The 55,685-nt window shown below is 71.1% G+C and carries 52 protein-coding genes (1 of these 52 only partly in view); 41 read left to right on the top strand and 11 right to left on the bottom strand.

The features are described from left to right. Positions 1 to 146: 146 nt before the first annotated feature. From rimP to ACQPZX_RS42455, 8 genes are all read left to right on the top strand, one after another. The gene (gene rimP, locus ACQPZX_RS42490) at positions 147 to 740 is read left to right on the top strand and encodes a ribosome maturation factor RimP (RefSeq protein ID WP_433368919.1); all 594 of its coding nucleotides are present in this window, start codon (positions 147 to 149) and stop codon (positions 738 to 740) included. After that, complete coding sequence (gene nusA / locus ACQPZX_RS42485; RefSeq protein ID WP_433368915.1) at positions 737 to 1,771, top strand: transcription termination factor NusA; 1,035 nt, start codon at positions 737 to 739, stop codon at positions 1,769 to 1,771. The genes rimP and nusA overlap by 4 nt, the downstream gene beginning before the upstream one ends. Continuing rightward, positions 1,749 to 2,108: a YlxR family protein gene (locus ACQPZX_RS42480; RefSeq protein WP_433385785.1), complete on the top strand. Its 360-nt coding sequence runs from the start codon at positions 1,749 to 1,751 to the stop codon at positions 2,106 to 2,108. Before nusA ends, ACQPZX_RS42480 begins: the two co-directional genes overlap by 23 nt. A gap of 133 nt (positions 2,109 to 2,241) precedes the next feature. Then, entirely contained in the window at positions 2,242 to 5,322 is a 3,081-nt protein-coding gene (gene infB / locus ACQPZX_RS42475) for a translation initiation factor IF-2 (RefSeq protein WP_433368913.1), read from the top strand. Between the two features lie 64 nt (positions 5,323 to 5,386). Next, positions 5,387 to 6,409 carry a TRM11 family SAM-dependent methyltransferase gene (locus ACQPZX_RS42470; protein WP_433368910.1) on the top strand — a complete coding sequence of 341 codons (1,023 nt, stop codon included), beginning with the start codon at positions 5,387 to 5,389 and terminating at the stop codon, positions 6,407 to 6,409. A gap of 33 nt (positions 6,410 to 6,442) precedes the next feature. Continuing rightward, positions 6,443 to 6,736, top strand: coding sequence for a DUF503 domain-containing protein (locus tag ACQPZX_RS42465; RefSeq protein WP_433368907.1), 294 nt, complete (start codon positions 6,443 to 6,445; stop codon positions 6,734 to 6,736). A gap of 78 nt (positions 6,737 to 6,814) precedes the next feature. After that, positions 6,815 to 7,288 carry a 30S ribosome-binding factor RbfA gene (gene rbfA, locus ACQPZX_RS42460; RefSeq protein ID WP_433368904.1) on the top strand — a complete coding sequence of 158 codons (474 nt, stop codon included), beginning with the start codon at positions 6,815 to 6,817 and terminating at the stop codon, positions 7,286 to 7,288. Further along, a complete protein-coding gene (locus ACQPZX_RS42455) occupies positions 7,285 to 8,319 on the top strand; it encodes a DHH family phosphoesterase (RefSeq protein ID WP_433368901.1) in 1,035 nt (344 codons plus the stop codon). The genes rbfA and ACQPZX_RS42455 overlap by 4 nt, the downstream gene beginning before the upstream one ends. A 95-nt stretch (positions 8,320 to 8,414) precedes the next feature. On the opposite strand, the gene ACQPZX_RS42450 is transcribed toward ACQPZX_RS42455, so the two are convergent. Then, the gene (locus ACQPZX_RS42450; RefSeq protein ID WP_433368898.1) at positions 8,415 to 9,692 is read right to left on the bottom strand and encodes an alpha-amylase family glycosyl hydrolase; all 1,278 of its coding nucleotides are present in this window, start codon (positions 9,690 to 9,692) and stop codon (positions 8,415 to 8,417) included. Between the two features lie 476 nt (positions 9,693 to 10,168). On the opposite strand from ACQPZX_RS42450, the gene ACQPZX_RS42445 reads away from it, so the two are divergent. Together ACQPZX_RS42445 and truB are read left to right on the top strand one after the other, a co-directional pair. Next, positions 10,169 to 11,626 (top strand): MATE family efflux transporter, encoded by a 1,458-nt coding sequence (locus tag ACQPZX_RS42445; protein WP_433368895.1) that lies wholly within the window; start codon positions 10,169 to 10,171, stop codon positions 11,624 to 11,626. Between the two features lie 129 nt (positions 11,627 to 11,755). Further along, positions 11,756 to 12,733, top strand: a complete 978-nt coding sequence (gene truB, locus ACQPZX_RS42440) for a tRNA pseudouridine(55) synthase TruB (RefSeq protein ID WP_433385782.1) — start codon at positions 11,756 to 11,758, stop codon at positions 12,731 to 12,733. Positions 12,734 to 13,049: 316 nt separating this feature from the next. Here the strand turns inward: truB and ACQPZX_RS42435 are convergent, their stop codons facing one another. Together ACQPZX_RS42435 and ACQPZX_RS42430 are read right to left on the bottom strand one after the other, a co-directional pair. Beyond that, positions 13,050 to 13,430 (bottom strand): response regulator, encoded by a 381-nt coding sequence (locus tag ACQPZX_RS42435; protein WP_433368892.1) that lies wholly within the window; start codon positions 13,428 to 13,430, stop codon positions 13,050 to 13,052. Positions 13,431 to 13,441: 11 nt separating this feature from the next. Further along, positions 13,442 to 15,331: a sensor histidine kinase gene (locus ACQPZX_RS42430; protein ID WP_433368889.1), complete on the bottom strand. Its 1,890-nt coding sequence runs from the start codon at positions 15,329 to 15,331 to the stop codon at positions 13,442 to 13,444. Positions 15,332 to 15,427: 96 nt separating this feature from the next. Between ACQPZX_RS42430 and ACQPZX_RS42425 the strand changes: the two genes are divergently transcribed. From ACQPZX_RS42425 to dapB, 6 genes are all read left to right on the top strand, one after another. After that, entirely contained in the window at positions 15,428 to 16,360 is a 933-nt protein-coding gene (locus ACQPZX_RS42425) for a bifunctional riboflavin kinase/FAD synthetase (protein ID WP_433368886.1), read from the top strand. Between the two features lie 130 nt (positions 16,361 to 16,490). Beyond that, a complete protein-coding gene (gene rpsO / locus ACQPZX_RS42420; protein WP_026206975.1) occupies positions 16,491 to 16,760 on the top strand; it encodes a 30S ribosomal protein S15 in 270 nt (89 codons plus the stop codon). Positions 16,761 to 16,964: 204 nt separating this feature from the next. After that, positions 16,965 to 19,316 carry a polyribonucleotide nucleotidyltransferase gene (locus ACQPZX_RS42415; RefSeq protein ID WP_433368884.1) on the top strand — a complete coding sequence of 784 codons (2,352 nt, stop codon included), beginning with the start codon at positions 16,965 to 16,967 and terminating at the stop codon, positions 19,314 to 19,316. Between the two features lie 6 nt (positions 19,317 to 19,322). Next, positions 19,323 to 20,648: a M16 family metallopeptidase gene (locus tag ACQPZX_RS42410; protein ID WP_433368881.1), complete on the top strand. Its 1,326-nt coding sequence runs from the start codon at positions 19,323 to 19,325 to the stop codon at positions 20,646 to 20,648. 96 nt (positions 20,649 to 20,744) lie between these two features. Continuing rightward, entirely contained in the window at positions 20,745 to 21,629 is an 885-nt protein-coding gene (locus tag ACQPZX_RS42405) for a phosphatase PAP2 family protein (protein ID WP_433385779.1), read from the top strand. Positions 21,630 to 21,678: 49 nt separating this feature from the next. Then, a complete protein-coding gene (dapB, locus tag ACQPZX_RS42400) occupies positions 21,679 to 22,383 on the top strand; it encodes a 4-hydroxy-tetrahydrodipicolinate reductase (protein WP_433385776.1) in 705 nt (234 codons plus the stop codon). Positions 22,384 to 22,452: 69 nt separating this feature from the next. Here dapB and ACQPZX_RS42395 read toward each other — a convergent pair whose 3' ends face one another. Then, on the bottom strand, positions 22,453 to 24,369 hold the full coding sequence (locus tag ACQPZX_RS42395; RefSeq protein WP_433368879.1) for a glycogen debranching N-terminal domain-containing protein: 1,917 nt from the start codon (positions 24,367 to 24,369) through the stop codon (positions 22,453 to 22,455). Between the two features lie 121 nt (positions 24,370 to 24,490). Here ACQPZX_RS42395 and ACQPZX_RS42390 point away from each other — a divergent pair, with 121 nt between their 5' ends. Genes ACQPZX_RS42390 through ACQPZX_RS42365 form a run of 6 tightly spaced genes read left to right on the top strand, consistent with a single transcriptional unit; the run spans position 24,491 to position 29,876 of the window. Continuing rightward, positions 24,491 to 25,450: a LacI family DNA-binding transcriptional regulator gene (locus ACQPZX_RS42390; RefSeq protein WP_433368876.1), complete on the top strand. Its 960-nt coding sequence runs from the start codon at positions 24,491 to 24,493 to the stop codon at positions 25,448 to 25,450. A 19-nt stretch (positions 25,451 to 25,469) separates the two neighbouring features. Further along, positions 25,470 to 26,693: a sugar ABC transporter substrate-binding protein gene (locus ACQPZX_RS42385; protein ID WP_433368873.1), complete on the top strand. Its 1,224-nt coding sequence runs from the start codon at positions 25,470 to 25,472 to the stop codon at positions 26,691 to 26,693. Further along, positions 26,690 to 27,706: a carbohydrate ABC transporter permease gene (locus ACQPZX_RS42380; protein WP_433368871.1), complete on the top strand. Its 1,017-nt coding sequence runs from the start codon at positions 26,690 to 26,692 to the stop codon at positions 27,704 to 27,706. The genes ACQPZX_RS42385 and ACQPZX_RS42380 overlap by 4 nt, the downstream gene beginning before the upstream one ends. Then, positions 27,703 to 28,533, top strand: a complete 831-nt coding sequence (locus ACQPZX_RS42375; protein WP_433368868.1) for a carbohydrate ABC transporter permease — start codon at positions 27,703 to 27,705, stop codon at positions 28,531 to 28,533. The genes ACQPZX_RS42380 and ACQPZX_RS42375 overlap by 4 nt, the downstream gene beginning before the upstream one ends. A gap of 24 nt (positions 28,534 to 28,557) precedes the next feature. Continuing rightward, positions 28,558 to 28,995 (top strand): hypothetical protein, encoded by a 438-nt coding sequence (locus tag ACQPZX_RS42370; protein ID WP_433368865.1) that lies wholly within the window; start codon positions 28,558 to 28,560, stop codon positions 28,993 to 28,995. Next, positions 28,992 to 29,876, top strand: a complete 885-nt coding sequence (locus ACQPZX_RS42365) for an MFS transporter permease (protein ID WP_433368862.1) — start codon at positions 28,992 to 28,994, stop codon at positions 29,874 to 29,876. The genes ACQPZX_RS42370 and ACQPZX_RS42365 overlap by 4 nt, the downstream gene beginning before the upstream one ends. Positions 29,877 to 29,896: 20 nt before the next feature. On the opposite strand, the gene ACQPZX_RS42360 is transcribed toward ACQPZX_RS42365, so the two are convergent. The 3 genes from ACQPZX_RS42360 to ACQPZX_RS42350 are packed head-to-tail and all read right to left on the bottom strand — an operon-like array spanning position 29,897 to position 31,371. After that, the gene (locus tag ACQPZX_RS42360) at positions 29,897 to 30,301 is read right to left on the bottom strand and encodes a thiol-disulfide oxidoreductase DCC family protein (protein ID WP_433385773.1); all 405 of its coding nucleotides are present in this window, start codon (positions 30,299 to 30,301) and stop codon (positions 29,897 to 29,899) included. Further along, positions 30,289 to 30,861 carry an N-acetyltransferase family protein gene (locus ACQPZX_RS42355; protein ID WP_433368860.1) on the bottom strand — a complete coding sequence of 191 codons (573 nt, stop codon included), beginning with the start codon at positions 30,859 to 30,861 and terminating at the stop codon, positions 30,289 to 30,291. Before ACQPZX_RS42355 ends, ACQPZX_RS42360 begins: the two co-directional genes overlap by 13 nt. A gap of 9 nt (positions 30,862 to 30,870) precedes the next feature. After that, complete coding sequence (locus ACQPZX_RS42350) at positions 30,871 to 31,371, bottom strand: N-acetyltransferase family protein (protein WP_433368857.1); 501 nt, start codon at positions 31,369 to 31,371, stop codon at positions 30,871 to 30,873. A 40-nt stretch (positions 31,372 to 31,411) separates the two neighbouring features. On the opposite strand from ACQPZX_RS42350, the gene ACQPZX_RS42345 reads away from it, so the two are divergent. The 6 genes from ACQPZX_RS42345 to ACQPZX_RS42320 all read left to right on the top strand — a co-directional run bounded on the left by ACQPZX_RS42345 (position 31,412) and on the right by ACQPZX_RS42320 (position 37,855). Next, entirely contained in the window at positions 31,412 to 32,635 is a 1,224-nt protein-coding gene (locus tag ACQPZX_RS42345) for a winged helix-turn-helix domain-containing protein (protein ID WP_433368854.1), read from the top strand. Then, positions 32,632 to 33,147, top strand: a complete 516-nt coding sequence (locus tag ACQPZX_RS42340; RefSeq protein ID WP_433368851.1) for a DUF2752 domain-containing protein — start codon at positions 32,632 to 32,634, stop codon at positions 33,145 to 33,147. Before ACQPZX_RS42345 ends, ACQPZX_RS42340 begins: the two co-directional genes overlap by 4 nt. A gap of 26 nt (positions 33,148 to 33,173) precedes the next feature. Continuing rightward, a complete protein-coding gene (gene dapA, locus ACQPZX_RS42335) occupies positions 33,174 to 34,067 on the top strand; it encodes a 4-hydroxy-tetrahydrodipicolinate synthase (RefSeq protein WP_433368848.1) in 894 nt (297 codons plus the stop codon). 17 nt (positions 34,068 to 34,084) lie between these two features. Continuing rightward, positions 34,085 to 35,773, top strand: a complete 1,689-nt coding sequence (locus ACQPZX_RS42330; RefSeq protein WP_433368845.1) for a ribonuclease J — start codon at positions 34,085 to 34,087, stop codon at positions 35,771 to 35,773. A gap of 78 nt (positions 35,774 to 35,851) precedes the next feature. Continuing rightward, entirely contained in the window at positions 35,852 to 37,381 is a 1,530-nt protein-coding gene (locus tag ACQPZX_RS42325; protein ID WP_433368842.1) for a S1 family peptidase, read from the top strand. A gap of 60 nt (positions 37,382 to 37,441) precedes the next feature. After that, on the top strand, positions 37,442 to 37,855 hold the full coding sequence (locus tag ACQPZX_RS42320) for a DUF2784 domain-containing protein (protein ID WP_433368839.1): 414 nt from the start codon (positions 37,442 to 37,444) through the stop codon (positions 37,853 to 37,855). Here ACQPZX_RS42320 and ACQPZX_RS42315 read toward each other — a convergent pair. Beyond that, positions 37,752 to 38,174: a YbjN domain-containing protein gene (locus ACQPZX_RS42315; protein ID WP_433368836.1), complete on the bottom strand. Its 423-nt coding sequence runs from the start codon at positions 38,172 to 38,174 to the stop codon at positions 37,752 to 37,754. The genes ACQPZX_RS42320 and ACQPZX_RS42315 overlap by 104 nt on opposite strands. 64 nt (positions 38,175 to 38,238) lie before the next feature. Here ACQPZX_RS42315 and ACQPZX_RS42310 point away from each other — a divergent pair, with 64 nt between their 5' ends. Then, positions 38,239 to 40,725 (top strand): DNA translocase FtsK, encoded by a 2,487-nt coding sequence (locus ACQPZX_RS42310; RefSeq protein WP_433368833.1) that lies wholly within the window; start codon positions 38,239 to 38,241, stop codon positions 40,723 to 40,725. Here ACQPZX_RS42310 and ACQPZX_RS42305 read toward each other — a convergent pair. Further along, positions 40,673 to 41,917, bottom strand: a complete 1,245-nt coding sequence (locus tag ACQPZX_RS42305) for a glycosyltransferase 87 family protein (protein WP_433368830.1) — start codon at positions 41,915 to 41,917, stop codon at positions 40,673 to 40,675. The genes ACQPZX_RS42310 and ACQPZX_RS42305 overlap by 53 nt on opposite strands. A gap of 102 nt (positions 41,918 to 42,019) precedes the next feature. Here ACQPZX_RS42305 and rimO point away from each other — a divergent pair, with 102 nt between their 5' ends. The 11 genes from rimO (at position 42,020) to ACQPZX_RS42250 (ending at position 51,534) form a co-directional block, all read left to right on the top strand. Beyond that, entirely contained in the window at positions 42,020 to 43,492 is a 1,473-nt protein-coding gene (gene rimO / locus ACQPZX_RS42300; RefSeq protein WP_433368827.1) for a 30S ribosomal protein S12 methylthiotransferase RimO, read from the top strand. Next, positions 43,489 to 44,064 carry a CDP-diacylglycerol--glycerol-3-phosphate 3-phosphatidyltransferase gene (gene pgsA / locus ACQPZX_RS42295; protein WP_433368824.1) on the top strand — a complete coding sequence of 192 codons (576 nt, stop codon included), beginning with the start codon at positions 43,489 to 43,491 and terminating at the stop codon, positions 44,062 to 44,064. Before rimO ends, pgsA begins: the two co-directional genes overlap by 4 nt. A gap of 9 nt (positions 44,065 to 44,073) precedes the next feature. After that, complete coding sequence (locus ACQPZX_RS42290; protein ID WP_433368821.1) at positions 44,074 to 44,574, top strand: CinA family protein; 501 nt, start codon at positions 44,074 to 44,076, stop codon at positions 44,572 to 44,574. Between the two features lie 157 nt (positions 44,575 to 44,731). Beyond that, a complete protein-coding gene (locus tag ACQPZX_RS42285; protein WP_433368818.1) occupies positions 44,732 to 45,133 on the top strand; it encodes a helix-turn-helix domain-containing protein in 402 nt (133 codons plus the stop codon). Positions 45,134 to 45,454: 321 nt separating this feature from the next. Further along, the gene (locus ACQPZX_RS42280) at positions 45,455 to 46,312 is read left to right on the top strand and encodes a PspA/IM30 family protein (protein ID WP_433368815.1); all 858 of its coding nucleotides are present in this window, start codon (positions 45,455 to 45,457) and stop codon (positions 46,310 to 46,312) included. A gap of 32 nt (positions 46,313 to 46,344) precedes the next feature. Then, entirely contained in the window at positions 46,345 to 47,112 is a 768-nt protein-coding gene (gene pspM, locus ACQPZX_RS42275) for a phage shock envelope stress response protein PspM (RefSeq protein ID WP_433368812.1), read from the top strand. Positions 47,113 to 47,483: 371 nt separating this feature from the next. Continuing rightward, entirely contained in the window at positions 47,484 to 48,353 is an 870-nt protein-coding gene (locus ACQPZX_RS42270) for a hypothetical protein (protein ID WP_433368809.1), read from the top strand. Then, on the top strand, positions 48,350 to 49,522 hold the full coding sequence (locus ACQPZX_RS42265) for a hypothetical protein (RefSeq protein WP_433368806.1): 1,173 nt from the start codon (positions 48,350 to 48,352) through the stop codon (positions 49,520 to 49,522). The genes ACQPZX_RS42270 and ACQPZX_RS42265 overlap by 4 nt, the downstream gene beginning before the upstream one ends. Next, positions 49,513 to 49,914, top strand: a complete 402-nt coding sequence (locus ACQPZX_RS42260) for a hypothetical protein (protein WP_433368803.1) — start codon at positions 49,513 to 49,515, stop codon at positions 49,912 to 49,914. The genes ACQPZX_RS42265 and ACQPZX_RS42260 overlap by 10 nt, the downstream gene beginning before the upstream one ends. Before the next feature lie 55 nt (positions 49,915 to 49,969). Continuing rightward, positions 49,970 to 50,479 carry a SigE family RNA polymerase sigma factor gene (locus ACQPZX_RS42255; protein WP_433368800.1) on the top strand — a complete coding sequence of 170 codons (510 nt, stop codon included), beginning with the start codon at positions 49,970 to 49,972 and terminating at the stop codon, positions 50,477 to 50,479. Further along, positions 50,476 to 51,534, top strand: coding sequence for a hypothetical protein (locus tag ACQPZX_RS42250; protein WP_433368797.1), 1,059 nt, complete (start codon positions 50,476 to 50,478; stop codon positions 51,532 to 51,534). Before ACQPZX_RS42255 ends, ACQPZX_RS42250 begins: the two co-directional genes overlap by 4 nt. On the opposite strand, the gene ACQPZX_RS42245 is transcribed toward ACQPZX_RS42250, so the two are convergent. Together ACQPZX_RS42245 and ACQPZX_RS42240 are read right to left on the bottom strand one after the other, a co-directional pair. Next, positions 51,524 to 52,321, bottom strand: coding sequence for a DNA-formamidopyrimidine glycosylase family protein (locus tag ACQPZX_RS42245; RefSeq protein ID WP_433368794.1), 798 nt, complete (start codon positions 52,319 to 52,321; stop codon positions 51,524 to 51,526). The two genes, ACQPZX_RS42250 and ACQPZX_RS42245, sit on opposite strands and share 11 nt — an antisense overlap. 7 nt (positions 52,322 to 52,328) lie before the next feature. Further along, positions 52,329 to 55,202 carry a BTAD domain-containing putative transcriptional regulator gene (locus tag ACQPZX_RS42240; protein ID WP_433368791.1) on the bottom strand — a complete coding sequence of 958 codons (2,874 nt, stop codon included), beginning with the start codon at positions 55,200 to 55,202 and terminating at the stop codon, positions 52,329 to 52,331. A 66-nt stretch (positions 55,203 to 55,268) separates the two neighbouring features. On the opposite strand from ACQPZX_RS42240, the gene ACQPZX_RS42235 reads away from it, so the two are divergent. Beyond that, on the top strand, positions 55,269 to 55,685 hold the 5' portion of the coding sequence (locus ACQPZX_RS42235; protein ID WP_433368788.1) for a hemerythrin domain-containing protein. The gene runs 243 nt beyond the window's last position; 417 of the gene's 660 nt are visible here — the first part of the coding sequence; the start codon lies at positions 55,269 to 55,271; the stop codon falls past the right edge of the window.

Genomic DNA, 55,685 nt, shown 5'->3' with positions numbered 1-55,685 from the left:
CGGCGGATGGCCGCGAATGAGTGTCGATTCGGAGCGCCGAGGGACGACCCGGGCGTCCCGCGCGTTACGCTCTGCGTCAGCCGCGGGGCATCTCGCCCGGCGGCATATAGTGCTTTCCTTTGACGCCGAGCGAAAGGTCGAGCCCGATGACGCAGCGTGGTCGCGCCGGTGCCCGGCCTGGCAACCGCCGGCCCCGCGAGGAGGGTCCTCCTCCGGCGCCGCGGATCGACCTGGCGGCCGCCCGCACCCGGGTGCGCGAGGTGATCACTCCGGTGATCGAGCAGGCCGGCTACGACCTCGAGGACGTGAACGTGTCGCGCGCCGGGCGCCGGCACGTGGTGCGGGTCCTGGTCGACACCGACGGGGGAATCAATCTGGACGACGTCGCCGTGGTCTCCCGCGAGATCTCGACGGCTCTCGACGAGGCCGAGGAGCGCGGCGGCGAGGTGCTGGCCGGGGAATACCAGCTGGAGGTCGGCTCCCCCGGGATCGACCGCCCGCTCACCCTGCCGCGGCACTGGCGGCGCAACCGGGGCCGCCTGGTCGCGGTGAACGGCCTGACCGGCCGGGTGGTCGACGTGGACGACACCTCCGTGGTGCTCGACGTCGACGGCGTGACCCGGTCGCTGGCCTTCGCCGAGCTGGGGCCCGGCAAGGTGCAGATCGAGTTCAAGCGCATGGACGAGGCCGAATTCGGCGACGAAGAAGATGACGAAGACGATGGGGAGGGCGATCAGTGAACATCGACCTCGCGGCGCTGCGCGCACTGGAGCGCGAGCGGGAGATCCCGTTCGAGACGATCCTCGCGGCCATCGAGACCGCGCTGCTGACCGCCTACCGGCACACCGAGGGCGCGCAGGGGCACGCCCGGGTGGAGATCGACCGCAAGACCGGCGTGGCGTCGGTGCTCGCCCAGGAACTGGACGCGGACGGCACGGTCGTCCGCGAGTGGGACGACACCCCGCACGACTTCGGCCGCATCGCCGCCATGACCGCCAAGCAGGTGATCCTCCAGCGTCTGCGGGAGGCCACCGACGAGCAGCACTTCGGCGAGTACGCCGGGCGTGACGGCGACCTGATCACCGGCATCGTGCAGGCCGACGCGGCACGGGCCGAGAAGGGCATCGTGACCGTCGACCTCGGCAAGATCGAGGCGGTGCTCCCGCAGTCCGAGCAGGTCCCGGGCGAGACCTACGAGCACGGCTCCCGCATCCGGGCGATCGTCGTGCACGTGGCCAAGGGCTTCCGCGGGCCGCAGGTGACCCTGTCCCGCTCGCACCCGGCCCTGGTCAAGAAGCTGTTCGCGCTCGAGGTGCCGGAGATCGCCGACGGCACCGTCGAGATCGCCGCGATCGCGCGTGAGGCAGGTCACCGCACCAAGATCGCGGTGCATTCGACCGTCGCGGGCGTGAACGCGAAGGGCGCGTGCATCGGCCCGATGGGCCAGCGGGTCCGGGCCGTGATGAGCGAGCTGCACGGGGAAAAGATCGACATCATCGACTGGTCGGAGGACCCGGCGCAGTTCGTCGGCAACGCGCTCTCGCCGGCGAAGGCCCTGCGTGTCGAGGTGGTGGACGCCGCCACCCGGACGGCCAGGGTCACCGTGCCCGACTTCCAGTTGTCGCTGGCCATCGGGCGGGAGGGGCAGAACGCCCGGCTCGCCGCGAGGCTCACCGGATGGCGTATCGACATCCGGCCGGACAACGAACCAGCCGGTGCCGCCGACCGCCAGGACCGCTCGGACCGTGATGCGGCCGAGGCGGGAAGCTGACCGGCTACGCGGCGCGCGCAGCCGAGGGGTAGACTTTTCCATGGTCGGCCCGATACGCACCTGTGTCGGTTGCCGTAAGCGTGCGCCGGCCTCCGAGTTGATCCGGTTCGTTTCGACCGGCAGTGGGGTTGATCTCCGCTTGCAGGTTGATGCGGGCCGCCGATTGCCGGGCCGGGGAGCGCATCTGCATCCCGATCCGGCCTGCTTCGCGCTGGCGGAGCGGCGTCGTGCCTTCGGGCGCGCGTTGCGATTCACCGGTGTTGCTGACACCGGTCCGCTCGCCGAGCACATCCGTACGGTCTCCATGCCGTGCGGAACGACCGATGATCCGGCGTAGGCGCCGGATCACGACCCAGCAAGGTAGGACGACCCAGATGAGCACACGATGAAGTCCCTGAAATGAACAGGCTTCTAGTGCACGAGTGAGGTCGTTGCGGGTGCGCTCGCACGACCTCGAAGTGAGGAGTGCAGTGCCAGGCAAGGCCCGCGTACACGAGCTCGCGAAGGAGCTCGGGGTCGACAGCAAGACCGTTCTCGCCAAGCTCAAGGAGATGGGCGAGTTCGTCAAATCCGCATCCAGCACGGTCGAGGCCCCGGTGGCCCGGCGGTTGCGTGGCGCCCTCGAGGCCGGTTCCGCCCCCGCGGCGGCGCCCTCCTCCGCGCCGAGCGCCCCGGCTCCCGCCGCCGCTCGTCCGGCTCCGACCAGCGCGCGGCCGCAGCCGCCGCGCCGGCCCGCCGCTCCGGCCGCGGGTGCGCCCAGCGCACCCACGTCCCCGGCGCCGTCGCCCGGCTCGTTCGCGCGTCCCAAGCCGCCCGCGCCCAGCCGTCCGGGCCCCACGCCCGGCCCGGTCGCCAAGCCGGCCAGCGCCCACGACATCGAGGTCGCGGCGGCCGAGGCACGTGCCTCGGCGCTCAAGGCCGAGCAGGAGGCCGCGGTCAAGGCCGCGCAGGCCGCCCGCACCCGCGACGCCGAGCGTCGCGCCCAGCAGCCGCCGTCCGAGGGTCGCCCGAGCGGCAGCCCGCGTCCGGGTCCCGGTGCGGTTCCGCCGCGTCCGGGCTCTCCGGCGGCCGGCGGACGCCCAACCACGCCGGGAGCCCCCGGCGGTCCCCGTCCGGGCCCGGCCGGTGGCGCTCCGCGCCCGCCGTCCCGCGGTCCCGGCAACAACCCGTTCGGCGTCTCCGGTGGCGCGGCCGCGCGGCCCACGCCCTCGGCGATGCCTCGTCCCAACCAGCCCGGCATGCCGCCGCGGCCGAGCCCGGCGTCGATGCCGCCGCGGCCCAGCCCCGCGTCCATGCCGTCGCAGCGTCCCGGCCGTCCCGGCCCGGGCGGTGGCGGTGGCGGCGCCGGTCGTCCCGGTGGCCCCGGCGGTGGCCGTGGCGGCCCCGGTGGCGGTGGCGGTGGCTTCCGTCCCGGTGGCGGCGGTGGCGGCGGTGGCGGCTTCCGTAGCGGCGGCGGTCCCGGTGGTGGCGGCGGTGGCGGTGGCTACCGTGGCGGTCCCGGTGGTGGCGGCGGTGGCGGTGGCTACCGCGGCGGTCCCGGTGGCGGCGGCGGTGGCGGCGGCCCGGTCGGCGCCGGTGCTCCGGGTCGTCCCGGTGGCGGCGGTCGTGGCCGTGGCGGCGGCGCCGCGGGCGCCTTCGGGCGTCCGGGTGGCCGGCCCACTCGTGGCCGCAAGTCGAAGAAGCAGCGGCGTCAAGAGTTCGACAACCTGTCGGCTCCGGCCATGAGCTCGGGCGCGCCCCGCGGCAACGGCCAGGAGATCAGGCTGTCGCGCGGCGCGTCGCTCTCCGACTTCGCCGAGAAGATCAACGCGAACCCCGGTTCGCTGGTCCAGGAGATGTTCAACCTGGGCGAGATGGTGACGGCGACGCAGTCCTGCAGCGACGACACGCTGCAGCTGCTCGGCGAGCACCTCGGCTTCGACGTGCAGATCGTCAGCCCCGAGGACGAGGACCGTGAGCTGCTCGCGCAGTTCAACATCGACCTCGACGCCGACGTGGACGAGGACCGGCTGGTCTCCCGTCCGCCGGTCGTGACCGTCATGGGTCACGTCGACCACGGTAAGACGAAGCTGCTCGACGCGATCCGCAAGACCAACGTGGTCGCCGGCGAGGCGGGTGGCATCACCCAGCACATCGGCGCCTACCAGGTGCATTACGACCACAACGGCCAGGAACGGGCGATCACCTTCCTGGACACCCCGGGTCACGAGGCGTTCACCGCCATGCGTGCCCGTGGCGCCCAGGTGACCGACATCGTGATCCTGGTCGTGGCCGCCGACGACGGCGTGATGCCGCAGACGGTCGAGGCGTTGAACCACGCCAAGGCCGCCGAGGTGCCGATCGTGGTCGCGGTCAACAAGGTCGACAAGCCGGACGCCAACCCGGAGAAGGTGCGCCAGCAGCTGGCCGACTACGGCCTGCTCGCCGAGGAGTACGGCGGCGAGACGATGTTCGTGAACGTGGCCGCCAAGCCCGGGATCGGCATCGACGAGCTGCTCGAGGCCGTGCTGCTGACCGCCGACGCGTCGCTGGAGCTGACCGCTCCGGTGGACGGGGCGGCCCAGGGCGCGGTTGTCGAGTCGCACCTCGACAAGGGCCGCGGTGCGGTCGCGACCGTGCTGGTGCAGAAGGGCACGCTGCGTGCCGGCGACTCGATCGTGGCGGGCGGCGCACACGGCCGCGTCCGCGCCATGCTCGACGAGAACGGCAACCAGGTGGCCGAGGCGCTGCCGGCTCGTCCGGTGCTGGTCCTCGGTCTCACCTCGGTTCCCGGCGCGGGCGACACCTTCCTCGCCGGCGAGGACGACCGCACGGTCCGGCAGATCGCCGAGCAGCGGCAGGCCCGCCGCCGTGCGGCGAGCTTCGCCAACTCGCGCACCAAGGCGACTCTCGAGACGCTCATGGAGCAGCTCAAGGAGGGCGAGAAGACCTCGCTCACCCTGGTCATCAAGGGCGACTCGTCCGGTTCGGTCGAGGCCCTCGAGGACGCGCTGTTCAAGATCGAGATTCCGGACGAGATCCAGCTCAAGGTCATCCACCGCGGCGTCGGTGCGATCACCGAGAGCGACGTGAACCTGGCCTCGGCGTCCTCGGACGCCACCGCCACGATCATCGGGTTCAACGTCCGGGCCTCGAACAAGGTCAAGGAGATGGCCGACCGGGCGAACGTGGAGATCCGCTACTACAGCGTGATCTACCAGGCCATCGAGGAGATCGAGGCCGCGCTCAAGGGTCTGCTCAAGCCGGAGTACGAGGAGGTCGAGCAGGGCACCGCGGAGATCCGCGAGGTGTTCCGGTCGTCCAAGATCGGTCTCATCGCCGGCTGTCTGGTCCGCAGCGGTCTCATCCGCCGCAACGCCAAGGCCCGCATCCTGCGGGAGGGTGTCGTGGTGGCCGAGAACGTCACGATCAGCTCGCTGCGCCGGTTCAAGGACGACGCGACCGAGGTCCGCGAGGGCTTCGAGTGTGGTCTGACCTTCACCGGGTTCGGCACGCCGCAGATCGGCGACGTGATCGAGACCTTCGAGATGCGCGAGAAGCCGCGCGCGTAGTCCGCTAGTCAGGAACGGCCCCCGGCGCTCCGGCGTCGGGGGCCGTTTTTACAGAATGGTTTCCATGCCCCGGTACGCCCTGCTTCTCGCGCCCTCCGCCAATCGCGTCTACGCCGACCAGGCCGCTCGGCTTGCCCGTGCGGAGTTGGCCGCCTTCCGATCCGCACTTTCCACCGAAATCTCGGACATCGGCGGTGCGGTGCTCGGCGGGGTCGAGTATTTGACCTTCGAGGGCTCGCTGGCTGACCGGGACATTTCGTACATTTCTAATTTGTCGGCTGCTTACGCACTCTTCTCAGTGGAAGGTGAGCTGCTGCGGCCGGTCGAGCTAACCCCGCTGGCCCGCTACGACAGTGACCTGATCACGATCCCGAAGTACGCGGGCAAGACCAACGAGCAGTTCACCAAGCTCGTCCTCAACCTCACGCTGCTCGCCTCCGCCTCGGCCGATCGGATGCTCGACGGCCACCTCACCGTGCTCGACCCGCTGTGCGGCCGCGGCACCACGCTCAACCAGGCGCTGATGTACGGCTACGACGCGGTCGGCGTGGAGATCGACGGGAAGGACGTCGAGGCGTACAAGCTGTTCCTGCAGACGTGGCTCAAGCGCAAGCGTCTCAAGCACAGCGCCGACCTCGTCCCGGTGCGCCGGCAGGGCCGCCGGGCCGCGCGGCGCCTCGAGGTGACCATGGCCGCCAGCAAGGACGACCACAAGGCCGGAGCGGTGCAGAAGGTCACCGTGCTGCAGGCCGACACCACCCAGCTCGACGGGCTGCTGCGCGGGGGCGTGGCGGACGTGCTGGTGGCCGACCTGCCGTACGGCGTGGCCCACGGCAGCTACGACGACCAGGGCGGCATCACCCGCAGCCCGCTGGACCTGCTCGAGCGGGCGGTGCCGCACTGGCTGCCGCTGGTGCGGGCGGGCGGGGCTTTCGGGCTGTCCTGGAACACCAAGGTGGCCCGGCGCGAGCTGGCCGAGGACATCCTGGTCGCCAACGGCCTCGAGCTCGTGCCGCAGGAGCCGCTCGAGCACCGGGTCGATCAGGGCATCGAGCGGGACGTCCTGGTGGCCAGGAAAGTCGGCTGATTTCTGTCGCACGTCGGCGGTACGGTGCTCGCGATGTTTACCGAAACCGCAGTGTTCGACCTGCTCCTGCCCAGCGACTCGCGGTCGCTCAAGCAGAAGCGCTCCTACGTCCGCCCGATCATCGCGATGCTTCGCAAATTCGAGGTGAGCGTCGCCGAGGTGGGCTATCACGACCTGCACGGCCGGGCCCAGATCGGCGTGGCTGTTGTCGGGCCTGACGCGGCACAGTGCCGTGCCGTGATCGACACCTGCGAAAACCAGGTGGCCGGTCGTCCCGAGATCGACCTTTTGTCCGTCAAACGGCGGGTGTACGGCGACGACGATTAGGCAACAGAGCGTGGGTACGCTTCAGCAGTTGGGCGGGAGATGTTGGACCCGCGGGATTCACAGTCGGAGGTGGGCGATATGTCGGACCCGGCCAAGACGCGTCGGCATGCGGAGCGCGTCAGGGAACTGGTGGCGTCGCTGGTGCGTGAGATCAAGGACCCCCGGCTCGGCATGGTGACGATCACGGACGCCCGGATCACCGGCGACCTGCGTGAGGCCACCGTCTACTACACGGTCCTGGGCGACCCGACCGAGCAGGCGGCCACCCAGGCCGCGCTGGAGAGCGCCAAGGGGATGCTGCGCAGCCGGGTGGGTCACGCCCTCGGCCTGCGGCACTCGCCGAGCCTCGCCTTCGTGCTCGACAACGTCCTCGACCACGCCAAGGAGATCGACGACCTCCTCGCCGAGGCGCGGTCGCGGGACGAGGAGGTCCAGCGCCTCTCCGCCGGCAAGCAGTACGCGGGCGACCCCGACCCGTACAAGAGCGAGGACGAGGACGAAGAGGGCGGCGAGGGCGCCGAGCGGGTCGGCGCGCGCGAGGACCTCGGGTGACGACTCCCTCGGGTGAGCCCGGGGGAGTGACCGACGCGGAGTGGGCCGCGGCCGTCGAGGCGGTCCGCGGGCTCACTCCGGGCCCGGAGGGCGACGAGATCCAGCTCATCTGCCACGTGAACCCCGACGGGGACGCGCTGGGCAGCATGCTCGGGTTCGCCCTCGGCCTGCGGCGGCTCGGCTTCGCGCGGTTGCGGGCGACGTTTCCGGGCGACTTCGAGGTGCCCACGCCGTACCAAAGCCTGCCCGGTCTTGATCTTCTTGTGCCGCAGAATGCGGCTTACCCCAGCCCCGACGCGGTGTTGACCTTCGACGTCGCCGCCGAGTCGCGGCTCGGCGACCTCGCGCGGCTGCTCGCGGCGCCCTGCGTGATCGCGCTCGACCACCACGCGTCGAACACCCGGTTCGGCCGCATCGATCTGGTCGACCCGCATGCGGCGGCCACTTCGGTCGTGGTCGAGGGCCTGCTCAGCCGGCTCGGCGTGCCGCTGGACGCCGAGATCGCGGAATGCCTCTACGTGGCGCTGGCGACCGACACCGGCTCGTTCAAGTTCGACATGACCACGTCGGCCGTGCACGAGCTCGCCGCGCGTCTCATCGCGACCGGCATCAGCCCCGGCGACATCTCGCGGCGGATCTTCGACACGCGGCCCTTCGGCGCGATGAAGCTGGCCGGCGAGGTTCTGGGCCGGGCCGAGCTCGACCCCACGGCCGCCGGTGGCCGCGGCATGATCTGGACCTACGCGACGCTGGACGATCTCGCCCGCTACCAGCAGCGACCCTACGTTCTGGACACGCTGATCGATCCGGTGCGCGGCGTGGCCGAGGCGGATGTGGCCGTGGTCGTCAAGCAGTCCGGCGACGGTGAGTGGGCGGTGTCGCTGCGCAGCAAGGGCGCGGTCGACGTGAGCAAGGTGGCGGTCGCCCTGGGCGGCGGCGGGCATCGGCTCGCGGCGGGCTTCACCGGGCACGGGACGCCGGGCGAGGTCATCTCATCGGTTCGCCAACTTCTCGATCAAAACCTCATCTGACGTACGTCCCTGCGGCCGGAACCCGGGTCGCCACGCGACCCGGGCGCCTGGTCACGGCCCTGCCGCGACCGCCGGGCTGACCTGCCGGGCCCGGGTCACGCCGTCGCCACGGTCCACCCGAAGGGCGCCAGCGCGACCTCGCCCGCGCTCAGGTCGGCGTTCGTGTCGCCGGCCTCGGCGTGCCAAGGCCGGGACGGAAGCTCGGCGGTGGCCGGGGTGTCGCCGAAGTTGAGCGCGACCGCCACGCCCTGACCCTCCGGACCGGTCAGCGTGTAGGAGAGGACGCCGTTGCCGAGCGAGTGGACCTCGGTGGTGGCGCGGACCAGCCACGGGTGCCGGCGGCGGATGCCGATCAGCAGCTGGTGCAGGCGCTGCGTCTCCTCGTCGCCGCCGTCGGTCCAGGCCGGGCGGATCGCGTCGTCGCCGCCCTCGCGCTCCTCCTTGACGCCGCGCCAGGCACGCTCGTCGCCGTAGTAGACCGACGGGATGCCGCCGACGGTGAACAACACGGCCAGCGCGTGCGGAAGGTGGCGCGGCTCGGTGAGTTGGCTGGCGATGCGGGTCACGTCGTGGTTGCCGACGAAGGTCTGCGGGGCGTACGTCGCCAGCAGGTCGTCGTGCCGGCCGAGGGCCCAGGCCAGCTCGTGCGGGTTCACGTCGTTGAGCGAGCTCCAGATGGCCTTCCACAGCTCGTACTGGGTGACCGAGTCGAGGCCGCCCTCGGTGACGTAGGACGTGTAGTCGCCGCGGATGACCTCGCCGGAGAACCACACGTCGGGGTGCTTGGCGCGGGCCCGGTCGGTGACCGTGCGCCAGAACGGCAGCGGCACCGCGTAGGCCGCGTCGAGCCGCCAGCCGTCGACCCCGCGGTCCAGCCAATAGTCGAGGACGCTGGTGACATAGTCGGCCACGGCCGCGTTCTCGTGGTTGAGGGCCACGAGCTGACGGTGGCCCTCGAAGATGCGGAAGTCGTCGCCCTCGCGGACGAACCAGTCGGCGTACGGCGAGCTGTCGCCCTGGCGGGCGACGTCGGCGAACTGCGGGAACGAACGGCCGACGTGGTTGAAGACGCCGTCCAGGAGCACGCGTACGCCCTTGGCGGCCGCTTGCTCGATGAGGTGGATCAGGTCGTCCTCGGTGCCGAGGCGGGGGTCTACCCGGAAGTGGTCGATCGTGTCGTAGCCGTGGGTCTCGGCGGCGAAGACGGGGCCGAGCATGAGGCCGTTGCAGCCCAGTTCCAGCACGTGGTCGAGCCGCTCCGCGAGCTCTTGGAGGCGGTGCTGCGGCTGCCCTTCCGATATTTCCGATTTTTCGGCATTTAGGTAGCCCAGCGGATAGACGTGCCACCAGATGGCGTAGTCGGACCAGCGCACTCGGGCCTCCCCTTTTCGCAGTTGATGAACCGTCCCAGGTGACTCGCGGGTAACTGTCGGGTGTCCGTCGTTTGTCTCGCAAGGTGGGAACGACGTCTCGATCCCGAGACCTGAACGATAGTTTGGTCCTTAACGGTGATTTGGTTTTGCGCGGGCCGTGACCATCGTCCGCCGCGAGACCTCGAGCCACCCGGGTTCACCTACTCGGGCCGCGTCACCTTCGCCATGCGTCCGGCGACCCCGGACCGGCCCTGTGACGCCCCGCTCGACCGATTCGTTGGGCGCGTGTCCGTTTGCCGCGCCCTCACACCGTGGAGGAACCACGATCATGGCTGCCAAGCCGAAGCCCCAGCCCACCGACGAAGCCCGCGAGCAGGCGCGCCGCGCCCTGCAGACCTCGCTGGACACCCGGCAGTAGGGCGTAAGTACTCAACTGAATTGCGATCCTTACGGCTGGGCGGGCATCATGACTACTCATGAGCCCGCCTGCCCGGCCGTCATCGGCATCATCGGCTGACTCGTCGGCCCCTTCTCCGGCCGACTCGTCGGCTGCTTCCTCGGCCGCCGATGCTGCTTCTTCAGCGGCCGCTGCGGCCACCGCCGCCGGCAGCACTGCCACCGGCGTCCAGGCGGCGCCGCCCACCGCGCGTGGGATCGTGCGGCTTGCTGTGCCGGCGCTTGTGGTGCTGGCCGCCGAGCCGCTCTACGTGCTCGTCGACACCGCCGTCGTGGGCCACCTCGGCCGGGTTCCGCTTGCTGCCGTCGCCGTCAGCGGCACCGTCATGTCGGTGGCCGCCTGGTTCGGCACGCTCATGGCTTACGGCACCACCGGCCGGGCCGCTCGCCGCTTCGGCGCCGGGGACCGTGCCGCGGCCGTGGTCGAGGGTGTGCAGACGTCTTGGCTCGCGCTTGCCGTGGGCGTACTCATGGCACTGCTCGCCCAAGCCGTCGCCGGACCACTCGCCTCGGCCCTCGCGGGTGACCCCGAGATCGCGGACGCCGCGGCCGGATGGCTGCGGATAGCGGCACTCGGCGCGCCCGGCCTGCTCCTCGCCGCCGCCGGGAACGGCTGGATGCGTGGCGTGCAGGACACTCGCCGGCCGTTGCTCTTCGTGCTCGGCGCGAATGTGCTCTCCGCGATCCTGTGCCCCGTGCTCGTCTACCTGGTGGGGTGGGGGCTGACCGGCTCGGCGGTGGCGAACGTGGTCGCGCAGAGCGTCTCGGGTGGCTGCTTCCTGGTCGCGCTGATCAGGGAGACCCGCGCGCTGCGGCCCCAGCCGCGGATCATCCTCGAACAGGTGAAGCTCGGGCGCGACCTGCTGATCCGGGGTGCCGCCTTCCAGGCGTGCTTCCTCTCCGCGACCGCGGTGGCGGCACGCTTCGGAGTCGCCGCGGTCGGTGCGCATCAGATCGCGTTGCAGCTGTGGTTCTTCAGCGCGCTCGCCCTCGACGCGGTGGCGATCGCGGCGCAGTCGCTGGTCGGCGCGGCGCTGGGCGGCGGCGACGCCCGGGCGGCCCGCGACGTGGCTCGCCGGGTGACCATCGCCGGCGGGGTGGCGGGCGTGGCGTTCGCGCTGCTCGCGGCGGCCGGGTCCGGGGTGGTGCCGGGCTGGTTCACGCCCGATCCGTCAGTGCACGAGCAGGCGGCGGTGGTGTGGCCCTGGTTCGTCGGGCTGATGCCGTTCGCGGGCGTGGTCTACGCCCTCGACGGTGTGCTGATCGGGGCCGGTGACGTGCGCTACCTGCGCAATCTGACGCTGGCCTCGGCGTTGCTGGGCTTCCTGCCGGCGGTCTGGCTGGCCTACGCCCTGGACCTCGGCCTGGGCGGCGTGTGGGCCGGGCTGGGGATGTTCATCCTGATCCGCTTCGTGACGACGGTGTGGCGCTGGCGCTCGGGCCGATGGGCGGTGCTGGGCGCGACCCGCACAGCGTGACTCTCGGGCTTGACTCTCCCCCAAGGGGAGACACCAGGCTGTGACCCATGAACACAGCGACAAACACGCGAACCCTAAGGTGGGCGGGTGAGCGCGGATGGTCTGATCGTGGTGGACAAACCAGCGGGGATGACCTCGCACGACGTGGTGGCGCGGATCCGCCGCCTGGCAAAAACGCGCCGGGTCGGCCACGGCGGCACGCTCGACCCGATGGCCACCGGCGTCCTGATCATCGGGGTGAATCGAGCGACCCGCCTGCTGACGTATGTGATTGGTTCGTCCAAGAGCTACGCGGCCACGATCCGCCTGGGCCAGTCGACGATCACCGACGACGCCGAGGGTGACGTCACGGCGGTAGCGTCCGTCGCCGGCGTCACGGAGGAGGCGATCCACGCCGGCCTGGCCGCGCAGCGTGGCGAGATCGACCAGGTGCCGAGCGCGGTGAGCGCGATCAAGGTGGACGGCAAGAGGGCCTACAAGCGCGTCCGCGAGGGCGAGGCCGTCGCCCTGCCGCCGAGGCGCGTGACCATCGCACGCTTGGACGTCCTCGACATCCGCCGCGCCGTCGCGGGTGCCGTGGACGTCGCGGGTTCCGTGGATGTCGCCGGGCCGGTGGGTGGCGCGGGAGCCGTGGATGTCGCGGGTTCCGTGGATGTCGCCGGGCCGGTGGATGTCACGGGATCCGTGGGTGTCGCGCGAGCGGTGGACGTCGTCGACGTGGACATCGAGGTGGACTGCTCGTCGGGCACCTACATCCGGGCGATCGCGCGCGATCTCGGCGCGGCGCTGGGCGTGGGCGGCCACCTGACTGTCCTGCGTCGCACCGCGGTGGGGCGCATGACCCTCGCCGAGGCCCTCACGCTCGACGAGTTGGAGGCCCGGGCGCCGGAGGTAGTCGGCTTGTCCATGGCCGACGCGGCACGACAGACGTTCCCGCAGCGCACGGCCACCCCCGACGAGGCCCGGGTGCTCAGCCACGGCGGCCCGCTCGAGCCGGTAGGCATCGCCGGCCCATACGCGGTCTTCGACCCGGCCGGCGACGTGCTGGCCATCGTCTCGGAGCGCGAGGGCCGAGCCCGGGCCGAGATCGTCCTCGCCCCGGCCTGACCCACGCCCCGGCCTGACCGACGCCCCGAGCTGCCCTGCGCTTGCGGTGCCCTGCGCTCTGGGGTGACTCGCGGTCTGGGGTGACCGCGCCGTCGCTGGGTCGCGCCGTCGCTGGGTCGCGCCCTTGCTGGGTTGCGCCCTTGCTGGGTTGCGCCCTTGCTGGGTTGCGCCCTTGCTGGGTTGCGCCCTTGCTGGGTTGCGCCCTTGCCGGGTCGCGCTCTGGCTTGCCGCGCTCCTGGGTGACCGCGCTCTGGCGTGACTTGCGTCCCTGGTGACCGCCCGCCGGCTTGGGCGCCGGGCGCATGGGCGGGGCGGGTCAGGGGGTCAGGTGGCGGGCGATTGTGGCTACCAGGTCGGCTGCGGCGTAGGGCTTGTCCAGGAAGTCGTCGCAGCCTGCTTCTATGGCGGCGGCTCTGTCCTGGGGGAGGACGCTGGCCGTTACGGCTACGACCGTTGGTTTGGGGGGATCGGCCTCGGAGAGTTCGCGGGCCAAGGTCAGGCCGTTGCCGTCGGGGAGGTTCATGTCCAGGAGGATCAGGTCTATGTGATCGGTGGCTATTTGGGATCTGGCGGCGGCCAGGCTGGTGGCGTCTACGACCCTGGCCTCGCGGACCAAGGGGTCGGTGGAGCGGGAGAGGACTGCCTTCACCAAGGTGCGGTTCAGCTCCTCGTCCTCGACCAGCAGGATCGTGCTCATCGTTACTCCGTTCAGCCGGTCGTGGGGGCGGGGTGCCTCGGACGGGTCGTGGGGTGGGGCTCGGTGGGGAGGTCGCCGTGCGGGGCCAGGGGCAGGCGGACGGTGAAGGCGCTTCCTTTCCCTAGCGCGGAGACCAGGGTGATCTCGCCGCCGTGGGCCTCCACCAGGCGTTTGGTGAGAGCTAGCCCTAGGCCGGTGCCTGCTCGCTGGCGGTCGGGGTCGCCTACCTGCTGGAACTCCTCGAAGACCCGCTCCTGGTCCTCGGCGGCTATCCCCACGCCGGTGTCGGCCACCGTCACGTACGCGTCATCGGCCTCCTGATGGGCCGCGACCGTGACGTGACCGGTGGGCTCGGTGAACTTGATGGCGTTGGAGAGGAGGTTCTCGACGATCTGGCGGAAGCGGACCCGGTCGGCCAGGGCGGTGATCGGCGGCAGGTCGGTGCGCACCTCGATCTGCTTGGTTTTGAAGAGCGGCGCCAGGCCGGTGAGCAGCTCCGTTACCGCCGTGTCGAGTCGTAGGGGAGCGGGGCGCAGCTCCAGGTGGCCGGCCTCGACCTTGGCCAGGTCGAGGATGTCGTTGATCAGGCCCAACAGGTGCCGGCCGCTGGTGTGGATGTGGTCGACCCACTCGGCGGGGACGCGGCGGCGGTCGCCCTCCGGCTCCTCCACGCGCATCAGGTCGCTGAAGCCGATGATCGCGTTGAGCGGGGTGCGCAGCTCGTGGCTCATGTTCGCCAGGAAGGCGCTCTTGGCCTGGTTGGCGCGGGTCAGGGCGTCCACCGAGGCGCTCAAGGTCTCGGCTACGGCCTGGCGCTCGGCGAGGATGCCGGCCTGCCCGCCGAGCGCGGCCAGCAGGCGCAGGTCGTCGTCGCTGAACAGGGTGCGGTGGCGGTTGAACAGCAGCACCGCGCCCTCCACGTCGGGGGGCACGGGCATGCTCAGCACGGTGACGAAATCGTCGCCCAGGTTGTCGCCGTAGTGGGCGACCAGGGCGGGAGCGCCCTCGCGCAGGCGGGACTGGCGGCCGGCGGGGATCAGCGTGGTGAGCTCCTCGGCGTCCAGCTCCGGATGGCTGGGCATGTGCGGGCCGGCGAAAGCGGTCTGTGCGAGCTGGCCGTCGGGGCGGGGCATGAAGACCGCGACGGCGTCGGCGCCGGTCTGCTCGCGCATCAGCTCGGCGTAGAGCTGCCACACCTCGGCCGACGACTCGGCGGGGGCGCGCAGCAGGCGCTCGGTGACGCTGTGGGCGGCGCTGGCCGAGAAGACCCGGCGGAGCCAGCGCGGCGGAAGGAAGGCGACCAGATATCCGAGGCCGCTGGCCAGGGCGAGCACCCGGCTGAGCGCGAGCAGGGTGGCGTGGCCGTCCCAGAGGCCGTTCAGGCCGATAAAGATGATCATTATGGCGAAGGCGAGGGTGGCCGCGGCGGCGATCATCAGGCGGGCGCGGTTCGCGCCGGCGCGGGTGCGGGCCTTGCCGTAGAGCAGGGCGGCCGGGACGGCCTCGCTGAGGCTGAAGCCGATCACGACGGCGACCAGTGCGCGGTTGTCGAGCGGGCGCGGCTCCCGGACGATCGGGACGGCCAGGGCCACGTACGCGCAAAGCACCAGCCGGTCGAGCCAGCGCGGCACGTGCCGGAGCCGGGCGGCCATCCGCAGCGTGAGATAGGGCTGGGCCAGCAGCGCGGTGGTGGAGACGAGGCTCACCCAGGTCGGCAGGTCGCCACCCAGCCGCCGGGTGATGTCGGCGCAGAAGACGACCGTGCACGGCAGGAAGACAAGCGTGACATTGCCCTGCAGGGAGTCCCGCCGGCGCAGGTAGCCGCCCAGCGCGCGGAGGAACAACACCGCGAAGGTGAACTCCGCCGCGAGGAGGACGAGAGGGCTCCACTCGATGCGCATATCGGTCTCAATCGTAGCGTTTCGGGCACGAGGTCAGCCCGAGGTCGCGAGTGCTGACCGATACGCTGTGCGCGGGAACCGAGGAGGGCGGCAAGGATGCAGCGGTGGCGGGGCTACGAGGCGGTGCCCGGCGGGTGGGGCCGGTCGGTCGTCACGATCGGCGTCTTCGACGGTGTGCACCGCGGCCATCAGGCGATCATCGGGCACGCGGTGAAGCGCGCCCGCGACCTCGGCCTCCAGTCGGTGGTGATGACCTTCGATCCGCACCCGGCCGAGGTGGTGCGCCCGGGCTCGCACCCGGCGGTGCTCACCGAGGCGGTGCGCAAGGCCGAGCTGATCGAGCAGTTGGGCGTCGACGCGCTCTGTGTGGTGCCGTTCACCCCCGACTTCTCCCGCCTGCCGGCCGAGGCCTTCGTGCACGACGTGCTGGTCGAGGCGCTGCACGCGGCGGTCGTGGTGGTCGGTGACAACTTCCGCTTCGGGCACAAGGCGGCCGGCGACGTCGCGCTGCTGGAACGGCTCGGGCGCTCGTTCGGCTTCACGGTGGAGGACGCGCCGCTGGTCTCCGCCGACGGGGTGGTGTTCTCCTCGACGTACATCCGCAGCTGTGTCGATGCCGGTGACGTGCGCGCCGCGGCCGCCGCACTCGGCCGGCCGCACCGCCTGGGTGGCGTGGTGGTGCGCGGTGACCAGCGCGGACGCGAGATCGGCTTCCCGACGGCCAACCTGATGGTGCATCGCTATGCGTCGGTGCCGGCCGACGGTGTCTACGCGGCCTGGATGATCCGGGGCGGCGAGCACGCGGGCCGGCTCCCGGCGAGCGTGTCGATCGGCACCAATCCCACCTTCTCGGGCCGCGAGCGCCGGGTCGAGGCCTACGTGCTCGACTTCGCGGGCGACCTCTACGGCGAGCGGATCAGCCTCGACTTCGTCGCCCACCTGCGGGAACAGCGCGTCTACGACGGCATCGAGCCGCTGGTCGCGCAGATCCGGGAGGACGTCGAGGAGACCCGAGTTCTGCTTCAATGACCCCCTGGTAGGGTTGGTAAGACGTCGGCTACCCGACGTTCCTCGTTGTATCTAAGAGAGCTTCCGCGAGCCTGCCCGACGCCGCGGGTGCGGAAGCCATCATCACCGGCAACACAGAATTACGGAGAACATGGCGCTCGATCAAGAGACCAAGACCAAGATCATCGACGAGTACAAGGCGCAGGACGGCGACACCGGGTCGCCCGAGGTGCAGGTCGCGATGCTGACCAAGCGGATCGCCGACCTCACCGAGCACCTGAAGGTGCACAAGCACGACCACCACAGCCGTCGTGGGCTGCTGCTGCTGGTCGGCCGCCGCCGGCGCCTGCTCAACTACGTGCAGAAGAAGGACATCCAGCGCTACCGGTCGCTCATCGAGCGGCTCGGCCTGCGCCGATGACCTGACGGGGGAGCGGCCGCCTGGCTGCTCCCCCTCTCGGTTCAAGCCGAGAAAACCCACGGACCCGCGCGGTTGCAGGCCAACAGACACCGGTCCTCGGTAGTGGTTCCCAGGCAGACTTCCTGGGCACTTCGATCGAAGACCGGCAGCCTGAACACCGCGTAGCAGACCGCCGGGTCCTCGACGAAGGAGTTCCGCAACAACATGACAGAGCAGAACGCTCTCGGCACCGAGAGCCGGACCGCCATCATCGACAACGGTGCGTTCGGCACCCGCGAGGTGACCTTCTCGACCGGCCGCCTCGCCAAGCAGGCCGCCGGCTCGGTGATCGTCCGGCTCGGTGACACCGTCGTCCTCTCCGCGACGACCGCCAGCAAGGCGCCCAAGGAGCACTTCGACTTCTTCCCCCTGACGGTGGACGTCGAGGAGCGCATGTACGCCGCGGGCCGCATCCCCGGCTCGTTCTTCCGCCGCGAGGGCCGCCCGAGCGAGGACGCGATCCTCACCTGCCGGCTGATCGACCGGCCGCTGCGCCCGTCGTTCACCAAGGGCCTGCGCAACGAGGTCCAGGTCGTCGAGACGATCCTGGCGCTCGACCCGGCCCACCCGTACGACGTGGTCGCCATGAACGGCGCCTCGATGTCGACCAAGCTCTCCGGCCTGCCCTTCAGCGGCCCGGTCGGCTCGACGCGCGTCGCGCACGTCGAGGGCCAGTGGGTCGCCTTCCCGACCCTGGAGGAGCTCGAGCGGGCCACCTTCGACATGGTGGTCGCCGGTCGCGTCCTGGCCGACGGTGACGTCGCGATCATGATGGTCGAGGCCGAGGCCACCCCGCACGCGATCAAGCTGATCTCGGCCGGCGCCGTCGCGCCGACCGAGGAGGTCGTGGCCAGCGGCCTGGAGGCCGCCAAGCCGGCGATCCGCGAGCTGTGCCGCGCGCAGAGCGAGCTGGCCGAGATCGCCGCCAAGCCGGTCGCCGAGTTCCCGGTCTTCCTCGACTACCAGGACGACGTCTTCACCGCCGTCTCGGAGGCCGTCCGTGACGAGACCGCCGAGGCCCTGAAGATCGCCGCCAAGCAGGAGCGCGAGGAAGCCCTCGACCTGATCAAGGCGAAGGCGCACGACCTGCTCGACGAGCGGTTCGAGACCCGCGAGAAGGAGATCAGCGCCGCGTTCCGGTCGCTGACCAAGTCCGAGGTGCGCGCCCGCGTGCTGCGCGAGCAGATCCGCATCGACGGCCGCGGCCCGCGCGACATCCGGCCGCTGACCGCTCAGGTCGGCGTCCTGCCGCGGGTGCACGGCTCGGCCCTGTTCGAGCGTGGCGAGACCCAGATCCTGGGCGTCAGCACGCTGAACATGCTGCGGCTGGAGCAGACGCTGGACACTCTCGCTCCCGAGAAGACCAAGCGCTACATGCACAACTACAACTTCCCGCCGTACTCGACCGGTGAGACCGGCCGGGTGGGCTCGCCGAAGCGCCGCGAGATCGGCCACGGCGCGCTGGCCGAGCGGGCCCTGGTGCCCGTGCTGCCGTCGCGCGAGGAGTTCCCGTACGCGATCCGCCAGGTCTCCGAGGCATTGGGCTCCAACGGCTCGACCTCGATGGGCTCGGTCTGCGCCTCGACGCTGTCGCTGCTGAGCGCCGGCGTGCCGCTGAAGGCGCCGGTCGCCGGCATCGCGATGGGCCTGATCTCGGACGAGGTCGACGGCAAGACCCAGTACGTGGCGCTGACCGACATCCTCGGCGCCGAGGACGCGTTCGGCGACATGGACTTCAAGGTCGCCGGCACGAGCGAGTTCGTCACCGCGCTGCAGTTGGACACCAAGCTCGACGGCATCCCGTCGGACGTGCTGGCGTCCGCCCTGCAGCAGGCGCACGAGGCTCGCGCCACGATCCTCGGGGTCATGGAGCAGGCGATCAACGCGCCGGCCGAGATGTCGGAGTACGCCCCGCGCGTCACCTCGGTGAAGATCCCGGTCGACAAGATCGGCATGGTCATCGGCCCGAAGGGCCAGACGATCAACGCGATCCAGGACGAGACCGGCGCCGACATCTCGATCGAGGACGACGGCACGATCTACGTCGGCGCGACCAACGGCCCCTCGGCCGAGGCCGCGGTCGAGCGGATCAACGCGATCGCCAACCCGACCCTGCCGAAGGTCGGCGACAAGTTCCTCGGCACCGTGGTGAAGACGGCCGCGTTCGGCGCGTTCGTCTCGCTGCTGCCCGGCCGCGACGGCCTGCTGCACATCTCCAAGGTGGGCGACGGCAAGCGGGTCGAGAAGGTCGAGGACTTCCTCAACGTCGGCGACAAGGTCGAGGTCTCGATCGCGGACATCGACGCCCGCGGCAAGATCTACCTCGACAAGGTGCGCCCCGAGGGCGAGGAGGCCCCGGCGGCCGCTTCGTCCGAGGGCCGGGAGTCCCGCCCGCCCCGCGAGGACCGTGGTCCGCGCGGCGACCGCGAGGGTGGCGAGCCGCGCCGGCGTCGTCAGCGCAGCGGTGGCAGCGAGCGCGGCGGCGACCGTGGCGACCGCGCGCCCCGCAGCGAGTAACAAACTGTGACAGCGACATCCCGCGGGCCGGCCGAGAGGCCGGCCCGCGCCGTCACCAAGGGTCTGAGCGACGGCATACGTCGTACGACGCTCGCCAGTGGCCTGCGCGTCATCACCGAGGCGATCCCGGGCTCCCGCAGCGCGTCGCTGGGCGTCTGGGTGGGCATCGGCTCGCGCGACGAGACCCCAGCCATGTCCGGCGCGTCGCACTTCCTCGAGCACCTGCTCTTCAAGGGCACGCACAAGCGCACGGCGCTGCAGATCTCGGCCGAGATCGAGGCGGTCGGCGGCGAGACCAACGCCTTCACCACGAAGGAATACACCTGCTACTACGCGCGGGTGCTCGACACCGACCTGCCGCTGGCTGTGGACGTGCTCTGCGACGCGGTGGCCGACTCGATCCTCGAGCCGGCCGACGTGGAGGTCGAGCGCGGCGTCATCCTCGAAGAGATCGCCATGCACGAGGACGAGCCGAGCGACGAGGTGCACGACATCTTCACCGAGACGATCTTCGGTGCGCACCCGCTGGGCCGGCTCATCTCGGGGACCGAGGAATCGATCACCCCGATGACGCGTACCCAGATCAACGGCTTCTACCGGCGCCGTTACACGGCGCCGCACATCGTGGTCGCGGCGGCGGGCAACCTCGAGCACGCCACCGTCGTACGGCTGGTGCGCAAGGCTCTCGCCGGCTCCGCGCTGGACTCGTCGGCGGCCGACCCGGCCGGCCCGCGCGCGGGTAGCAAGCGGGTCCCGCACCAGAAGCCGCACACCGTGGTGCGCAACCGGGACACCGAGCAGGCGCACGTGGTGCTGGGCGGGGTCGGCATCGGCCGCCGCGACGAGCGCCGCTTCGCGCTGGGCGTGCTCAACAACGTGCTCGGTGGCGGCATGTCCAGCCGTCTCTTCCAGGAGATCCGCGAGAAGCGGGGCCTGGCCTACTCGGTCTACTCGTACGCGAGCCAGTACGCCGACGCGGGCCTGTTCGGCGTCTACGCCGGCTGCGCGCCCGGCAAGGTCGAGGAGGTTCTCGACCTGACCCGTACCGAGCTCTCCCGGGTGGCTTCCAAGGGTCTGACGGCCGAGGAGATCAGCCGCGGCAAGGGCATGGTCAAGGGCTCGTACGTGCTGGGGCTCGAGGACTCGGGCTCGCGGATGAGCCGGCTGGCCAAGTCCGAGCTGCTCTACGGCGACCTGATGAGCGTGGACGAGCTGCTCGGGCGGGTCGACGCGGTCACCGCGGACGACATCGACGCGATCGCGGCCGAGCTGCTGTCGCAGCCGATGTCGCTGGCCGTGGTCGGCCCGTTCGACGAGGCCGCGTTCTCTTAAAGACGCCCCCGGTTAACCTTGGACCCCGTGACAACGCTGGAGACACCGCCCGAGACGCCCGTCGTTCCCGATGTGCGCAAGCGCCGCATCGCCGGGATGGCCGTCTGGGCGGTGGTCTTCATCCTGTTCGTGGCGTTCGTCGGAGTTCCCACCAGCGACCCGCTCGTCGCGTTCGGCTGGCTCTGGCTGGCCACCATCGCGTGGCGCAACTACCGGCCGTGGCGCGAACACCTGATCTTCCTGCGCGACTGGCTGCCGGTCGTCCTGCTCCTGGTCTTCTACAACGTGTCCCGGGGCTCGGCCGACAAGCTCTTCGACCCGCACGTCCAGTTCATGATCGACGCGGACGAGAAGATGTTCGGCTGGCTCACCGGCGGCCGCATCCCGACGATCTGGCTCCAGCAGCACCTGTACGACGCCGGCCACGTGCCCTGGTGGGAGGTCGTGACCACGCTGGTCTACATCTCCCACTTCCTGGCCGTGCCCACGGTCGCGGTGGTGCTGTGGGTGCGCAGTCGCGGGCTCTCGTACCGGTTCATGCGCCGCTGGATCTTCCTCAGCATGGCCGGACTGGTCACGTACTTCCTCTACCCGGCCGCACCGCCGTGGTGGGCATCCGAGCACGGGTATCTCGGCGAGCCGGTGCAGCGCTTCTCGTCGCGCGGTTTCGACGTGCTCGGCCTGCACAGCGCCGGCAACACGCTCAACGGACTGCAGGTCGAGCAGTCGAACCCGGTCGCGGCCATGCCCTCGCTGCACACGGCGTACGCGATGATGGCTGTTGCCTTCTTCCTGCCCATGGTCCGCAAGCGCTGGTGGCCGCTGCTGCTGGCGTATCCGCTGGCCATGACGTTCACGCTGGTCTACACCGGCGAGCACTATGTGGCCGACGTGCTGGTCGGCTGGATCTACGTGGGGCTGACCTTCCTGGTGGTCGGGCTGGCCGAGCGATGGTGGGCGCGGCGCCATCCGATAAGTTGACCGGGTGACTGACTCGATTCGCGTTGGTGTGCTCGGAGCCCGCGGCCGGATGGGCCTCGAGGTGTGCAAGGCGGTCGACGCCGCCGATGATCTCGAGCTGGTCGCGATGATCGACCAGGGTGACTCGCTGTTCAGCGCGTCCGACAAGAGCGCCCAGGTGCTGGTCGACTTCACCAACCCCGACGCGGTGATGGACAACCTGCGCTGGGCCGTCGAGCAGGGCATCAGCGTCGTCGTCGGCACGTCCGGCTTCACCGCGCAGCGCCAGGAGCAGGTGCGCGGCTGGCTGGCCGAGCGCCCGTCGGTGGGCGTGCTCATCGCGCCGAACTTCGGGATCGGCGCGATCCTGATGATGCAGTTCGCGGCGAAAGCGGCCCGCTACTTCGAGTCGGCCGAGATCATCGAGCAGCACCACCCCCGCAAGCTGGACGCGCCGAGCGGCACGTCGATGCACACGGCCAAGCTGATCGCCGACGCCCGCGCGGCGGCCGGCAGCCCGCCGATGCCCGACGCCACCAAGGAGGAGCTCGACGGCGCCCGCGGCGCCACGGTCGACGGCGTGCGGGTGCACTCGGTGCGCGCGGCCGGTCTGGTGGCCCACCAGGAGGTGCTGTTCGGCAGCGCCGGCGAGACGCTGACGATCCGGCACGACTCCCTCGACCGGGTGTCGTTCATGCCGGGCGTGCTGCTCGCGGTCCGCAGCGTGCTGAGCCGCCCGGGCCTGACGATCGGCCTCGACTCCCTGCTCGACTGACGCGACCCGAGGGCCCGATCGACTCGGCTGACGGCGCGGCCGACTGGGCCGACGGCTCGATCGACGCTGTTACGGCTCGACCGACAGGCCGCTCGGCAGGCCGGTCAGTGAGGTTCCGTCGAAGCCGACGGTGTGGCCGCCGATCCGCAGGCCGGTCACGATCGGCGCGCCCGGCAGTGGGTTGAGGCGGACGACGCCGTTCGGCACGTCGGGCTCCAAGCCCAGCCAGGACTGCAGCATCAGGATGGCGGCGGCCGACGACCAGGCCTGCGGGTGGCAGGCGGCGGGGTAGGCGACCGGCCGGGAGAGCTCGGCGCGCGAGTCGCCGCCGTAGAGCTCGGGCAGGCGGAAGCCGAAGGTCTCGGCCGCGGCCAGCAGGCCGTCGAAGAGGGTGAGGGCCTCGGCGGCGAAGCCGCCTCTTGCCAGGCCGGCGGCGACGATCGCGGTGTCGTGGGCCCAGACCGAGCCGCAGTGGTACGACAGCGGGGCGAACCCGCGGTCGTCGGCGGACATCGTGCGCAGGCCGTAGGCGCCGGACATCGCCGGGTCGGCCAGGGCGGCGGCGACCCGGGCCTCCTCCTCTCCGGTCAGCAGGCCGGTGCCGAGCAGGTGGCCGATGTTGCTGGTCAGGGAGTCGACCGGGCGCTTGTCGCGGTCGAGGGCGAGCGCGGGGTAGCGGCCCTCGTCGACCCAGAAGGCCGCGCGGAAGCGGTCTGCCAAAGAAAAAGCGTAGGAGCGCCAGCGGTCGCCGCCGGGGCGGCCGAAGGCGTCCAGCAGGGCGGCGCCGTCGAGGGCCGCGCGGTACGCGTACCCCTGCACCTCGGCCAGCGCGATCGGCGGCTCGGCCAGGCGGCCGTCGTGGAAGCGGACCGCGTCGCCCGAGTCCTTCCAGCCCTGGTTGGCCAGGCCGCGGCCGGTGGTGTCGATGTACTCGAGGAAGCCGTCGCCATCGGGGTCGGCATGAGAGGCAAGCCAACCCAACGCTGCCTCCAAAGGCTGAATCAGCGACGACACTTGACCGCCCCAGCGCCAGGTGTCGTGCATCAGGCTGATCCACAGCAGGGTGGCGTCGATCGTGCCGTAGTAGGTGGCCGGCAGGCGGTAGGCGACGTCCGAGCGGCGCAGCTCGTGCATGATCTTGCCGGGGGCCTCGCCGGTCTCGGGGTCGACCTTCTCGCCCTGGCGGCGGGCGAGCACCCGCAGCGTGCCGAGCGCGAGGTCGGTGCCGAGCGGCAGCATCATCCGGGCCGCCCAGAGGCTGTCCCGGCCGAAGAGCGTCAGGTACCACGGCACGCCGGCGCCGAGGAAGGTGTCGCCGTCGTCGATCGGCGTGGTCAGGCGCAGTGCGGCCAGGTCGTCGAGGGACTGCGCGACCAGCCGCTCGACCCGCCGGTCGCGGGCGCGCACGCCGGGCACCGAGAACGACCCCCGCAGGCCGGGCAGCATCACGGCGTCGGGGTCGTCGACGGTGGCCGACCAGCGCAGCACCGTCGACTGGCCGGGGGCGAGCGTGACCTCCCACGTGCGGTACGGGTCGATCCGCACGGTCACCCGGCCCGGCGACGCATCTTCCGAACGGCCCGACCGCACCGCGTCCATCGAGGCGAGGTCGCTCGCCGTCTCGACCGTGACCGTGGTGTGCACCGGCACGGTCGCCGACGAGACGATCTCGACCTCCTCCTCGACCGCGCCGGGCCGCACCGTGCGCGTCCGGACTATGCGGACGGTCGGATCGGCGATCTCGTCGCCCAGCCAGCGGGCGACCGACACGAAGCGGGTCGCGCCCGGGCCCGCCGAGGCCCAGCCGATCGGCGACGGTTCCTGGGCGTCGAGACGCAGCACGGCCGCCGAGAGGATCCGGCGGTCGGCGTGGAAGACGCCCTGCACGCCGGCCGGCCGGATCTGCCCGTCGGGGCCGGACAGCGCGATGGTGGGCGCCGCGATGGTGGGGACCAGGTCGTGCAGCAGCGGCTGAAGGGACCTCACGCGTACTCCTTGACAGGTCGTCCGAAGCGGTGCAATGTCTGAAACATTCCGGCAACTTGAACGATCCAATCGTGCCGCACAAGAATTAGATCGTTCAAGACCTACGAAAAGGAAATCTCGGATGGAAAAGGTCACGATCGCCACGGTCGCCGAGCGCGCGGGGGTCTCGCGCCAGACCGTCTCGAACGTGATCAACGCGCCCGAGGTCGTGCGTCCCGAGACCCGTGATCGGGTGCGCGAGGCGATCGCGTCGCTCGGCTACCGGGTCAATCAGGCCGCACGTCAGATGCGTACCGGCCGTTCCAAGCTCATCGCGGTGCGGATCGAGCCGGCCCGCGACGGCATCAACGGCTCCGTTCTCGACCGGTTCCTGCACGGCCTGACCGACGCGGCGGGCCTGGCGGGCTATCGGGTGATGCTCTACACGGCGGCCGACGACGCCGGGGAGATCGCCACCTACGACGAGCTCCTCACCGCGTACGATCTCGACGGTTTTGTCCTGACCAGCACCCATCATGGCGACCCTCGCACGTCCTGGCTGGCCGAGCGGGACGTGCCGTTCGTGACCTTCGGCCGGCCGTGGGGCGCGCCCGAAACACATTCCTGGGTCGACGTCGACAACGCGGCCGGCACCGCGGCGGCGACCCGGCGGCTGCTCGAGACCGGGCACACGCGGATCGGCTTCCTCGGCTGGCCGGCCGGTTCCGGCGTCGGCGACGCGCGGCGTGCCGGATGGTCTTCGGCGATGGCCGGCCTCCCGACACCTGAAGTGGCCGCGGACGACGGAGTCGACTCCGGAGCAGCCGCCGCCGCACAGCTACCGGACGACATCACCGCCGTCGTCTGCGCCAGCGATTCCCTCGCGCTCGGCGCGATGCGCGCGCTTCCCGGCCGCGCGGTCGTCGGCTTCGACGACACCGCGGTCGCCCAGGCCGTCGGCCTCACCAGCGTCAGCCAGCCCCTCGCCGAGGCCGCCGCCCGCTGCATGGACCTGCTGGCCGAGCTCCTCGACGGCCGCGCCCCGAACCATCCCACCCACCTGTTGCTCCCGCCGTCGCTGGTCGTGCGCCGGACGGCCTGAATCCCCCCAGGAGAAACGGATGCCGAAGAGACTCCTCACCGCGACCGCCGCGGGCCTTCTGATCGCCACCAGCGCCTGCGGCAGCGGTTTCGACGACGACAGCAAGACCCAGCAGAGCAGCGGACCGGCCAGCATTCAGATCATGATCGCGTCGTCCGGCGACGCCGAGACCAAGGCCGTGCAGGACGCGGCGGCCGCCTGGTCCAAGTCCAGCGGCAACACCGCGACCGTCACCCCGGCGCAGGACATCGTGCAGCAGCTCGGCCAGGCCCTCGCCGGCAGCACGCCGCCGGACGTCTTCTACGTCGACGCGGCCCGCTTCGCCGACTACGCGAGCGTCGGCGCGCTCGAGCCGTACGCGCAGGACATGGGCGGCGACTTCCTGCCCGCCCTCAACCAGTCGTTCACCCGGGACGGCAAGCTGTACTGCGCGCCCAAGGACGTCTCGACGCTGGCCCTCGAGATCAACACCGAGATGTGGAAGAAGGCGGGCCTGACCGACGCCGACTACCCGACGTCCTGGGACCAGCTGACCGCCGCCGCGCAGAAGCTCAAGGGCACCGGCGTCACGCCGCTGGCGATCGGCGACACCCGCGACCGGATCGGCGCGTTCCTGGTGCAGGCCGGCGGCTGGTGGGTCAGCAAGGACGGCAAGCAGCCCACCGCCGACACCCCGCAGAACGAGCAGGCCCTGACGTACGTGCAGTCGCTGCTCAAGAACGGCCTGGCCAAGTACCCGAAGGCGCTCGACGCGGGCTGGGCCGGCGAGGCGTTCGGCAAGGGCAAGGCCGCCATGACCATCGAGGGCAACTGGATCCGGGGCGCGATGAGCGGCGACTTCCCGAACATCAAGTACACGGTGAAGGAGCTGCCGGCCGGGCCCGCGGGCAAGGGGACGCTCTCGTTCACCCAGTGCTGGGGCATCGCCGCCAAGAGCACGCACAAGCAGCAGGCGATCGACTTCGTCAAGGCGATGACCACCGCCGAGCAGCAGAACGCGTTCACCAAGGCGTTCGGCGTGATGCCCTCCCGGCAGGACGCGCAGGCGAGCTACCAGCAGCAGAACCCGGACGACGCCGCGTTCGTGGCCGGCACGCAGTACGCGCAGGGGCCGGTGAACGCCCCCAAGATGGACAGCGTCCTGGCCGACCTGGACTCGCAGCTGCAGGGCCTGCAGAACGGCAACCCGAAGGCGATCCTGCAGCGCTTCGACAAGAACGCCAAGACGGCCCTCGGCGGATGAGCATTCGCGGCAACGAGCGCGGGGCGGGGTGGCTCTTCGTCACCCCCGCCGTGCTCGTCCTCGGCCTCTTCATGGCGCTGCCGATCCTGATGGCGCTCTGGGTGAGCCTCACCGACTGGAACGGGCAGGGCAGCCCGTTCACGTCGAGCGTGCCGTTCGCCGGGCTCGACAACTACACGAAGCTCTTCGCCGAGGACGGCCTGGCCCGCCAGGACTTCATGACGAGCGTGCGCAACAACGGCTACTACGTGCTCTTCGTGGTGCCGATCCAGACCGTGCTCGCCCTCGGCCTGGCCCTCGTGGTCAACAACAAACTTCTCAAGAGCAAGGGCTTCTTCCGTACGGCGTTCTACTTCCCCTCGGTGACCAGCTCGGTCGCGATCAGCGTGGTCTTCCTGTTCATGTTCGCCAACACCGGCGCGATCAACGCGGTGCTCGGGGCCTTCGGGATCGACGGGCCGCAGTGGTTCAGCGACCCGCGCGGCGTGTTCCATCTGGTGCTCGACCGGCTCGGGCTGGTGCACGAGGGCGCGCCGTCGGCCGCCCTGGCCGACCACGGCGTCCTCGGCCTGAGTTGGTGGGACTGGACGTCCGGGCCGAGCGTGGCGATGTGCGCGATCATCTCGCTGGTGGTCTGGACGACCTCGGGCACGTTCATGCTGATGTTCCTGGCCGCCCTGCAGAACCTGCCGGTCGAGCTGGACGAGGCCGGGATGATCGACGGCGCCACGCGGTGGCAGCGGTTCCGGCACATCACGCTGCCGCAGCTGCGGCCCACCCTGTTCCTGGTGCTCACGCTGGGGCTGATCGCCACCTGGCAGGTCTTCGACCAGATCTACGTGATGAGCCAGGGCAACCCGGCCAAGACCACCCTGACGCCGGCGTTCCTGTCCTACCGCACGGCGTTCCGCGACTTCGACTACGGGTCGGGCGCGGCCATCTCGTTCGTGCTGTTCGTCCTGATCGTGGTGCTCACGCTGTTCCAGCGGTGGGCCATGCGGGAGCGCCGATGAAACTACTGACGAGCCGCTTTCTCGGCTACGCGATCCTGATCTTCTTCTCGCTGGTCTTCCTGTACCCGTTCGTGATCCAGATCGCGAACTCGTTCAAGACCGAGGCGGACGCGTCGGCCAACCCGCTCTCGCCGATCCCGCATCCGTTCACTACCGACGCGTTCGACCGGATCTTCGGCGGCACCGCGTTCCCCACCTGGCTGGGCAACTCGGTGCTGGTCACCGTCGTGGTCACGCTCGGGCGGGTGCTGTTCGCCTCGATGGCCGGCTACGCCCTCGCGCGGCTGCGCTTCCCCGGCCGGCCGGCGCTGTTCGCGCTGCTGATCGGCATGATGGCGGTGCCGCCGGTGGTGCTGCTGATCCCCAAGTTCCTGGTGCTCAACCAGCTGGGCATGTACAACAGCTATCCGGCGCTGATCGTGCCGCTGCTGGTCGACGCCACCGGGATCTTCATCATGAAGCAGTTCTTCGAGTCGGTGCCGGCCAGCGTCGAGGAGGCGGCCCGCATCGACGGCGCCGGGGTGTTCCGCACGTTCTGGTCGGTGGTGCTGCCGACCGCGAAACCGGCCCTGATCACGCTGACCATCCTGTCGTTCCAGGGCTCGTGGAACGAGTTCCCGCACACGCTCGTCTCGGTGCAGGACCCGGGGCTGTTCACGCTGCCCCGCGGGCTGGCCGACCTGGTCAGCGGGTCGCTCGGCGCCGGCACGCAGTACCCGCTCAAGCTGGGCGCGGCGCTGCTCGCGACGATCCCGGTCGCCATCATCTTCGTAACGTTCCAGCGCTACTTCGTGCGTGACGCCAACCAGGGCGCCGAACGAGGGTGAGAACTCGTTGTACCTTGGCTCGCGATGAAAGAGCTCTCTGCCCGCGGCCGGTGGATCAGGGTCGTGGCCACCCTGGTCTGCGGGGTGCTGCTGCTCGGCGGCACTCTGTACGGCGCCGATGACGACTTCCCGTTCGGGCCGTTCCGGATGTACGCGACCGGCCCCGACCCGAACGGGGACGCCAAGGACACCCGGGTCGAGGCGACCGACGCCGACGGCCGCACGGTACAGCTCACCGAGGGCAACAGCGGGATCCGGCGGGCCGAGATCGAGGGGCAGGAGGGCGCGTACGTGTCGGCGCCGTCCCGTCTCGCCGAGATCGCGGACGCCTACGCCTCGCACACGCCGGGGGGAGCGCCGCTGCGCTCGGTGCGGATCGTCGTGCGGTGGCACGGCATCGAGCACGCCCGGCCGACCGGCACCTGGCGCGACCAGGTCATCGCCGAGTGGACGCGCCCGTGAGGTGGCTCTTCTCGCCGGTCCCGCTGGGCCGGATCGCCGCGTTCCGCACGCTCGTCTACCTGTTCGTCGCCGCCGACCTGGTGATCTTCACGCCGTGGGTGCGGGCGCACGCGAACACGCCCGGCTCGCTGTACGAGCCGCTGCTGGTCGGCCGGATCCTGCATCTGCCGACGCCGACGCCGCTGATCGTGCACTCGATCTTCTGGGCGCTGATCGTGCTGGCCCTCGCCGCGGCGACCGGGCGGGCGCCGCGCATCCTGGGCTGGGCGGTCTTCGCGCTCTACTTCGAGTGGATGATCATCGCGATGAGCTACGGCAAGGTCGACCACGACCGGGTCGGGTTCCTCGTGGCGCTCGCGGTGCTGCCCACGGTCGGCCGGGCGCGGCACGGCGACAAGACGCTGTCGGCGGCGGGTGGATGGGCGCTGCGGGTCACCCAGATCGCGGTCGTGTGCACCTATTTCCTGGCGGCGTGGGCCAAGCTGCGCTTCGGCGGCCTCGACTGGCCGACCAGCGCGGTGCTGGCCCAGGCGATCATCCGGCGTGGGACCTGGCTGGCCGATCACATCGCGGTGGTGCCCGGCCTGCTGATCGCGGCCCAGTTCGGGATCATCGCGTTCGAGCTGCTCAGCCCGCTCATCTTCGCGGTGCCGCAGCGGTGGCGGTGGGCGGCGGTGGCGTTCTTCTACTCGTTCCACGTGATGACGTTCGCGACGATCACCATCTCGTTCGCGCCGCACCTGGTGGCGATGACCAGCTTCCTGGCCCTGGAGAAGTTGCGCCCGGTCGTCTGGGTTCGCCGCCGGCTTGCCCCGCCGGCACAGCCCGGCGGTCCCGTGAGGGACGGTGAGTTGCAACCAGCTCGGGCCGAGAAAAAGTGACTTTTCGGTATTCGTACGTATCAGTGGTTGTCGCCGAAGAGCAAGTCACGCTGAGCTTGAGGTAGCGAACAAGCCGCGGTGCCGCCCGGGAGAAGGTGCCGGTGGTCGGCTATCCAGCGGTAGGCCGGCCAGGCGGCGAGGCGGACCGGGGCGATGCCGAGGGCGCCGCCCGCGACCTGCCAGAAGCGGCCCGCGTCCTTGAGCAGCAGCGCGATGGCGTCGGGGCCGGAAGCCTGGGTGTCGCCGTCGACCCACTGGACGGCCTCCTCGCACTGCTCGACCGTCAGCCGCAAGTCGGACAAATCGGCAAACTGCCAGGGAATCACCTTGGCCCGCGTCGGGATGCGGCGCTCGATGAACTCGGCGCAAGTGGTGCAGAAGGAGCAGTCGCCGTCATAGACGAAAGTGGCGGTCACGACGGCAATTCTGCGCTCACGTCGGCATGCAGCCGCAGCTGGGGGACCAGCATGTCGTCGACGTCGAGCGCGCGGCCGGCGCCGTCGGGCGACCAGCCGGCCGAGGTCAGGAACTTCTGGGTGGCCTTGTCCTGCTCGTAGGCCCAGGCCACGGCGTGCGTGAAGCCGTCCTCGCGCCAGAGGTCGACGGTCGCGGAGAGCAGGCGGCTGCCGTGGCCGCGACGGCCCCACCGCGGCTCGACCAGCAGATCGGTGATCGCGGCGAAGCTGTCCGGCAGCGGCGGCTCCTCGGGGGCGAGGGCCTCCTCGTCGGCGGGGCCGGCGGCGGCGAACCCGACCACCTCGGTGGCCGACTCACCCTGCTCGACGGCGATCAGCACGCGGTGGCGCGGCGACGGGAGGTCCTGGATCGTCTGGCGCCAGGCGCCGGCCAGGGTCGCCTCGTCGAGGCCGGCCAGGACGTGCGGGGGGAACATCCGCCGGTACGCCGTGCGCCAGGTGGAGAGCTGGATGCGGGCGATCTCCGCGGCGTCCTCGGGACGGGCGGGACGGACGAAACCGAGTGCCATGCCGCGAGCCTACAGAGGGGTCGCGTAGCGCAATTCGGGCAGTTCCACGTCGGTGCCGCGCGGGGACCAGGTCTGGGTGGCGCCGTCCGGCCGCAGGCCCATGCGCTCGTAGAACCGGCGGGCGCTGTGGTTCTCGGCGAGCACCCAGAGGCGCATCACGGTGAAGCCGGCGGCGGTCAGTTCCGTCCGGGCGGTGGTGAGCAGTTCGCGGCCGGCGCCGTGGCCCCACCGGGCGGGGTCGACGTAGATGGACCAGAGCTCGCCGTGCTGCTTCTCGTCGCGGTCGGGGCCGAAGGTGGTGTGGCCGAGGATGTGGCCGTCTTCCTCCGCCAGCAACGCCGTCACGCCGGGCTCCGCCATTTGCGCGCGGCGACGCTCCACGAAGCGGGCGGGGTCGAGCGCGTCGAGGAAGCTCTGGGGGACGATGCCGACATATCCGGTTTTCCATGCGCGGAGATGGACGGCGGCGACCTCGTCGATGTCGGCCTCGGTGATCGGGCGGATCAGCATGCCGCGATTTTGTCGTACCCCTGCTCTAGCGTGCTCAGCGATGGGACTCGAATCGCTCTCGCTCGCCCAGGCCCGGCGCGTCGCGCTGGCGGCCCAGGGCTTCACCGACCCGCGGCCGGGTGGCGTCACCGACATGCGCCACCTGCGCCGGGTGCTGCGCCGGCTGCATCTGATCCAGATGGATTCGGTCAACGTGCTGCAGCGCGCCCACTTCATGCCGCTCTACAGCCGTCTCGGCCCCTATCCGGCGGACCTGCTCGAGCGCGCCGCCTATCGCAAACCCCGGGAGCTCTTCGAGTTCTGGGGGCACGAGGCCTCGCTGATCACCACCGATCTCCAGCCGCTGTTCCGATGGCGCATGGCCCGCGCCGCCGACTTCGCCTGGGGCAGCATGGTGCGCATCGTCAAGGAGCAGCCCGAGCTGGTCGCCTGGGTGCTCGACGAGGTGCGCGGCCGGGGACCGATCACCGCTGCCGAGATCGAGCACGACGCGCCCCGCCGCAAGGATCACTGGGGGTGGAACTGGTCGGTGGTCAAACAGGCGCTCGAGTGGCTGTTCTTCACCGGCCAGGTGACGGCGGCCTCGCGGACGACGTCGTTTGCCCGGCGCTACGACCTGCCCGAGCGCGTTCTGCCGGCGTCGGTGCTCGATGCGCCGACGCCCGCCTATCCCGACGCGATCCGGGCGCTGGTCGAGATGTCCGCGCGGGCGCTGGGGGTGGCGGCCGAGCCCGAGATCCGCGACTACTTCCGATTGCCGGTCGAGGGCTTCAAGCAGGCGATTGCGGAGCTCGTCGAGGACAAGGTGCTGATCCCGGTCGCGGTCAAAGGCTGGAAACAGGCCTACCTCCACCACGAGGCCAAGATCCCGCGGTGGGTGCGGGCCGCCACGCTCGTCAGCCCGTTCGACCCGCTGATCTGGGAGCGGGGGCGGACAGAGCGATTGTTCGACCTGTCCTACCGCATCGAGATCTATGTGCCCGCGCCGCAGCGCCTCTACGGCTACTACGTGTTGCCGTTTCTTCTGGGCGACCAATTCGCGGCGCGGGTCGATCTCAAGGCCGATCGGAGGGCGGGCGAGCTGCAGATTCCCGCCGCCTGGCTGGAGCCGACGGCCGATCAGGAGGAGACTGCCGTCGCGCTGGCGGCCGAGCTGCACCGGCTGGCCGGGTGGCTGGGGCTGCACACCGTCACCGCCCCGGTCAAGGGTGACTTCGCCGGCCCGCTGAGCGCTGCCCTCGCGGGTGTACCGTCGCAGCCATGACCCTGGCAGATGAGCCCGTGCAGGGTCCGGCCCTGCCGCCCGGTTGGGGGTATGCCGAGGCGCGTCCTGACGCCGTCACTCGCTTCGTCCAGCGCGTCTGGACGAAGTCGCCGGTCTGGGCCGCCCCGTTCGCGGCGCTGGTCTGCATGTCCGGCGCGGTGGGCTACACACTCGCCACCCATCCGGCCGCCGCGGGCGCCGGCGACGCGCCGACCTGCCTGCTGAAGTACACGACCGGGTTCGTCTGTCCGGGCTGCGGCGGCACCCGCGCGGCGTGGTACCTGTTGCACGGCGACGTCCCCGCCGCCGCCCGGCACCACGCGATCTTCACCTTCGCGGTGCCGTTCCTGCTGTACATGTACGTCGCTTGGGCCGGAAAACGGCTGTTCAACTGGAACCTCCCGCAGCTCAGGATCGGTCCGGGCGCGATGATCGCATTCGTGGCGGTCTGGGGCGTCTGGAGCGTGCTGCGTAACCTGCCCTGGGCCCCGTTCACCGCTTTCTACGTCTGAGCGGCGCGTCCGATAGGTTGTTGGGTATGACGCACGACCCGCGACCCTTCGGCCGGCTGCTGACCGCCATGGTCACCCCGTTCGCCCCGGACGGCTCCCTCGACGTCGAGGGCGCGGCGAAACTGGCCACCTACCTCGTCGACGAGCAGCGTAACGACGCGCTCGTGATCAGCGGGACCACCGGCGAGTCGCCGACCACCTCCGACGCGGAAAAGGACACGCTGCTCCGGGCCGTCATCGACGCGGTCGGCGACCGGGCCAAGGTGGTCGCCGGCGTCGGCACCAACAACACCGCCCACACGCTCGAGCTCGCCCACGCCGCGCAGAAGGCGGGCGCACACGGCCTGCTGGTCGTGACGCCGTATTACAACAAGCCCCCGCAGGCCGGCGTGGCCAAGCACTTCCTGACCGTGGCCGACGCGGCCGAGCTGCCGATCATGGTCTACGACATCCCGCACCGGGCCGGCACGGCGATCGCCACCGAGACCATGTGCCGGATCGCCGAGCACGACCGGATCGTCGCGGTCAAGGACGCCAAGGGCGACTTCACCGCCTCCTCGTGGGTCACCGCCCGCACCGGCCTCGCCTACTACTCCGGCGACGACGCGGCCACGCTGCCGCTGCTCGCCATCGGCGGGGTCGGCCTGGTCGGCACCTCCACCCACTTCACCGGGCCGATCGCCAAAGACATGATCGAGGCGTACGAGCGGGGCGACGTCGCCGCCGCCCTGGCCCTGCACCGGAGGGCGTTGCCGCTGTTCACCGGCATCTTCCGGGCACCCGGCACCATGCTGGTGAAGGCCGGCCTGCGCGCCCGCGGGCTCCCCGCCGGCCCGGTGCGGTCTCCGCTGGTCGACGCCGGCGACGAAGAACTGAACCAGTTGCGAGAGGACGCCGCGAAAGCCGGCATCGTCCTCTAATACAGAGAAAGACGCGAATGAGTCAAGCGCACGTGGAGCTGGATCCGCCACCGCCGCTGCCGGAGGGCGCCCTGCGCGTCACCCCGCTCGGCGGGCTCGGGGCCATCGGCCGCAACATGACCGTGCTCGAGTTCGACGGCAAGCTGCTCGTCATCGACTGCGGGGTGCTCTTCCCCGACGTCGAGCAGCCCGGTGTCGACCTGATCCTGCCCGACTTCACCCCTGTCCTCGATCGCCTCGACGACATCCAGGCGATCGTGCTCACCCACGGCCACGAGGACCACATCGGCGCCGTGCCCTACCTGCTGGCCCACAAGGCGGACATCCCGCTGGTCGGGTCCGAGTTCACGCTCGCGCTGGTCGAGGCCAAGCTCGCCGAGCGGCGGCTCGACCCGTACACGCTGACCGTGCGCGAGGGCCAGACCGAGCGGCTCGGCCCGTTCGAGTGTGAGTTCTTCGCGGTCAACCACTCCATTCCCGACGCGCTGGCGGTGGCCGTGCGCACGCCGGCCGGCCTGGTGCTGCACACCGGCGACTTCAAGATGGACCAGGTGCCGCTGGACGGCCGCATCACCGACCTGGCCGGCTTCGCCCGGCTCGGCGCCGAGGGTGTCGACCTGCTGCTCTCCGACTCGACCAACGCCGAGGTGCCTGGCTTCGTGTCGCCCGAGCGCGACATCGGCCCGGTGCTCAGCTCGATCTTCGGCAAGGCCCGCGGCCGCATCATCGTGGCCAGCTTCGCCTCGCACGTGCACCGCGTGCAGCAGGTGATGGACGCGGCCTGGGAGTACGACCGCAAGGTCGCCCTGATCGGCCGCTCGATGGTGCGCAACATGGGCATCGCCCGCGACCTGGGCCTGCTGCACATCCCCGACGGCCTGCTGGTCAGCCTGGACGAGGCGACCCACCTGCCGGGCGACGAGATCGTCTTCATGTCGACCGGGTCGCAGGGCGAGCCGATGAGCGCGCTCGGGCGGATGTCGACCGGCGACCACCGGCACATCTCGATCGCCCCCGGCGACACGGTGGTGCTGGCGAGCTCGCTGGTCCCGGGCAACGAGACCTCGGTCTACCGGGTGATCAACCAGCTGTCCCGGGCCGGCGCCACGGTGATCCACAAGGAGACCGCCAAGGTGCACGTGTCCGGCCACGCCCCGGCCGGCGAGCTGCTCTACCTGCTCAACGTGGTGCGGCCGAGCAACCTCATGCCGGTGCACGGCGAGTGGCGGCACCTGCGCGCGCACGCCCAGCTCGGCGTGGAGTCGGGCGTGGCGGCCGACCGTGTCGTCCTCTGCGAGGACGGCGACGTGGTCGACCTGGTCGAGGGGCACGCGCGGCACGTCGGCAAGGTGGAAAACCGGTACGTCTACGTGGACGGCCTCGCGGTCGGCGACGTCAGCGAGTCGCTGCTCACCGAGCGGCGCATCCTCGGCGACGGCGGCTTCATCTCGGCCACCGTGGTGATCGACTCGGTCACCGGCAAGGTGGTCGGCGAGCCGAACATCTCGGCCAAGGGCTTCTCCGAGGACCCCGAGGCGTTCAGCCCGGTCATCCCGTTGCTGACCGCGGCCCTGCACCGCTCGGCCGAGGACGGCATCACCGACACCCACCAGTTGCAGCAGGTGGTGCGCCGGACGGTGGGCCGCTGGGTCAACGACGCATATCGACGAAGGCCGATGATCGTACCGACCGTCGTCGAAGTCTGAACCTTCCGCGCGCGAGGTCCGTACCTCAGGTCACGGTGCCGCCCCCACGGCACCTGTGGCTGAGGGGAGTTCCTCGAGATGCAGCGCAGCAGGATCGCCGTGGCGGCGGCGGTCGTGGCAGCGGTCGGAGCGGCGGTGGCGTTCACGCTGCCGTCGATGGCCGGTACCACGTCGTCGACCAAGGCCGCCCCGACCAGGTCCGATGTGTCTCCGCAGATTCTTAAGGCGATGGCACGCGACCTGGGTCTGGATGGTGAGCAGGCGACGGCCCGCCTCAAGCGTTCACTGTGGGCTTCGCGAGTCTCCGCGACGCTGGCGGCGAAGACCGGCTCGGAGTTCGGCGGCGCCTGGCTCGCCACCGACGGCACCACGCTCAAGATCGCGGTGACCGACTCCGGCGCGGCCGCCGCGGTGCGCGCCGCCGGCGCGGTGCCGGTGATGGTCAAGCGCAGCGAGCAGACGCTGATCGGCGCCAAGGAGCAGCTGGACGCGGTCCGCGCCGACGCCGCCGGGGTGACCGGCTGGTACGTCGACGTGCAGACCAACAAGCTGGTCGTGGTGGCCAAGCCCGGCAAGACCGCGGCGGCGAAGAGCCTGGCCCGCGAGGCCGGGGTCGCCGGTGACGCGGTCACCGTGCAGACCAGCGCGGCCTCGCCGAAGCCGCTGTTCGACGTGCGCGGCGCCGACCCGTACTTCATCTCGCTGGACGGCGGCACCGCCCGCTGCTCGATCGGCTTCTCGGTCGAGGGCGGCTTCGTGACCGCCGGGCACTGCGGCACGCCGGGCGACACCACCACCGGCTTCAACCAGCAGGCCCAGGGCGTCGTCAAGGCGTCGGTCTTCCCGGGCGACGCCGACATGGGCTTCGTCGAGGTCAACGGCGACTGGACCCCGCGCGCGGTGGTCAACGACTTCGCCGGCAACGAGCTCCCGGTCGCGGGCAACACCGAGGCGCCGGTCGGCGCGGCGATCTGCCGTTCCGGCTCGACCACGGGCACCCGCTGCGGCACGATCCTGGCCAAGAACCAGACGGTCGTCTACCCGGAGGGCGCGGTCACCGGCCTGACCCGGACCAACGTCTGCGCCGAGGGCGGCGACTCCGGCGGGCCGTGGCTCTCCGGCGACCAGGCCCAGGGCGTGACCTCGGGCGGCTCGGGCGACTGCACGGTCGGCGGCGAGACGTTCTTCCAGCCGGTCAACGAGATCCTCGCGGTCAACGACCTCACGCTGGTGACCAGCGGCGGCGCCGCCCCGCCCGCCGAGGAAGAGCCCAGTGCCCCGCCGGCGGAGCAGGCGAGTGCTTGCGAGCAGCTGCCCGTGCAGCGGCAGGGTGCGATCAACCGGTCCGGTTCGGCCCAGGCCACCCCGGGCAACGGCGCCTTCCGGGCCAACGCCGGCCGGCAGACCGCCTGCCTCGACGCCCCCGACGGCGCCGACTTCGACCTCTTCCTGCAGCGCCTGACCGGCAACGGGTTCCGCACCGTGGCCCGGGCGACCGGGGAGGGCGACAAGACCCTGAGCGTCAACGCGCGCTCGGGCACCTACCGGTACGTGGTCCGCGCGACCTCCGGCACGGGCTCGTACACCCTGGGGTTTGCCACCCCGTAACGGATAAGGCGGGACGCCACCCCACCTGCCGAGGGTGACGTCCCGCCTTACCGTGTAGGCGTGTTCTACGAAGCCGTCGCGCAAGTCGCCGTGGGCCTGCATTTCGCGTTCCTGGCCCTGGGACTGCTCGGCGGCTTCGCCGCGTGGCGCTGGCCGTGGCTGATCTGGTTCCAGGTCGCCGCGGCCGCCTGGCTCCTGCTGGTGGTCGCCGCGAGCCTGCCCTGCCCGCTCACCTGGGTCGAGGACCGGGCCCGCGCCCACGCCGGCCTGCCCGCGCACGAGGGCGGCTTTCTCGCCAACCACGTGGCCGGCCTGTTCTACCCCGTCGGGCACGAGCGGGCCGCGCAGATCGTCGCGGCGCTGGTGGTGCTCAGCTCGTGGGCCGGTTTTGCCGTAGCTCGGCGACGGCGTCGGCGAGCTGGCAGCCCGTCGCGATCCCGCAGATCATCACCTGATCGAGCTGCTCGTCGGTGACGCCCTTCTCCCAGTCGGCGAGCACCTCGCCGATGACGTTGACCACGCCGTCGTCCTGGATGTGCACGTACGCCTTCGGCCAGAGCCGGTCGTGGTTCCACGAGTTGCAGAACTCGTAGAGGCGGACCACGTCCTCCATGCCGAACGCGTGCTGCACCATGGCCCGCACCTGGAGCATCTCGCCGTGCTCGCCGATCTGGAAGAAATAGACCAGGTTGCCCTGGAAGTTCCCGACGACGTCGCCGTCCTCGTCGATCATGTAGCTGAACTCGCGAGCGTCCAGCACCGACTTGATCATTTCATGGGTCAAAGCCTGCACGGGACGACAGTAGCCCGCGGTGCGCCTTCACGTTCGCCGGGCGCATCGACGCTACGGTGTGTTCATGGCTGCCCGCACACCTCCGGCTAGGGCGAGGAAGCCCGCGCCCCGGAAGGCGGCCCCCCGCAAGGCCGCGCCCCGGAAGGCGCCGGCGCGCCGCCCGAGTGCGACCCGTGCCCGCCCCTCGACCAGCTCGGTGGTCGCCACCGGGCTCGGCCGCGGGGTCGGCGCCCTCTGGATGGGCGTCGCGCACAGCGTCGGCTGGGTGGCCCGCGGCGTCGGGCGCCAGGCCGCCACGGCCAAGGAGATCGACCCCGAGCACCGCCGCGACGGCGCCGGCCTGCTGATGCTGGGCCTGGCCATCCTGATCGGCGTCGCGGTCTGGGCGGGCAGCGCCGGCCCGGTCGGCAAATGGCTGGCCGACGCGGTCCGGCTGTTCTTCGGCGGGCTCGCCGTGCTGCTCCCGCTGCTGCTGCTCTACGGCGCGATCCGGCTGATGCGCCGGCCCGCCGATCCGGAGCACCGCGGGCGCGGCGTGGTCGGCTGGACGGCGATCATCCTGGCCACCGCGGCCCTGCTGCACATCGCCCAGCAGCCCGAGCCCGGCGCCGACCTGGCCACGGACAACGGCGGCGGCCTGCTCGGCTACGGCGTCGGCGGGCTGCTCGAGCGGGCGGTGACGGCGTGGGTGGCGGTGCCGCTGCTGGTGCTGCTGTTCGTCTTCGGCCTGCTGGTGATCACCGCCACCCCGATCAACAAGATCCCCGAGCGGGTGCTGCTGCTGGTCGACGTGCTGCTCGGGCGCGACACCGCGCGATCGCCGCTGCCTTCGCCCGACATCGACCTGGATCTCGACGAGGACGAGGACGAAGAGGACGAGCCGGTCAAACCGCGGCGGCCGTCGCGCCGCCGCCAGGGTTCACTCGCGGACATCGGCCTGGCGCCTCCGCTGGAGGAAGAAAACGACGAAATAGTCCACGATGTCGTGCCAATTCCGAAAAGTCGGAAAAAGCCGGCCGCGCCGGCGGAGCACTCGCCGCTTCCCACTCGCGCCGAGCAGCTCGAGATCACCGCGCTCGAGGGCGACTACCACCTGCCCCCGCCGACCCTGCTGGCCACCGGCGCGCCCGCGAAGGCCCGCAGCCGCGCCAACGACGAGGTGATGGCCGCGCTGGCCGGCGTCTTCGACCAGTTCAACGTCGACGCCGTGGTCACCGGCTTCACCCGCGGCCCGACGGTCACCCGCTACGAGGTCGAGGTCGGCCCGGGCGTCAAGGTCGAGCGGATCACTCAGCTCTCCCGCAACATCGCGTACGCCGTGAAGTCCGCCGACGTGCGCATCCTCAGCCCGATCCCGGGCAAGAGCGCGGTCGGCGTCGAGATCCCCAACACCGACCCCGAGATGGTCTCGCTCGGCGACGTGCTGCGCTCGCGGGCCGCCACCAGCGACCACCACCCGATGCTGGTCGCGCTGGGCAAGGACATCGAGGGCGGCTTCGTGGTGGCCAACCTGGCCAAGATGCCGCACATCCTGATCGCGGGCGCCACCGGCGCGGGCAAGAGCTCCTGCCTCAACTCGCTGCTGGTGTCGCTGCTGACCCGGGCCACGCCGGACGAGGTGCGGCTGCTGCTGGTCGACCCCAAGCGGGTCGAGATGACCGCGTACGAGGGGATCCCGCACCTCGTCACGCCGATCGTCACGAACCCGAAGAAGGCGGCGGACGCGCTCGAGTGGGTCGTCGGCGAGATGGACATGCGCTACGACGACCTCGCCGCCAACGGCGTACGCCACATCGACGACTTCAACCGCAAGGTGCGCAGCGGCGAGATCACCGCGCCGCCGGGCAGCGAGCGCGAGCTGAAGCCGTACCCCTATCTGCTCGTGATCGTCGACGAGCTCGCGGACCTCATGATGGTCGCGCCGCGCGACGTCGAGGACTCGGTCGTGCGGATCACCCAGCTGGCCCGGGCCGCCGGCATCCACCTCGTGCTGGCCACGCAGCGCCCGTCGGTCGACGTCGTGACCGGCCTGATCAAGGCGAACGTCCCCTCGCGGCTCGCGTTCGCCACCTCCTCGCTCGCCGACAGCCGGGTCATCCTCGACCAGCCGGGCGCGGAGAAGCTGCTCGGCCGAGGCGACGGTCTCTTCCTGCCGATGGGCGCCTCCAAGCCGACCCGCATCCAGGGCGCGTGGGTCGAGGAGAAGGAGATCGCGGCGGTCGTCAAGTTCTGCCGCGACCAGCGCGAGCCGGAGTTCCGCGAGGGCGTGACCGACGCGCCGCCGAGCAAGAAGAAGCAGATCGACGAGGAGATCGGCGACGACCTCGACCTGCTGCTGCAGGCGATCGAGCTGGTCGTGACCAGTCAGTTCGGCTCGACGTCGATGCTGCAGCGCAAGCTGCGGGTGGGCTTCGCCAAGGCGGGCCGGCTGATGGACCTGATGGAGCAGCGCGAGATCGTCGGCCCGTCCGAGGGATCGAAGGCCCGCGACGTGCTGATCAAGCCCGACGGGCTGGAAGAGGCCCTCGCCTCGCTGCGCCTGGACGATTGATCTCGGCCTCGAGCTCCGCGGGAGTGTCCGGGATCTCGGGCTTTTCAAGATCAAAGGCATCCTTGAGTACGTGGTGAGCAAGCAACCCGAGAGCGGCGAGCATGAGGGTCGCCGGGACGACCAGCGGCAGCATCGCGGGGGACGTGCCGCCGAAGAGGTACGCCTCGTAGCAGAGCAGCGATGCCGCCTGGACCAGCAGCGGGACCGGCCATAGCCGCGGCCGGTAGAAGACCAGGACGACGGTCAGCACGTCGGCCAGGAAGAAGTAGCGCTCGTGCATGCCGGGCAGGAAGAACGGCACCATGATCGCGAAGAGCGCCGCGACGGCGACCAGCCGGCCCCGGGTGATGTGGACGTTCCTGACGATGAGGATGTAGCAGAGGGCCAGGACGAGCACGGCCGTGAAGACATAGCCGAGGGTGCGGACGGTCCCGGCGGCCTCGCCGGCCGGCACGAAGGCGTACAGGCTGGGGGCGCGATAGGTGAGGACCGGGATGTTCTTGGCCTGGCGCCCGAGGTCGTAGATGGTGAACAGCTCGACGGGATTGCGGCCGGCCAGCAGCGCCGGGAGGTCGAGCACCAGGAAGACGGCGGGGACGGCCAGGAACGTACGCCAGGGCAGCCGGCCGCCGAGCGCCAGCAGCAGCAGGAGCGGGAAGATGAAGATCCCCTGCGGCTTGATCGCCAGGGCGGCCGCGCACAGCGCCACCGCGGGCCACGGCCGCTCGCGCAGCAGGAAATAGACCCCGCCGACGGCGAGACCGGCCCACATCGCGTCCATCTGGCCGTACCAGGAGGCGTTGATCGCCACGGTCGGCAGCAGCACCGTCACCAGCGCGGCCGCCATCGGAATCCGCCGGCCGGGGAACTTCAACCCCACGATCTTGTACGCGAAGAAGGCGAGCACCACGTCGAACACGACGAAGACGGCCTTGAGCTTGAAGACCAGCGGCCCCGGCACGTACATCAGCGCCGCCAGCAGGTAGACGAAGGGCGCGTTGTAGTTGCCGATCTCGTCGCCCACCCCGTGCCACGGCCCCACGGCCGCGATCTGGTGGTACCACATGTCGAAGATCGCCATGTCGTTCGTTTCCACGGCCCAGCCCGCCGAGCGGGCCAGCACGGCGCACACGACCAGGGCGCCGACCAGCAGGGCCTCGGCGTGCTGGGGCTGTTTTCTGATGTTCGGCATCGTGCTGAGTATTACGGGCGGAAGGCCCGCTCCGATCAAACAACGGCGTTACCGTCCGTGCGGGGGAACGGCCGCCGCGCGGCGCCCGGTAACCTTGTCGGAGTGTCGGTAACTCCTTCAGTAAATCCTTCTGGTCGCCGGGTCGCCCTTCTCACCCTCGGCTGTGCCCGTAACGAGGTCGACTCGGAGGAGCTCGCAGCCCGGCTCGACGCCGGCGGCTGGGAGGTCAGCACCGACGCGTCCGGTGCCGACGTGGTGCTTGTCAACACGTGTGGCTTCGTGGAAAAGGCCAAGCAGGACTCGATCGAGACGCTGCTGGCCGCGGCCGACACCGGCGCCAAGGTGGTGGCGGCCGGCTGCATGGCCGAGCGGTACGGCAAGGAGCTGGCCGAGAGCCTCCCCGAGGCGCAGGCCGTGCTCGGCTTCGACGACTACGCCGACATCGCGTCCCGCCTCGACGGGGTCATGGCCGGCGAGCGCTTCGACGCGCACACCCCGCGCGACCGCCGCGAGCTGCTGCCGATCACGCCCGTGCAGCGGCAGGCCGCCAAGGTGGTCATCCCCGGGCACGCGACCGTCGACGAGCACACTCCCGCCCACCTGCGTCAGGTGCTGCGCCGCCGGCTCGACTCCGGCCCGGTGGCCTCGCTCAAGCTGGCCAGCGGCTGCGACCGGCGCTGCTCGTTCTGTGCCATCCCGGCGTTCCGCGGCGCGTTCGTCTCCCGCGACCCGCAGGAGCTGCTGGCCGAGGCCGAGTGGCTGGCCAAGTCGGGCGTGCGCGAGCTGGTGCTGGTCAGTGAGAACAGCACGTCGTACGGCAAGGACCTCGGCGACCCCCGCCTGCTGGAAAAGCTGCTGCCCCAGCTCGCCGCGGTCGACGGCATCGTCCGGGTCCGGGCCAGCTACCTGCAGCCCGCCGAGACCCGCCCCGGCCTGGTCGAGGTGATCGCCACCACGCCCGGCGTCGCGGCCTACTACGACCTCTCGTTCCAGCACTCGAGCGAGCCGGTGCTGCGCCGGATGCGGCGCTTCGGCTCGACCGAGCGCTTCCTGGAGCTGCTCGACTCGGCCCGGGCCCTGGCGCCCGCCGCCGGCGCGCGGAGCAACTTCATCGTCGGCTTCCCCGGCGAGACCCGGCAGGACGTCGACGAGCTGGTCCGCTTCCTCACCGACGCGCGGCTCGACGCGATCGGCGTCTTCGACTACAGCGATGAGGACGGCACCGAGGCGGCCGGCCTGTCCGGCAAGGTCCGGGAAGACACCATCAAGCGCCGCTACGACCGCCTGGTGTCGCTCGCCGACGAGCTGTGCGCCCAGCGGGCCGAGGAGCGGCTGGGCTCGATCGTCGAGGTGCTGGTCGACTCGATCGCCGGCGGCGAGGTCGAGGGCCGCGCCGAGCACCAGGCCCCCGAGGTCGACGGCTCCACTACGCTTGTCTCGGGGGACTCCTCCGCAGATCTTGATAAGTTGCGGCCCGGCGACCTCGTCCGGGCCCGGGTGACCGCGACGGAAGGCGTCGACCTGATCGCGGTGCCGGTCGAGATGATCGACGCGGCCCCGGTGCCACGCCCGTGACCGAAGAGCCGGTCACCACGCCGCGTGTCTCGCCCTACAACCCGGCGAACGTTCTTACCGTCCTGCGGATCGTGCTGGTTCCGGTCTTCGTGGCCATCGTCGTCGCTTCCGGGCTCGAGGGCACGGGCGCGCGCATCGCTGCCTGTCTCGTCTTCTGCCTGGCCTCGGCGACCGACTTCGTGGACGGCTGGATCGCCCGCAAGTGGTCGCTGGTCACGTCGTTCGGCAAGATCGCCGATCCGATCGCCGACAAGGCGCTGACCGGCACCGCCCTGATCCTGCTGTCGATCTACGACATGCTCCCGTGGTGGGTGACGATCGTCATCCTGGCCCGCGAGTGGGGTGTGACGGCGTTGCGCTTCTGGGTCATCCGGTACGGCGTCATCGCGGCCAGCCGCGGCGGCAAGCTCAAGACGGTGCTGCAGATCGCCGCGATCGCCTGGTACCTGTGGCCGGTCCCGGAGCCGTTCGACGTGATCGGGCCGTGGCTGATGGGCGCCGCCCTGGTCGTGACCGTGGTCACCGGCGGCGACTATCTCGTCCAGGCGTTGCGCCTGCGCCGCGATCACTAAGCTCGGGTCGTGGACGTGTCCGAGACCCGCCTTGCCGCCGCCGCCGCGGTCCACCGACTGGTCGAGCGCGGTGAGACGTTGGCCACCGCCGAGTCGCTCACCGGCGGCCTGGTGGCGGCCACCATCGTCGAGATCCCCGGGGTCAGCGCGGTCTACCGCGGCGGCCTGGTGGTCTACGCCACCGATCTGAAGGCCTCGCTGGCCGGCGTGCCCGAGCTGCTGCTGAAGGAGCGCGGGCCGGTGGATCCGCAGGTGGCGGTGGCCCTGGCGGCCGGCTGCCGGGAGCGCTGCGGCGCCGATTGGGGCCTGGCGACGACCGGTGTGGCGGGTCCCGATCCGCAGGACGGCAAGCCCGTGGGGCGGGTCTACATCGCCGTCGCGGGCGCGGCCGGCTCCGCCGTACGTGAGCTGCAACTCGACGGAAACCGGGACGTCATCCGAACCGAAAGTGTGATGAGTGTTCTGAGACTCCTCTCAGACACCTTGCAAGAGGCGCCGAACCCATCCTGAGCTGCGGAATGTTGCAGTGATCGCGGTTGTTGAACCGAGGTCCCGCCGCTGGGCCCGCCCGGAATTCGGCGGGGCGGGATGTCGGCGTCGCCGGCAACGGGTACGGTTGCGGGAAGCCTCCGGCGCGTGCCGGCGGCCCGCCGCAGGAGGAGGTGCCATGGTCCTGCTACGCCGGGTTATCGGCGACGCACTTCGGGCGCGCCGGCAGGGACAGCACCGCACGCTGCGCGAGGTGTCCACCGCCGCGAATGTCAGCCTGGGGTACCTGTCCGAGATCGAGCGCGGTCAGAAGGAAGCGTCGAGCGAGCTGCTCGCCGCGATCTGCGAAGCGCTCGGCGCGCGCCTGTCCGAGGTGCTCGGCGAGGTCAGCGACACGCTGCTGCTCGCCGAGGAGATGGAGGGCGTGCTCACGCCGGTCAAGCCGGCCGACGAGCCCGCCGCGGTCCGCAAGGTCGCCCGCGAGGGAGACGTCTCCGTCTCCGTGCGCCAGGATTCGCCGCTCAAGGCGACGCTGCGCACCACGCGGAAACCCAACCGCGAAGTCGTGTACGCCGCCTAGTTCCTTACAGCGTTTTGTCAGGGCCGGATCGCCGTTGGTGGTCCGGCCCTGACCGTATATGGATGTTGGCCCCGCAGGGGCCCGGGTTCTCCGCGCCGTCCGTAGGACCAGGCGCCGGTTGCAGCACAGTACGGGATCGACCCTGACACCGCACACGGCGTAGCCTCGATGCCGTGGGGGAGACCCTGAGATCCCCCCGAGGACACGTGACGACGGTGGCGGCGAGCTGTCACGATGGTGTTCACGCGCCATCGAGGGACAGGTCCTCGTTTCCGCGTCGATGGTGCCGAAGACTGAGCGACATTGAGGGGATACCGCGAGATGGCGAACCCGTTCGTCAAGGGCTGGCGTTACATGATGGCGCTCTTCGGTGCGAAGATCGACGAGTACGCCGACCCGAAGGTACAGATCCAGCAGGCCATCGAGGACGCGCAGCGGCAGCACCAGGCGCTCGTGCAGCAGGCGGCGGCGGTCATCGGCAACCAGCGGCAGCTGGAGATGAAGCTGTCCCGCCAGATGTCCGAGGTCGAGAAGCTGCAGGGCATGGCCCGCCAGGCCCTCGTCCTCGCCGACAAGGCCCGTGCTGACGGCAACGAGTCCGAGGCGCAGAAATACGAGTCGACCGCGCAGACGCTCGCCACCCAGCTGGTCTCGGGCGAGCAGTCGATGGAAGACCTCAAGACCCTGCACGACCAGGCCCTCGCCGCGGCCGGCCAGGCCCGCAAGGCGGTGGAGAACAACGCGATGGTGCTCCAGCAGCGCATCGCCGAGCGCTCCCGCCTGCTCAGCCAGCTCGAGCAGGCCAAGATGCAGGAGACGGTGGCCAAGTCGCTCGAGTCGATGTCGTCGCTCGCCGCGCCCGGCAACACGCCGTCGCTCGACGAGGTCCGCGACAAGATCGAGCAGCGGTACGCGAACGCCATGGGTCGCGCCGAGCTCGCGTCGAACTCGGTCGAGGGCCGCATGCTCGAGGTGCAGAAGTCCAGCCTCGACCTGGCCGGCTCCTCGCGGCTCGAGCAGATCCGGGCCAGCATGGCCGGCGAGAAGCTCGCGGCCTCGCCGCAGCAGCCCGCCGTCGAGCAGGCCCCGCCGGCGGCCGACCCGGCCAGCGTCGCCCGGCTCGACGAGATCCGCGCCAGCATGAACCAGAAGCGGGGCGACACGACCGCGGCCGGCTGAGCCGGTCCAGTCGTCAAGGGGGAGGACCTGCGGTGGACGAGCGGACCAGGTATTTCCGGCGGCTCAAGCGCCTGCGCGGCTCGGCGCGGCGGTGGAGCGTGCTGGGGGGAGGCCTGGTCGCGGCCACCGCGGTCCTCACGCCTTATTCGGGGATAGGCGTGGTCGACGCGATCTGGGCCGGCGCGGCCGGTTCCTCGGTCGCGCTCGCCTGGTGGCGGTGGAGCGATCACCGCGCGCTGGCCGCCACGCCGGCCCCGCCCCCGCCCGACCCGGCGCTCGCCGGTCAGCGGCTGGCCGCCGCGATCGAGCGCTTCCCGGTCGGTCGCACGATGCTGCACGAGATGCGCCGGCAGAAGAACCGCTACGCCCTGCGCGGCTCGGCGATCACGCAGGCCTGGGACCGGCTCGACCGTGCGTCGGCCACGCTCGCCGCTCTCTCCGGCCGGCTGACCGGCCCCGGCGAGGCGGCCGTCCTCGAGGCGGCGGTGGCCGAGCAGTGGCTGCGCGACCTCGGCCAGCGGGTGGCGAGTGTCGAGCGCGCCATCCCGCTCAGCCCACCCGGCGACCGTCGCGCGGGGATCGAGCAGTCCCACGCCGCCCTGGCCGAGCAGTTCACCGACGGTGTCACGGCCTACGAGCGCCTGGTCGCCGCCGCGGCCAGCTACGTCGCCGAGGACGGCCACCCCATGGGCGACGGACGTCATCCCGCCCACGCCGGCCTGGTCGACGCCACCGACCGCTTGCGCGGCCTGGCCGAGGCCCTGGGCGAGCTCAAGCGCCCGCCCGCGACCTCGATCTAGCTGCATGAGGCATTTACTGCCGACTATGTGACTTGCGCCACCGGAATTGCTACGTTCCGTCACTGAGGCGCGCGGTCAGTGCTGATCCGAGCGCCATTTCCGGCTACCTTCGGTAATTTTCCCGATGCGCCGGGTCGAGCGGGTGCCCCCACCAAAAGATTGATGTTTAGTAATGTCCCCGGCAACGCGGCAAGCCGCGCCGATGTGGCCGAAACCCTTGCGGTCACAGCGATCTACCCTTCCAGGGAACGGGGAATTCCTTGAAAAAAGTGGTGGCACTGAGTGCTGCCGCGATCGCGGTTCTGGGCCTGCTGCCCGGTACCGCTTTCGCTGCCGAAACCAAGTCGAAAGCCCAGCCGAAGTTCACTGTTGTGAACAAGTTCGAAAGGGTGGCCGGCGAAAAGGCTACCGGCAAATTGAAGGAGCGAGTTCGCAAGCACGTCGACGACGCGATGCGCCGGTCGCAGCTCGTCGCCGACGCCGACCTCGACACCTTCACGGCCGACCTCTCCGGCCGCAAGTTCACCGCGGTGGTGCCCAAGGGCGTCAAGCTCAAGAGCGCCATCGTCGTGACCGAGGAGGGCGTTGACCAGGTCGGTCTGGGTGCGGAGTTCGAGGTGCCGACCGACACCGTGTCGGCCCAGGCGGCCGGGCACTCGGCGGGCACAGGCCTGCCGCGGGTGGCGGGCGCCTGCCGGACGCTGTGGTTCGACAACCCGACGTCGGGCGCCAGCGACGACCAGGTCTACGACTGCTACGAGAAGTTCAAGAAGTCGAATTCCGAGTACATCTACAACCGGTATTCGAAGATGACGGTCGGCCAGACCGAGGCGGCTATCCGGCGGGAAGTCCAGGAGTTCACCATCCGCTTCCGCGAGGCCAAGGGTTACAGCCGGATCACCGGAGGCCCGTACAACTACGGTCCCCTCCCCAGCAGCCTCGAGTGCAACAACGCCAAGTTCTCCTACGGCGGCCTGGAAATCCCGCTCGTCGGTTGTGGCGGTATCCAGAACCTGGCCGGCGGTTCGTATTACCAGACCGGGACCAAGTACCTCGGACACGAGACGAGCCAGAAGTACATCGACTCGTACGCCCGGTACACCTCGAACGGCACCACCCCGGTGTGGTCGGACTACGTCTGGGTCACGATGTCCAGCTGCGGCTGGATCCCGTTCACGCCGTGCATCAACGGCCTGAACAAGTGGGAAGAGAGCTACACGGACGGCCTGTGGTACCGATGATCCACAGCCGGAGCCGCTCCTCACGGGAGCGGCTCCGGCCCCTTCCGGTCCTGGTCGCCATCCTCGCCGGGATGGCGCTGTGCCTCACTGCTTGTCGTTCGGACGGCCCCACGCGGCCGGTGGCGGCGGTCGTTCCCCCGCCCACCGCCGCCGCCAATCCCTGCGCCGACCCGTCGACCCGATACGACGGTGTCTGCCACACGGTCGCCGTCGGCGGAAAGACGTATCGCTACCTGCTCTTCCGGGCGGCGCAAGCGACCACGAAGACGATGATCTTCGACGGTGGCGGCCCCGGTGTCTCCAATCTCTCCAACATCGACGCCCGCTACGAGCAGACGCAGGCCGATGCCGGGAAGCGGGGCTTCAACCTGCTAGTCCTGGACGAGCCCTGGGTAGTGGCGCCCTACGATCCGCAGTGCCGGACGGCGATGTCATCGTTCTACCGCGAGTCCACGCAGCGGTACCCGCGACCCGCGTCCGGCAGTGCCGTGGCGTCGGTGCGCCAGAGCTGCCTGACCGCCAAGGGCGCGGCCACCAGCACGGCCGCCGACTACCGGGCCGCCGTCGGCCGCATCGAGCAGGCCGAGAAGGTGACCGTCGTCCGGCTGGAGGGCTACTCCTTCGCGTCGGTCCGGGCCGCCTATCTCGGTGTGGACCGCCCCGACCTGGTCGTGGCGGTCGGCTCGCCGTTCCCCGTGGGAGCCTCCGCGGCCGCCTTCTATGCCGCGGAAGGTCGCGGCGCCGGCACCAGCGGTGACCTGGCCTCGGACTCGGCCCAGGCCTACTACACGACGACGGGTACGGATCCGGCCGACGTGGACCGGGCGACCGCGGCCCGCGGTCTGTGGCAGGTCACCAGCACCGGCGACATGTCGCTGTCGCGAGTCGGCTACTACGCCGAGATCTGCTCCGCGCTCGGCAACTGGCCGGCCCTGGCCGGAGATTCGCTGAAGGCCGGCTCGGCCGTGACCGCGCTGGCCTCGCTGCACGCGCCGTGCGTGGGTGCGAACGGGACAGAGAGCCTCAAATTGCCGGCGAAGACGTGCTTCACTGTCCTGGCAGGTGACCGGAACTCCCCGTGGTTGCCGTCGCCCGTCACCCGGCGGGCCAAGGTCGCCACCGTCCACACGGGCGAGCACGGAAAGGTGGCGATCCCCGCATGCCCATGACCGACCGTCCCCGGCGGTGGTGGCGTCTGGTCATCGTCGGCAGCCTGCTGTACGTGGTGCTGGTGGCGAGCAACTACTACTCCCCGTGGCTCGGCGACAGCCCGCTCGTCTGGGTCTCCGCCGAGATCCTGCTGGTCGCCCTGGCGGTGTTCGCGGCGGTGAAGGACCTCTCCGCGGTCCCGCTGCGCGGGGTGGAGCGGGCCGCGCTGGTGGTGGCGGCCGTGATCGTGCTGCTGTGGGTGCCGGCCGCGCTGCTGACCTGGTTCGCGTCCGGCCGGCGGGACGACGTGCTCTCCCTGCTCCTCGGGCTGCTCGTTGCCATCCCCGTTCTTCCCCTGGCCGCGCTGGCTCTGCCCGGCACGATCGCGTACCGCCACGCCCGGCGGGCCTGAGAAAGTTCGGGATTCATGACAACCGTCTATGCCGCTGAAGTGTCCTAGTTCTGTGATGAGATGGGCGGCGCCGGATCAGTTCGCCGAATTCGTGCGCGTCAGGCATGCGGCGCTGCTGCGCTATGCCTACCTGCTGTGTGGTGATTCGCACCTCGCGCAGGACCTGGTGCAGGACGCGCTGGAACGCACCGGCGTCGCCTGGCGGCGCATCGAAGGACAGGGCGACCCGGAAGGCTACCTGCGCCGGATCATCACCAACCGGTACCTGAACCGGGTCCGGTCACTGCGTCGTGAGCGGCTGGTCGGTGACGCGCCGGAAACCGGCGCCGCCGCCATCGAGCCGTCCGACGGGTCGCTGATCCGGCTGCTCAGCTGCCTGCCGCGCCAGCAGCGCACGGTGATCGTGATGCGTTACTACCTGGACCTGTCCGAAGCCCAGATCGCCGAGGCGCTCGGCTGCTCGGCCGGAACAGTCAAGAGCACCGCGTCGCGGGCGATCGCCCGGCTGCGCCGCGAGCTCGGTCCCGATGCCCACCAGCACCCGGCGGAAGAGGGCGCCCGATGAAAATCGACCCGCAGACGATCGAAGACGACCTTCGCGCCGCGATGCACGCCGGTCCGTCCCCGCTCCCGGCGTGGCCCGACCCGGTGGCCCGGGTGGAGGCCGGCATCACCCGCCGCCGGCGCCGGAAGCTGCTGGTCACCGCCGCGGCCGTGGTCCTGGTGGCCGGCGCGGCAGCCGGCGGCCTCGCGGTCGTCACCCATCGCCCGCCGCCGTCGACGTCGATTGTCAGCGCCGAACCGGTCGCCGCGCCGCAGATCCTGCGCCGTTCCCCGCGCCCCGACGCGCCGCCGTGCCGGCTCGACCAGGTCGGCGCGGTGGACTGGATCGTGCAGTCGGCGCCCTGGGGGCAGTCGACCGGGTTCGCGTTGCGCCCGACCAACAGCGAGCGCTGCACCGTGTCGGGCAAGCCGGCGCTGTCCGGGGTCAACACCGCCACCGGCGCCTCCGAGCCCATCGCGGCCGCGGACCTCGGCCCGCTCGACCAGAGCGTCGTGCGGCAGTTCCCGGCCACGATCGACCCGGGCGAGATGGCCCGCGTCCAGATCCGCGCCAACACGACCTGCCCCGCCGGGGAGAAGCCGCGGTCCTACCGCGACCTGACCCTCACGGTCGGCGAGAAGAAGCTCAGCCTGCCCGCGTCCCGGGTCCTCAAAGGTGTCTGCGGCGCCGACGTCACCCAGTGGTTCGTGGAGCCGCCGATGGACTACGCGTCCCTCAACGCCACCGTCGAGGCGCCGGCGGTTCTGCGCCAGGGAGAGGAGTTCTCCTACACCGTCCGGATCAGCAATGTCTTCCCGAGCGAGTATCCGATGGATTCCTGTCCGGTCTTCCAGCTGGGTGTCGCGGCCAAGACCACCGGACCCTGGCAGCGCATCGAGTGCACGCAGGACAGCATCGACGACCACGACAGCGTCGAGTACACGTTGCGCGGCCAGATCCCGCCGGACACCGGCCCGGGGCCGCGCAAGCTGACGTGGATGGCCGTGATGAGCAATGGCGAAGCCGTCATCGCCGACATGGGAACCGACGGAACGGCCGTCACCATCACCCGCTAGCCGGCCTCGGCTGGCAGCGTGGGCACCAGTACGTGACGCGCTCGTCCTGCTCGGCCTTGCGGATCGCGGCGCCGCAGCGGCGGCAGGGCTGGGCGCGCCGGCCGTACACATAGGTGGTTTGCCCACGCCGCAGCGAGCCGGTCGTCGACTGGGTCCAGCGGCCCTTGTTCGAGGCGACCAGCTTCTGCGCGAGCGTGACCACGCCGTCGAGATCGGGGACCTCGGCGATCGGCGTCCACGGCCACAGTCCACGCAGGAACATCGTCTCGGCCTTGTAGAGGTTGCCGACGCCGGCGAGATTGCGCTGGTCGAGGAGGGCCTCGGCGATCGTCGCGCCCGGCCTGGCGGCGATCCGCCGCGCGGCCTCGGCCGGGTCCCAGTCGTCGCCGAGCAGGTCCGGCCCGAGATGGCCGACGAGCGTCTCCTCGTCCGCCGTGGGCACCAGGGTGACCTCGTGCAGGTGATATCCCACCGCCACCGAGCGTGCGGTGCGCAGCACGACCCGGATCAGATGGGCCGGGCGGCCGGACCAGCGCTCGCCCGGCGCGTAGGCCCGCCACGCGCCGTCCATCCGCAGGTGGGAGTGCAGGGTGAGCGGTTTCTCGCCGTCGCGGGTGAGCCGCAACAACAGGTGCTTGCCCCGGCTGGCCGACTCGGCCACGGTCCATCCCGTGAGGCCGGCGGTGGCGAGCCGCGGCACCCGGAAGTCGCTCCCGGTCAGAACGTCGCCGACCAGGGCGCGCTCGAGCACGCGGGCCGTGTTCCAGACGGTGTCACCTTCGGGCATGCGTCCATCATCGCGCGGCGGCGTCGAGGAGGGCGGTCATGGCGGCGCGGTCGAGCTCGGCCGGGTCGCGGCTGGTTTCGCCGGCGGCGGCCAGGGCGGCGTCGAGCGCCGCGCTGCCGATCGGGTCGCCCGGCTCGTAGATCAGGCCGCGGCGGGCCGCCTCCCGGCGTACGGCGGCGGCCAGCGTCGCGCCGTCGTCGTGGCGGCCCAGCAGGAGCAGGGCCAGCGCGCCGGCGAGCAGGCCGCCGAGGACGTTGCCGACGTCGTCCTCCTCCTGGAACAGGCGCACCGCCTCGCGCAGCGACGCGAGAGCCGCCGCCGGGTCGCTGGGCGGCCGGAGCAGCACGCGGCCCAGCAGCAGGTGACTGTAGGCGGCCGTCCACGTCTGGCCGATCGCCGCCGCCATGCCGACGGCCGTCGTCAGCAGCCGCCGGCCCTCGGCCACGTCGCCGGCGCCGGCCAGCGCCCAGCCGAGCACCATCGCGCCCGCCGCGACCAGCCGCTGCTCGCCGATTTCCTGGCCCAGCGCCATGGCGCCGCGGCCGTCCGCGACCGCCCCGTCGAAGTCGCCCAGCGCGGTCCGCAGCATCGACTCGTAGTAGTAGGCCTGCCCGCGCAGCACCAGTCCTTCCCGGTCGGGCGCCGGCCCGAGCGCGGCTATGCCCTCGCGCAGGAAGTCGTCGGCGCCCGCCGCGTCCCCGGTCAGGAACTGCAGGGTCCCGGCGGCGAGCATGGCCCGCGCACGGTCGTTGCCGCTGCCCGCGCCGCCCGGGCCCGCGCCGCCCGCGCCCGTGCCGCCCGCGCCCGCGCCCGTGCCGCCCGCGCCCGCGCCGGCGCCGCCCGCGCCCGCGTTGGTCGCGCTCGCGCCGCCGGCCGAGGCAGGGCTGGTGGGCGGTCCCGGGGAAGTGGCGGCCAGGGCGGCGCGCAGGAGGCGCAGGCCGTCGGTCACGTGGCCGCCGCGGTACCAGAACCAGTCGAGCAGGGCGGCCGTCCGCAGGGCCGCGGCCGGGTCGGCCGTGAGGTCGTGGGTGATGCCGGTGCGCAGGTTGGCCAGTTCCCGGTTGAGGACCCGGATCGCGTGGGCCGAGCGTTCGCCGGCCAGCTCCGGCGCCATTCGCTCGACCAGGTCGCGCACCCAGGCGGCGTGTGCGGCCCGGCTGGCGCCCGGGGACGGGTCGCGGTTACGGCAGTAGGCGCGGACGATCTCCAGCAGGCGGTAGCGGCTCGGGGTGACCGTGGTGTCGGCGACCACGACCGAGCGGGCCACCAGGGACGACAGCGCGGCCAGGTCGCCGCCGACGGCGTCGAGGGTGAAACCGCCCTCGAAGGGCCACAACCTCAGCAGCAGGGCGCGGTCGCCGGTCGAGAGCAGGTCGACGCTCCAGGCGATGGCGGCCTCGAGGGTCTCGTGCGGGGCGAGGGCGCCGCGCGGCACTGGGCCGAGCGCGGGGAAGCGCTGGTCGAGCATGTCGAGGAGCTCGGCGAGGCCGAGCACCCGGCAGCGGGCCGCGGCCAGTTCCAGGGCGAGCGGGATGCCGTCGAGGGCGGTGGCGAGGCGGGCCAGCTGCCCCGATTCGGCCTCGTCGGGGCGCCAGCCGGGACGTATCGCGGTGATCCGGTCGGTGAGCAGGGCGATCGCGTCGGCCGGAGGCAGCGGGGCGACCGGGAGCAGGGTCTCGCCGTCGATGCCGAGCGGCTCGCGGCTGGTGGCGAGCACGTGGACGCCGGGGCAGGCGGCGAGCAGCGTCAGGGTCAGGGCGGCGACGGCCTCGACCAGGTGTTCGCAGTTGTCGAGGACCAGCAGGCCGGGCCGGTCGCCCAGAGCCGCCGCCAGGGCCTCGGTGGTCGCGGCGCGCACGCCGGCGGCGTCGGCGACGACCGAGGGGACCAGGGCCGGTTCGTCGACGTCGGCGAGCCGGACGAACCAGGGATGCGAGGCAGCGGCGAGCCGGACGAACCAGGGATGCGAGGCGGCGGCGAACTCCACGGCCAGCCGCGTCTTGCCCGCGCCGCCGGGGCCGACGAGCGTCACGAGACGGCTGGCGGGCGCGAGGGAGGCGAGCAGCGCCAGCTCCTCGCTCCGCCCGAGAAAATGTGAGAGTGGCCGACTGAAAGCCGAGGGTGACGCGGACGCGGGCGCGGCGGGCAGCAGGAGCGCGGGGTCCTGGGCGAGGAGGCGGGCCTCCAGGTCCTGCAGCGCTGGGCCGGGGTCGATGCCCAGCTCGACCGCGAGCTGGGCGCGGACGCGGCGCATGGCGGTGAGGGCGTCGGCCTGGCGGCCGCTGCGGTAGAGGGCGACGATCAGCAGTTCCCAGCGGCGTTCGCGGTACGGCTCCTCCCGTACGGAATAATCAAGCGCGGCCACCGCACCAGGCGCATCCCCGATCGCCAGAAGCGCCGCCAGGCGCTCTTCGGCAGCCACCGCTCGCAGCTCGGCCAGCGCGGCGCGCTCGGCACCCAGAGCCTCGTCGAGATCGGCAAAGGCATCGCCGCGCCACAACGCCAGCGCCGCGTCGAAGGCGCGCAACGCCTCGCTCGGCGAGGACGCCAGCAGTTGCCGTCCGCGAGCGAGGCCGGCCGTGAACCGCGCCACGTCTGTCTCGTCGGTGTGCAGCACATAACCGGCGCCCGACCTCGCCAGCGCATCCCGGGACGGGCCGAACGCGCGGCGCAGACGCGACGCGTACGCGTGAAGGGAGCTGGAGAAACTCGCCGGCGGTGACCCATCCCAGATCGTCTCGGCGAGGGTCTGTTCGCCGACCGGACGGCCCTCGCCCGCCAGCAGCGCCGTGACCAGGCGGCGCGGCAGCCGGCCGCCCAGATCGACCACGCGCCCGCCGGCCTCCACCTCGGTCGGACCGAGCACCCTGCCGATCAACACGGGCCGAGCATAGGGCTGCAAACAGATTGCAGGCAGTCTGCAAGCGGACGGGGTGACCTTGTACTCATGACAACGATGACCGCAGGAGCGGACACCTGGGACATGCCACTCGTGCACCGGGTTTTCCGCCGGGACTTCCGCATGCTTCCGGCCCTCGTGCGCGCGGTGGCCGAGGGGGACACCGCCCGCGCCGAGACCGTCGGGTACCACCTCGAGCACCTGGCGAACGGGCTGCACCACCACCACACCGCCGAGGACGAGCTGCTCTGGCCGTTGCTGCTGCAGCGGGCCACGCCCCAGACCGAGCTGATCAACCGGATGGAGGCGCAGCACCATCGGCTGCACGAGCCGCTGGAGCGGATCGGCGAGATCAACCCGCGGTGGCGGAAAACCGCCACCGCCCGCGACCGGGACGAGCTGGCCGATGTGATCGCGCAGGCGTCGGTGGCGCTCGACGAGCACCTCGCCGACGAGGAGCAGGAG

This window comes from Actinoplanes sp. CA-142083 (assembly GCF_050942195.1).
GTDB lineage: Bacteria > Actinomycetota > Actinomycetes > Mycobacteriales > Micromonosporaceae > Actinoplanes.
This window is presented reverse-complemented; position numbering and strand designations above follow the sequence as displayed.

Bases quoted from the DNA above. Each gene is read 5' to 3' on its own strand.
- ACQPZX_RS42305 (WP_433368830.1), bottom strand. From the start codon at position 41,917: ATGCCGAACATCAGAAAACAGCCCCAGCACGCCGAGGCCCTGCTGGTC.
- ACQPZX_RS42250 (WP_433368797.1), top strand. From the start codon at position 50,476: ATGAAAATCGACCCGCAGACGATCGAAGACGACCTTCGCGCCGCGATG.
- ACQPZX_RS42480 (WP_433385785.1), top strand. From the start codon at position 1,749: ATGCGGCCGAGGCGGGAAGCTGACCGGCTACGCGGCGCGCGCAGCCGA.
- ACQPZX_RS42465 (WP_433368907.1), top strand. From the start codon at position 6,443: ATGTTTACCGAAACCGCAGTGTTCGACCTGCTCCTGCCCAGCGACTCG.
- ACQPZX_RS42415 (WP_433368884.1), top strand. From the start codon at position 16,965: ATGACAGAGCAGAACGCTCTCGGCACCGAGAGCCGGACCGCCATCATC.
- ACQPZX_RS42405 (WP_433385779.1), top strand. From the start codon at position 20,745: ATGGCCGTCTGGGCGGTGGTCTTCATCCTGTTCGTGGCGTTCGTCGGA.
- ACQPZX_RS42260 (WP_433368803.1), top strand. From the start codon at position 49,513: ATGCCCATGACCGACCGTCCCCGGCGGTGGTGGCGTCTGGTCATCGTC.
- ACQPZX_RS42425 (WP_433368886.1), top strand. From the start codon at position 15,428: ATGCAGCGGTGGCGGGGCTACGAGGCGGTGCCCGGCGGGTGGGGCCGG.
- ACQPZX_RS42445 (WP_433368895.1), top strand. From the start codon at position 10,169: ATGAGCCCGCCTGCCCGGCCGTCATCGGCATCATCGGCTGACTCGTCG.
- ACQPZX_RS42370 (WP_433368865.1), top strand. From the start codon at position 28,558: ATGAAAGAGCTCTCTGCCCGCGGCCGGTGGATCAGGGTCGTGGCCACC.
- truB (WP_433385782.1), top strand. From the start codon at position 11,756: ATGACCTCGCACGACGTGGTGGCGCGGATCCGCCGCCTGGCAAAAACG.
- ACQPZX_RS42285 (WP_433368818.1), top strand. From the start codon at position 44,732: ATGGTCCTGCTACGCCGGGTTATCGGCGACGCACTTCGGGCGCGCCGG.
- dapB (WP_433385776.1), top strand. From the start codon at position 21,679: ATGGGCCTCGAGGTGTGCAAGGCGGTCGACGCCGCCGATGATCTCGAG.
- dapA (WP_433368848.1), top strand. From the start codon at position 33,174: ATGACGCACGACCCGCGACCCTTCGGCCGGCTGCTGACCGCCATGGTC.
- rpsO (WP_026206975.1), top strand. From the start codon at position 16,491: ATGGCGCTCGATCAAGAGACCAAGACCAAGATCATCGACGAGTACAAG.
- ACQPZX_RS42325 (WP_433368842.1), top strand. From the start codon at position 35,852: ATGCAGCGCAGCAGGATCGCCGTGGCGGCGGCGGTCGTGGCAGCGGTC.
- ACQPZX_RS42470 (WP_433368910.1), top strand. From the start codon at position 5,387: ATGCCCCGGTACGCCCTGCTTCTCGCGCCCTCCGCCAATCGCGTCTAC.
- ACQPZX_RS42355 (WP_433368860.1), bottom strand. From the start codon at position 30,861: ATGGCACTCGGTTTCGTCCGTCCCGCCCGTCCCGAGGACGCCGCGGAG.
- ACQPZX_RS42435 (WP_433368892.1), bottom strand. From the start codon at position 13,430: ATGAGCACGATCCTGCTGGTCGAGGACGAGGAGCTGAACCGCACCTTG.
- ACQPZX_RS42350 (WP_433368857.1), bottom strand. From the start codon at position 31,371: ATGCTGATCCGCCCGATCACCGAGGCCGACATCGACGAGGTCGCCGCC.
- ACQPZX_RS42430 (WP_433368889.1), bottom strand. From the start codon at position 15,331: ATGCGCATCGAGTGGAGCCCTCTCGTCCTCCTCGCGGCGGAGTTCACC.
- ACQPZX_RS42265 (WP_433368806.1), top strand. From the start codon at position 48,350: ATGATCCACAGCCGGAGCCGCTCCTCACGGGAGCGGCTCCGGCCCCTT.
- ACQPZX_RS42380 (WP_433368871.1), top strand. From the start codon at position 26,690: ATGAGCATTCGCGGCAACGAGCGCGGGGCGGGGTGGCTCTTCGTCACC.
- rbfA (WP_433368904.1), top strand. From the start codon at position 6,815: ATGTCGGACCCGGCCAAGACGCGTCGGCATGCGGAGCGCGTCAGGGAA.
- ACQPZX_RS42255 (WP_433368800.1), top strand. From the start codon at position 49,970: ATGAGATGGGCGGCGCCGGATCAGTTCGCCGAATTCGTGCGCGTCAGG.
- ACQPZX_RS42340 (WP_433368851.1), top strand. From the start codon at position 32,632: ATGACCCTGGCAGATGAGCCCGTGCAGGGTCCGGCCCTGCCGCCCGGT.
- ACQPZX_RS42375 (WP_433368868.1), top strand. From the start codon at position 27,703: ATGAAACTACTGACGAGCCGCTTTCTCGGCTACGCGATCCTGATCTTC.
- ACQPZX_RS42310 (WP_433368833.1), top strand. From the start codon at position 38,239: ATGGCTGCCCGCACACCTCCGGCTAGGGCGAGGAAGCCCGCGCCCCGG.
- ACQPZX_RS42280 (WP_433368815.1), top strand. From the start codon at position 45,455: ATGGCGAACCCGTTCGTCAAGGGCTGGCGTTACATGATGGCGCTCTTC.
- ACQPZX_RS42245 (WP_433368794.1), bottom strand. From the start codon at position 52,321: ATGCCCGAAGGTGACACCGTCTGGAACACGGCCCGCGTGCTCGAGCGC.
- ACQPZX_RS42385 (WP_433368873.1), top strand. From the start codon at position 25,470: ATGCCGAAGAGACTCCTCACCGCGACCGCCGCGGGCCTTCTGATCGCC.
- ACQPZX_RS42390 (WP_433368876.1), top strand. From the start codon at position 24,491: ATGGAAAAGGTCACGATCGCCACGGTCGCCGAGCGCGCGGGGGTCTCG.
- rimP (WP_433368919.1), top strand. From the start codon at position 147: ATGACGCAGCGTGGTCGCGCCGGTGCCCGGCCTGGCAACCGCCGGCCC.
- ACQPZX_RS42345 (WP_433368854.1), top strand. From the start codon at position 31,412: ATGGGACTCGAATCGCTCTCGCTCGCCCAGGCCCGGCGCGTCGCGCTG.
- ACQPZX_RS42330 (WP_433368845.1), top strand. From the start codon at position 34,085: ATGAGTCAAGCGCACGTGGAGCTGGATCCGCCACCGCCGCTGCCGGAG.